This window comes from Pseudomonas sp. GD03875 (genome assembly GCF_029840585.1).
In the GTDB taxonomy this organism is placed as follows: Bacteria; Pseudomonadota; Gammaproteobacteria; order Pseudomonadales; family Pseudomonadaceae; genus Aquipseudomonas; species Aquipseudomonas paralcaligenes.
Map to the genome: position 1 here is coordinate 1 of NZ_JAOCCV010000005.1, position 55,178 is coordinate 55,178.

Here is a 55,178-nt window from a genome sequence, read left to right on the forward strand (position 1 = left end):
CAAAGATTTTCGTGGGACCGATTTCCTTCTTTATATAGCCCATATCCGATAAGCGCTCCGACCCCATGGGCAGGGGACGCTCATCTCTCTCCTATTTATATTTCAACCATAATATGAAATATTGAATTACGGCCGTAATTCCAATCACTCCAAAGGAGCTTTCCCATGCAAGCACTGACCCGCGAACAGACCCTCGCCATCTGGCAGGAGGCCGAGCGCGCAGCCCGCGCCAGGCTCGGCGAACCCGGCACCTTGTCTCTGAAGGAGGTCGGCGAGCTGAGCGCGCACGACTTCTTCGAACGCATCGGCAACGGCGATCTGCCCTGCCCGCCATTCGGGCATCTGGTCGACTTCATCCCACTGGAATGGGAGCCCGGCCGCTTCCTCTTCCAAGGCACGCCGGACACCCGGCACTACAACCCGCTCGGCAGTGTGCATGGCGGCTATGCGGCCACGCTACTCGACTCCTGCATGGGCTGCGCCGTGCATACCTGCCTGCAGCCGGGCCAGGGCTACACCACCATGGACCTGCGCGTCAGCTACGTGCGCGCCATCACCGCCGATACCGGCCCCTTGCGCGCAGAGGGCAAGGTGGTTCACGTAGGCCGCTCCACCGCTCTGGCCGAAGGCCGGCTCTACGATGTGGATGACCGACTGTACGCGGTAGGCTCGACGACCTGCATGGTGCTCGGACTGCGCCGCTGAGCCCGTTTCGACAGCCCAGATTGAATGTCAACCGTAATCCAAAAACACTCCATCCTCAAGAGGACTCGCCTCATGACCTCCATCGTGATCGCCGGCTACGCCCGCTCCCCATTCCACTTCGCCAAGAAAGGCGGATTGATCAATCTGCGCCCCGACGACCTGGCCGCCCAGGTATTGAAGGGCCTGGTCAACAGGCTCGACCTCGATCCCAGCCAATTGGAGGACGTGATCATGGGCTGCGCCTACCCCGAGGCCGAGCAGGGCATGAACATCGCCCGCATCGCCAGCTTCCGCGCGGGCTTTCCCGAAACTCTGGGCGGCGCCACGGTGAACCGCTTCTGCGGCTCATCCATGACCGCCGTGCACTTCGCCGCAGGACAGATTCTGCTCGGCGCCGGCGAGGCCTTCCTCTGCGCCGGAGTGGAGTCGATGACCCGCGTGCCCATGGGCGGCTTCAACATTTCGCCCAACCCAACCCTGATGAGCACCTTCCCGCAGGTCTACATGGCCATGGGGCATACCGCCGAGGAAGTGGCCAGGCGCTACTCGATCAGCCGCGAGGAGCAGGAAGCCATGGCCGTCGAGTCCCACGCCAAGGCAGTGCGCGCACGGGAACTCGGCCATTTCGGCGACGAGCTCCTGGCCATCGAGACACCGGACGGCGTGATCACCGAGGACGGTTGCATCCGCCCCGGCACCAACCCGGAGGCGCTCGCCCAGCTCAAGCCGGCGTTCGGCGGCAGCGTCACCGCCGCCACCTCCTCCCCGTTGACCGATGGCGCCGCCGCCGTGCTGGTATGCACCGAGGCGTTCGCCCGCAACCATGGTCTGGAGATGCTCGCGCGCATCAAGGCCGTCGCCGTCGGCGGCTGCGCGCCGGAGATCATGGGCATGGGGCCGGTGGTTGCGACCCGCAAGGTGTTGCAACGGGCCGGCCTGAGCATCGCCGACATTGATCTGGTGGAAATCAACGAAGCCTTCGCCAGCCAGTCCATCGCCTGCGTGAACGAGCTGGGCCTGGACATGGCCCGGGTCAACCTGGATGGCGGCGCCCTCGCCCTGGGCCATCCACTGGGCGCTACCGGCGCACGCATCACCGGCAAAGCCGCCGCGTTGCTCAAGCGCACCGGTGGCCGCTACGCCATCGCCACCCAGTGCATCGCCGGCGGCCAGGGCGTGGCCACCCTGCTCGAAGCCATATAAAGGAGGGAATGCGGGCGCGACTCGCCAGCGCGCCCGCACGGGTTAACATGACAGCTGGCATTTCTTCGCTCGGGACCGATCCTCATGCGCTATTCGGAAGATCACAAAGCCAAGACCCACCAACGCATCGTCGACGAGGCCGCCCTGCGCTTTCGCCGCGACGGCGTGCTGGCGACCGGCCTGCAGCCACTGATGAAGGCGCTGGGCCTGACCCACGGCGGCTTCTACGCGCACTTCAAGTCCAAGGACGATCTGATCGAGCAGGCCCTGCAGCGGAGCGCCGACCAGCTCAAGGAGGGCCTCGAGAATCTCGCCGAGGAACCCAATCCCCTGCAAGGCCTGATCCGGCGCTACCTATCCTCCGCCCACTGCAAGTCACCGGGCAGCGGCTGCCCGTTGCCCACCATGTCCGCCGAGCTGGGCCAGCGCGGGCAGCCCAGTCCGATCACCGACGAGATCGTGCGCGACCGCCTGGCGTCGATCGCCGCCAGTTTCCCGGGCGAGGACGCGGAGGCGCGGAGCGCCTTCATCCTCTCGACCATGGTCGGCGCCCTGGTACTGTCGCGCAGCATTGCCGACCCGGAGCTGGCCGAGCGGCTGCTGCGCTCGACGCGGCAGATACTGCTGGAACAGACCGAACAGGACTGAGCGTTTCGCTCACCGCTTATTGATATAAAAATAGTCTAAAAAAATATTTATCTATTCCATTTTTATCAATTAGCTTTGCTCCACCGGACCACCGGACTCTCGAAGAACAACGACATCTGTCCTGTGGCCGACCTTCCTCGTGGAACGGTGCGCGGCCCGTACGAGGAGCATTCCATGAGCATCCCCTTCGCCCGCCGCCTGCTGGCGGTGCTGACGATTTCCAGCCTGGGCCTGACCGCGCAGGCCGCCGACTTCACCGTCGCCTACCAGACCACCGTCGACCCGGCCAAGGTCGCCCAGGCCGACGGCGCCTATGAAAAGGCCAGCAAATCCGAGATCGACTGGCGCAAATTCGACGGCGGTGCGGAAGTGATCACCGCCGTGGCCTCCGGCGACGTGCAGATCGGCTACGTCGGCTCCAGCCCACTGGCCGCCGCCGCCACCCGCCAGCTGCCGGTGCAGACCTTCCTGATCGCCACCCAGATCGGCGCAGCCGAGGCCCTGGTCGCCCGCGAAGGTAGCGGCATCGGCAAGCCCGAGGACCTGGTCGGCAAGAAGATCGCCGTGCCCTTCGTCTCCACCGGCCACTACAGCCTGCTGGCCGCGCTCAAGCACTGGAACATCGACCCGGCCAAGGTGCAGATCCTCAACCTGGCGCCGCCGGCGATCATCTCCGCCTGGAAGCGCGGCGACATCGACGCCACCTACGTCTGGGACCCGGCCCTGGGCGTGGCCAAGGAGAACGGCAAGGTGCTGATCACCTCCGGCGAGCTGGGCGAACTGGGCGCACCGACCTTCGACGCCTGGATCGTGCGCAAGGATTTCGCCGAGAAGCACCCGGAAGTGGTCCGCGCCTTCGCCAAGGTCACCCTCGACGCCTACGCCGACTACCGCAAGGACCCGCAGGCCTGGCTGGCCGACAAGGACAACATCGCCAAGGTGGTGAAGCTGTCCGGCGCCAAGGCCGAGGACATCCCGCTGCTGCAGGGCAACGTGTTCCCCCTGGCCGCCGACCAGGCCAACGCCCTCGGCGCGCCGACCACTCGGGCCATCACCGACACCGCCACGTTCCTCAAGGAACAGGGCAAGGTCGACGCCGTGCTGCCGGACTACGCGCCCTACGTCAGCAACCAGTACGTCACCAACTGAAGACTGTTGTCGCGGGTTTCACCCGCCCTACTTCGCGCAGGGCGGGCGAAACCGCGAACAGTCTACAACTGAGCATCGGGCCCTCGCCTGCGGGCGAGGTTCGGCGGCGGCAGGGACGCCGTCGCCGGATGCACCCACCATAGGGAAACACGACATGGCCCTACTCGAACTGGAACGCATCGGCGCACAGTACCCCGGCGCGGCCGAACCGGTACTGCACGACATCTCCCTGACCCTCGGCCCGGACCAGTTGCTGGTGGCCCTGGGCCCCTCCGGCAGCGGCAAGACCAGCCTGCTCAACCTGATCGCCGGCTTCACCGCGCCCAGCAGCGGCCACATCAGCCTCGACGGCGTACCCGTCACCGGTCCTTCCGCCGAGCGCGGCGTGGTGTTCCAGGACGATGCCCTGCTGCCCTGGCAGAACGTGCAGGACAACGTCGCCTTCGGCCTGCGCCTGGCCGGCGTGCCGCGCGCCGAACGCGAGGCACGTGCCCGCGAGCTGCTGGCCCTGGTCGACCTGGCTGGCTTCGAGCAGCGCCGCATCTGGGAACTGTCCGGCGGGCAGAAACAGCGCGTCGGCCTGGCCCGCGCCCTGGCCGCCGAACCGCGCCTGCTGCTGATGGACGAGCCGTTCGGCGCACTGGACGCCTTCACCCGCGAACAGATGCAGGAGCTGCTGCTGCAGGTCTGGCGGCGCACCGCCAAGCCGGTGCTGCTGATCACCCACGACATCGAGGAAGCGGTGTTCCTCGCCACCGATCTGGTGCTGCTGGCGCCCAACCCCGGGCGCATCGCCGAGCGCCTGAGCCTGGACTTCGGCAAGCGCTATGCCGCCGGCGAGAGCGCCCGCGCCATCAAGTCCGACCCGCATTTCATCGCCACCCGCGAGCACGTGCTCGCCCAGGTCTTCGCCGAACGCCAGAGGAGGCGCGCATGAGCAGCTACGAGTTGGTCTACGCCAAGAGCGAGGCCGAGCAGAAGGCGGCGCGCGCGCCACGCCGGCTGAGCCTGCTGGCCCTCGGCCTGCTGAGCACCGGCAGCCTGCTCTGGACCTGGTGGGCGGTGACCGCCGCCGGGCTGATCGAGCCGCTGTTCCTGCCCAGCCCGCAGACAGTTCTGGCGCGCGGTTGGAAGCTGGTCACCGAAGGCTACCTGGACGCCAGCCTGTGGCAGCACCTGGGCGCGAGCCTCGGGCGCATCGGCCTGGCCCTGCTGGCCGCGGTGCTCACCGCCATCCCGCTGGGCATCGCCATCGGCCGCAGCCGCGTGGTGCGGGGCCTGGTCGATCCGCTGATCGAGTTCTACCGGCCGATCCCGCCGCTCGCCTACCTGCCGCTGATCGTCATCTGGTGCGGCATCGGCGAGCTGTCCAAGGTGCTGCTGATCTACCTGGCGATCTTCGCGCCCATCGTCATCGCCACGTCCACCGGCGTGCGCAGCGTCGACCCGGCCAAGATCAGGGCGGCCCAGGCCCTCGGTGCGACCCCGGCCCAGCTGGTGCGCCACGTGATCCTGCCCAGCGCCCTGGCGGACATCCTCACCGGCGTGCGTATCGGCCTCGGCGTGGGCTGGTCGACCCTGGTGGCCGCCGAGCTGATCGCCGCCCAGCGCGGCCTCGGCTTCATGGTCCAGTCGGCGGCGCAGTTCCTGGTCACCGACGTGGTGATCCTCGGCATCCTGCTGATCGCCATCATCGCCTTCGCCCTGGAGTTGGGCCTGCGTGCCCTGCAGCGCCGGCTGGTGCCCTGGCACGGCCAGGCCTGATCAGCCCCGGGGCCTGGCATCGGGTGCCGCATCCTCGAAGCGGTCGACCCGGCGCAGGCTGCGGAAGCCCCACATCCAGCCGCCCACCACGCCGAGGGTGCACAGGCTGCCCAGCACCGCCGCCGGCACCACGCCGAACCAGGCAGCGCTGCTGCCGGCGCGGAACTCGCCGAGTTCGTTGGAAGAACCGATGAACAGCATGTTCACGGCGTTGACCCGGCCGCGCATGGAGTCCGGGGTGGAGAACTGGATCAGCGAGGAGCGAATGTACATGCTCACCATGTCCGCGCCGCCAGCCACCATCAGCGCGGCGAACGACAGCCAGAACAGGCTGGACAGCGAAAACACCAGGTTGGCCACGCCGAACACCGCCACCGCGACGAACATGCTCATGCCCACGTGGCGGTTGAACGGCCGCAGGCTGAGGTAGAAGCCGACCAGCACTTCACCGATGGCCATGGCACTGCGCAGGATGCCGAGGCCGGTCGGCCCCACGTCCAGCACTTCCTGGGCGTACATCGGCAACAGCGCCACCACCCCGCCGAGCAGGACCGCGAACAGGTCCAGGGAGATGGTGCCGAGGATGATCGGCCGCGAACGGATGAAGTGGATGCCCGCCGTGAAGCGCTTCCAGGCGGTCGCCTCCAGCGGCTTGGCCTCTTCCCGGTAGCGCACCTTGACCATGGACAGCATCAGCACGCCGGCGGCGAAGAACGCCAGGCACACGGCATAGGTCAGCTCGCCGCCGCCCAGGGCATAGAGGCCGCCGCCCAGCACCGGGCCGGAGATGGTCGAGGCGCGCACGATCATGCTGTTGGCCGCGATGGCCGCCGCCAGCCGCTCGCGCGGCACGATCTGCGGCAGCAGGCTGGACAGCGCCGGCCCGGTGAAGGCGCGGGCGCAACCGTAGGCCACCAGCACACTGTAGAACGCCTGGATCGGCCCGTGCACCACGGACAGCCACAGCAGCACCCCGGCACAGACAGCTTCCACCGCCCAACTCAGGCCGAGAATCCACTTGCGGTCGAAACGGTCGATCAGGTCCCCGGCCGGCAGCAGCAGGAGCAGCATCGGGATGAACTGGGCCAGGCCGACATAGGCCAGGCTCATGGGGTCGCGGGTCAGGTCGTAGACCTGCCAGGCCACCACCACCGCCAGGATCTGCACGGCGAACATGGCCAGCACGCGGCTGGTGAGAAAAGGCAGGAAGCCCGGCTGGCGGTAGACGGATGTTTCGGCGGACAAGGGGAGGTTCCGGACAGAATTCGAAACAAAACAATCTACTGGATCGAAAGCTGTCCGGGCAAACAACTTCGGGACCCGCCGTCGGGCCGTCCCGGAATTCCGCCGCGCTCAGCGGCGGCCCCACGTCACTGTTGCTGCTGCACCTGCATCAGCGAGGCCACGTTCACCCGCGCGTGCATCTGCTCGCCACCGCCGCCACGACGCATGCCGCGCACCGGGCAGGCGTCCAGGTAGTCCAGCCCCACCGCCAGCTTGAGGTGGCGCTCCGGCCGGGACAGCTGGTTGGTCACGTCGAAGCTGTACCAGGCGTCGCCCAGCCAGGCCTCGGCCCAGGCGTGGCTGGCCAGGTGCTCGCTGTCCTCGGTATACAGGTAGCCGGAGACGTAGCGCGAGGGCACGCCCAGGCTGCGAGCGCAGGCCAGGAAGGCGTGGGTGTGGTCCTGGCAGACCCCGGCGCGGCCGGCGAAGGCTTCGGCGGCGGTGCTGTCCACCCGGGTGGCGCCCGGCTTGTAGGGCATCTGCTGGTGCAGGCCGTGCATCAGGTCGACCAGGCCGTCGCGGTCGCGGCGCCCGGCGCTGCTGGCCTGGGCGAATTCACGCAGGGCATCGTCGGCCTGGGTCAGGCGCGTGCTGCGCAGGTACGGCAGGGCCGAGCGGGCGTCACGCTCGGATTCGCAACGCTCATCGATCTCCACCTGGCCACGGGCGCCGATCACCAGGGCCTCGTGGGGCTCGTCCAGGGTCAGCACGTGGAGGATGTTGCCGTAGGGGTCGCGCTGGGCGCGTACCGGGCGCGGCAGGTCGAGCTGCCAGCTGATCACCCGCTGGCGGGCGCTCTCCTGCGGGGTCAGGCGCAGGTACTGGATGCTTGCGCGCACCTGGTCGTCGTAGTTGTAGGTGGTGTCGTGGCGGATCGAGAGTCTCATACGACCTCCAGATAGGACGTGTGGATGGCGCTGCCCAACTGACGGACGAGCAGGATGAAATCGGTGAGCCAGGTGTGCAGGCCCTCGTCGAGAACCTCGCCGACGCTGGTGTAGCGCAGGCGCGCGTCCAGCTCGGCGGCCAGGCGCTGGGCCGGGCGACCGTTCTCGCCAGGCAGGCCGGCGAGCATCAGGTTGAGTTCCTCCATGCAGGCGCGCAGGGAACGCGGCACTTCGGGGCGCAGCAGCAGCAGTTCGGCGATCTTGTGAGTGCGCGGCGAGCCGCGGTAGATCTCGGTGAAGGCCTCGAAGGAGGACAGCGCACGCAGCAGCGCGCTCCACTCGTAGTAGCCGCGGGCCGAGGTGTCGCTGACTTCGTCGGCGGCCTCGCCGAGCATCTCGTAGCGGGCGTCGAGCAGGCGCAGGGTGTTGTCGGCGCGCTCGATGAAGGTGCCCAGGCGGATGAAGCGGTAGGCCTCGCCACGCATGATGGTGCCGAAGGTGGCGCCGCGGAACAGGTGGGAACGCTCCTTGACCCACTCGCAGAAGCGGCTGATGCCGTAGCGGCCCAGGCCCTCGGCGGCGATGCCGCGCATCTCCAGCCAGGTGGCGTTGATGTTCTCCCACATGTCAGCGGTGATCCGCCCGCGCACGGCGTGGGCGTTGCTGCGCGCGCCCTGCAGGCAGCAGTAGATACTCGCCGGGTTGTCCGCGTCGAGGGCGAAGAAGTGCAGCATGCGCTCGGCGTGCAGCTGGCCGTGGCGCTCCAGGTAGTCGTCCAGGGTGCCGGTGATCAGCAGCGGCAGGGCCAGTTCGTCGAGGCCGTCGCCACGGCCGTCCTGGGGCATCAGCGACAGCGAGTAGCTGACGTCGAGCATGCGCGCGAGGTTCTCGGCGCGCTCCAGGTAGCGCGACATCCAGTAGAGGTCGGAGGCGGTTCTGCTCAGCATGGTCAGTCCTCCACCACCCAGGTGTCCTTGGTGCCGCCGCCCTGGGACGAGTTGACCACCAGCGAGCCCTCGCGCAGGGCCACGCGGGTCAGGCCGCCGGGCACCAGGCGGGTCTCGCGGCCTGACAGGACGAACGGGCGCAGGTCGATGTGGCGCGGGGCGACGCCGCTCTCGACGAAGGTCGGGCAGGTCGACAGGCACAGCGTCGGCTGGGCGATGTAGGCCTCGGGCCGGGCCTTGAGGCGTTCGCGGAAGGCCTCGATCTCGGCCTGGGTGGCGGCCGGGCCGACCAGCATGCCGTAGCCGCCGGAGCCCTGGGTTTCCTTGACCACCAGTTCGGAGAGGTTGGCCAGCACGTGGGACAGTTCCTCGGGCTTGCGGCACTGCCAGGTGGGCACGTTCTTGAGGATCGGCTCCTCGTCCAGGTAGAAGCGGATCATTTCGCCGACGTAGGGATAGATCGACTTGTCGTCCGCCACCCCGGTGCCGACCGCGTTGGCCAGCACCACGTTGCCGCTGCGGTAGGCGGCCAGCAGGCCGGGCACGCCGAGCATGGAGTCCGGGTTGAAGGCCAGCGGGTCGAGGAAGGCGTCGTCCAGGCGCCGGTAGATCACGTCCACCGGCTGCGGGCCGGCGGTGGTGCGCATGAACACCTTGTCGTCGCGGACGAACAGGTCGGCGCCCTCCACCAGCTCCACACCCATCTCGCGGGCGAGGAAGGCGTGCTCGAAGTAGGCGCTGTTGAAGCGCCCCGGGGTGAGCACCACCACGCTGGGGTTGTCGATCGGGCTGGAGCTTTTCAGGGTGTCCAGCAGCAGACTCGGGTAGTGGTCGATGGGCGCCACCCGCTGCATCGAGAACAGCTCGGGGAACAGGCGCATCATCATCTTGCGGTCTTCCAGCATGTAGCTGACGCCGCTGGGCGTGCGCAGGTTGTCCTCCAGCACGTAAAAGCTGCCGTCGCCGTCGCGCACCAGATCGACGCCGGCGATGTGGGCGTAGAGGTCGCGGTGCAGGTCGAGGCCCTGCATGGCCAGCTGGTAGCCCTCGTTGGCCAGCACCTGCTCGGCCGGGACGATGCCGGCCTTGAGGATGCGCTGCTCGTGGTAGAGGTCGGCGAGGAACATATTCAGCGCCTTGACCCGCTGGATGCAGCCAGCCTCGACGATGCGCCATTCGCTGGCGGGGATGCTGCGCGGAATGGTGTCGAAGGGGATCAGACGCTCGGTGCCCTGCTCGTCGCCGTAGAGCGTGAAGGTGATGCCTGCGCGGTGGAACAGCAGGTCGGCTTCCCGCCGGCGCTGGGCCAGGAGCTCGTCGGGGGTGTCCGCCAGCCAGCGGGCGAATTCCCGGTAGTGCGGGCGGACCGTGCCACTCGCGTCGTACATCTCATCGTAGAAGGTGCGGGCCATGCCGTACTCCTTGTCACCCGGACAGGGAGTGCCATCGCAAGGCCCGTGCCATGAAAAATTATGCTTTCAGATCAACGAGTTGCTAATCCAAGCGAAGCGCTGCGCACCAAAATGGAGCGATTTTGCGCCCCAGGCGCGGCAGGCCGCCCCATGGCATGGCAGCGCGGCGAAGCCTTCGCTCAGACGCGCACTTCCATGCCTTCGCGCAGGAAGCGCGGCGCGATGTAGCACTCGTAGTGCGCCTCGGAGAGCAGGAAGAATTCGCGGTCGATGGCCTCGCGCAGGGCCGGCAGCTCCCAGTCGCGGAACTCGGGCAGCAGCACCAGGCCGTAGGCCTCCAGCCGGCTGATCAGGCGCGAGGCGCGGGCGATCAACTGGTAGGCCCAGCAGTATTCGGACTGCTCGGGCACGAAGCGCACCTGGCGCTGCTCCAGCTGCGCGCGCAGCAGCGACGGGTCGAAGATCTCCACCTTGCCCTGCATCACCTGCACCAGCAGCACCTCGAGGCGCTTCCACACGGCGCGCTTCTCGTCGTCGTTGTAGGCGTTCCAGTTCACCACCTCGTGATGGAAGCGCTTGCAGCCGCGGCACACCAGGTCGCCGTAGACGGTGGAGCAGAGGCCGACGCAGGGCGTCTTGATTCGTTGGTTGGACATGCGGGGCAGGACGGCGCTGTGAAACAGGCGCCCCATGATAGCGGCTACCCCCGGCAGGGTCATCATGACCGACCAGACCTTCGTCGACTTGCCAGCCAGACGATGACAGGTAGTCTAAAACCCCGATTGGATCGGCGTTTCGCTTAACTTTGGCCGCCCGTTCCAGTAGAATTGCACCGCCTTTTTAGGCACCGATGTCCGTCGGAAGCTGTTTTCAAAGCGTCACGAGCACAGTCGATCCGCCAGGAACGCGTCTGGCGCAGGTTCGCCGAAACCTGCGCCGCCCTCATCCCCTCTCGCGTCCTGCGGCGTAAAACTTTGAAAACAGCTTCTTGTTGAAGCCGTCGACTCACCGGCCAGTGCGCCCAAAAAGCGCAGCGGCGCGATGCGTGGCGGTTTTCTGGATAAGCGTTGCGGGCCGCCGCGACCACTGATGAGGGTAATAACTGTGCTTGAAGCCTATCGCAAACACGTAGAAGAGCGTGCCGCCCAAGGGATCGTTCCCCAGCCGCTGAACGCCGAGCAAACCGCAGGCCTGGTCGAGCTGCTGAAGAACCCGCCGGCCGGCGAAGAAGCCTTCCTCGTTGATCTGATCACCAACCGTGTTCCGCCGGGCGTGGACGAAGCCGCCTACGTCAAGGCCGGCTTCCTGTCCGCCGTGGCCAAGGGCGAAGCCAGCTCCCCGCTGATCAGCAAGCAACGCGCCGTCGAACTGCTGGGCACCATGCAGGGCGGCTACAACATCGCCACCCTGGTCGAACTGCTGGACAGCGCCGAGCTGGCCGAAGTCGCCGCCGAGCAGCTGAAGCACACCCTGCTGATGTTCGACGCCTTCCACGACGTGGCCGAGCGCGCCAAGGCCGGCAACGCCAACGCCAAGGCCGTGATGCAGTCCTGGGCAGATGGCGAGTGGTTCGTCAACCGCCCCGCCGTTCCGGAAAAAGTCACCCTGACCGTGTTCAAGGTCACCGGCGAAACCAACACCGACGACCTGTCGCCGGCGCCGGACGCCTGGTCCCGCCCGGACATCCCGCTGCACGCCCTGGCCATGCTGAAGATGGCCCGTGACGGCATCAACCCGGACCAGCCGGGCTCCGTCGGCCCGATCAAGCAGATGGAAGCGCTGAAGGCCAAGGGCTTCCCGGTCGCCTACGTCGGTGACGTGGTCGGTACCGGTTCCTCCCGCAAGTCCGCCACCAACTCGGTACTGTGGTTCTTCGGCGATGACATCCCCTACGTGCCGAACAAGCGCGCCGGTGGTTTCTGCTTCGGCACCAAGATCGCCCCGATCTTCTACAACACCATGGAAGACGCCGGCGCCCTGCCGATCGAATTCGACTGCACCAACCTGGCCATGGGCGACGCCATCGACGTCTACCCGTACAAGGGCGAAGTGCGCCGCCACGGCAGCGACGAGCTGGTCACCAGCTTCCAGCTGAAGACCGACGTGCTGCTGGACGAAGTCCGCGCCGGCGGCCGTATCCCGCTGATCGTCGGCCGTGGCCTGACCGAGAAGGCCCGCGCCGAGCTGGGCCTGGCCCCGTCCACCCTGTTCAAGAAGCCGGTCGCCCCGGCCGACAGCGGCAAGGGCTTCACCCTGGCGCAGAAGATGGTCGGTCGCGCCTGCGGCCTGCAGGAAGGCCAGGGCGTGCGCCCGGGCACCTACTGCGAGCCGAAGATGACCACCGTCGGTTCCCAGGACACCACCGGCCCGATGACCCGCGACGAGCTGAAGGACCTGGCCTGCCTGGGCTTCTCCGCCGACCTGGTGATGCAGTCCTTCTGCCACACCGCCGCCTATCCGAAGCCGATCGACGTCACCACCCACCACACCCTGCCGGACTTCATCATGAACCGCAGCGGCGTGTCCCTGCGTCCGGGCGACGGCATCATCCACAGCTGGCTGAACCGCATGCTGCTGCCTGACACCGTCGGCACCGGTGGCGACTCGCACACCCGCTTCCCGATGGGTATCTCCTTCCCGGCCGGTTCCGGCCTGGTGGCCTTCGCCGCCGCCACCGGCGTGATGCCGCTGGACATGCCGGAATCCGTTCTGGTGCGCTTCAAGGGCAAGCTGCAACCGGGCATCACCCTGCGTGACCTGGTCCATGCCATCCCCTACTACGCCATCCAGGCCGGTCTGCTGACCGTCGAGAAGAAGGGCAAGAAGAACATCTTCTCCGGCCGCATCCTCGAGATCGAAGGTCTGGACGAGCTGACCGTCGAGCAGGCGTTCGAGCTGTCCGACGCCTCCGCCGAGCGCTCCGCCGCCGGTTGCACCATCAAGCTGCCGGAAAGCGCCATCGCCGAGTACCTGAAGTCGAACATCACCATGCTGCGCTGGATGATCGGCGAAGGCTACGGCGATGCCCGCACCCTGGAGCGTCGCGCCCAGGCCATGGAAGCCTGGCTGGCCAACCCGCAACTGCTGGCCGCCGATGCCGACGCCGAATACGCCGCCGTGATCGAGATCGATCTGGCCGACGTGAAGGAGCCGGTCCTGTGCGCGCCGAACGACCCGGACGACGCCCGCCTGCTGTCCACCGTGGCCGGCGAGAAGATCGACGAAGTCTTCATCGGTTCCTGCATGACCAACATCGGCCACTTCCGCGCCGCCGGCAAGCTGCTGGACAAGGTCAAGGGCGGCATTCCGACCCGTCTGTGGTTGGCCCCGCCGACCAAGATGGACCAGCACCAGCTGACCGAGGAAGGCTACTACGGCATCTACGGCAAGGCCGGCGCCCGCATGGAAATGCCGGGCTGCTCCCTGTGCATGGGCAACCAGGCACGCGTGCAGACCGGTTCCACCGTGGTCTCCACCTCCACCCGTAACTTCCCCAACCGTCTGGGCGACGCGACCAACGTGTACCTGGCCTCCGCCGAACTGGCGGCGGTCGCCTCGATCATCGGCAAGCTGCCGACCGTCGAGGAGTACATGGAGTACGCGAAGAACATCGACAGCATGGCTGCCGACATCTATCGCTACCTGAGCTTCGACCAGATCGCCGAGTACAAGGAAGCGGCCGCGAACGCCAAGATCCCGGTCGTTCAAGCCTAAGCCTCACCCGGTGAACAGAAAGCCCCGCTCATGCGGGGCTTTCTTTTTTGTGCTATGTCCGCATGACGTGTTGGTGGCGCAATCCTGCTTTCGTGGAAGCGGCTGGGCGACCTTCCGATTGGCCGCGAAATTCGCGGATAAATCCGCTCCCACAAGGTGTGCAACAACTCACGCGGACAGAGCCTTCTCTCAGCCATGTCCACGTTACGTACTACGCGGTCAAGCCTCTCTTTATCTGAATGCTGCAGCTGCCTGTCCCTGGATTCCCGCCTGCGCGGGAATGACGGTTTCAGAAGCAACTCCACCCCTACCTCGTCATCCCCGCGTAGGCGGGGATCCAACAGGGGTCAGGGCACTACAACATCTAACGGGGACATAGCCTTCTTTGGAGCCGGACCGGCCCGCATATTTTTATGGAGCGAAACCGGGAGAGCCGTGGTCCGAAGCTCTGAAGCCCCTCGCGGGCGCCCCATTCATAAGGAGTTCACCATGAAACCCTGGATTCTCGCCCTGCTCTGCGCGATCGGCCTCGCCGGCTGCTCCACCGACTACATCATCGCCACCACCGACGGCCAGATGCTCAGTGCTCAGGACAAGCCGAAGATCGACGAGGACACCGGCCTGATCACCTACGAGGACGCCGAGGGCAACGAGCAGCAGATTCCGCAGACTTCGGTGAAGCAGATCATCGAACGCTAAGGACGTATTGCCGCGCCGCCTTGCCAAACGCAGCGGCGCGGAAATACTTGAGGTGAATCCCACCACCCAGGAGCACCTCATGAAGCACCGGATAGCCACCCTGCTGTTCTTCCTCGCCCTCACCGGCTGCGCTAGCGAACACCTCATCCTCACCACCGATGGCCAGATGCTCACCAGCGACGGCAAGCCCGAGCTGGACGAGGACACCGGCATGATCGAGTTCGAGGACACCGAGGGCCGCAAGCAGCAGATCCCGCAGACCCAGATCAAGCAGATCATCGAACGCTGAACCCTGCGGCACGGTTCCAACCGTAGCGCTGGCACATGGCTTGCTTGAGCCTGTCCAGCAGGACTCGCTCCAACGGCGGAGCAGTTCCAGACAATGGCGTCGTTTCCGGCCACCGCCCCTGCGGCGGCCCGGAGCGACGCCTTTTTTTGCTCTACGGCGGAACATCTCGATGAACGACAGCGGCAATATCCGTAGCGACGCCCTGGCCTGGGTCGCGGGCAGCGATGCCCCGGAAAAGAGCGAACTGAACCTGGGCTTCATGGCCCTCACTGACTCCGCGTCGCTGATCGTGGCAGCGACCCAGGGCTTCGCCCAGCCCTACGGGCTGACCCTCAACCTGCAGCGCCAGGCCTCTTGGGCCGGCCTGCGCGACCGCCTGCTGAGCGGCGAGCTGGACGCCGCCCAGGCCCTCTATGGCCAGGTCTACGGCATCCACCTGGGCCTCGGCGGCGCGGCCACCGAGATGGCCATCCTCATGGGCCTGTGCCAGAACGGCCAGGCGCTCAACCTGTCCCAGCCGCTCAAGCAGGCCGGCGTGACCAGCGCCGAGGCACTCGCCGCGCGCGTGCACCAAGGTGGTGCACGCCTCACCTTCGCCCAGACCTTCCCCACCGGCACCCACGCCATGTGGCTGTACTACTGGCTGGCCGCCCACGGCATCCACCCGCTGGAAGACGTCAACACCGTGGTGGTTCCGCCCTCGCAGATGGTCGCCCACCTGCGCGCCGGGCGCATCGACGGCTTCTGCGCCGGCGGCCCGTGGGGCGCCCTGGCCGTGGAGGAAGACCAGGGCTTCACCCTGGCTACCAGCCAGGACATCTGGGCCGACCACCCGGAGAAGGTACTGGCCGTGACCCGCGAATTCGCCGAGCAGTACCCCAACACCGCCCGCGCGCTGACCATGGCCGTGCTGGAGGCCAGCCGCTTCATCGACGAGAGCGAGGAAAACCGCCGCGGCACTGCCCAGTTGATCAGCAGCGCCGAGTATGTCGACGCCCCGCTCTCGGCCATCCAGCCGCGCTTCCTCGGCCAGTACGAGGACGGCCTCGGCCACGCCTGGCTGGACGCACACCCGCTGCGCTTCTTCGCCGACGGCGAGGTGAACATGCCCTGGCTGTCCGACGGCATGTGGTTCCTCACCCAGTTCCGCCGCTGGGGCCTGCTGCGGGACGACCCGGACTACCTCGGCATCGCCCGTCGCATCCACCGGCTGGACATCTACCGCGCCGCCGCCGAGGCGCTGGGCGTCGCCGTGCCGGTCAGCGAGATGCGCAGTTCCACCCTGCTCGACGGCAGCGTCTGGGACGGCAGCGAACCCGCCGGCTACGCCCGCTCGTTCGCCATCCACGCGCGCGCCGACGGCGCCGCCGCCATCGCTCTGTAACGGACCGGGAGACGCACGATGCTACGCATACTCCTGATCAACGATACGCCGAAGAAGGTCGGCCGCCTGAAGAACGCCCTGGTCGAGGCCGGCTTCGAGGTAATCGACGAGTCCGGGCTGACCATCGACCTGCCCGAGCGGGTCGAAGCGGTACGCCCTGACGTGGTGCTGATCGACACCGAGTCGCCAGGCCGCGACGTGATGGAACAGGTGGTGCTGGTGAGTCGGGACCAGCCGCGGCCGATCGTCATGTTCACCGACGAGCACGACCCGCAGGTGATGCGCCAGGCCATCCAGTCCGGCGTCAGCGCCTACATCGTCGAGGGCATCCAGGCCGAGCGCCTGCAGCCGATCCTCGACGTGGCCATGGCCCGCTTCGAGAGCGACCAGGCCCTGCGCGCCCAGCTGCAGGCACGCGAGGCCCAGCTGGCCGAGCGCAAGCGCGTCGAACTGGCCAAGGGCCTGCTGATGAAGATGAAGAGCTGCAACGAGGAGGAGGCCTACACCCTGATGCGCCGCCAGGCCATGAGCCGCCAGCAGAAGCTGATCCAGGTGGCCGAGCAGATCATCGCGATGCACGACATGCTCGGGGAGTGACCTCTCCCGGCATGGCCCGGGCGGCGCACTGTACCGCCCATCGCCGCGCCAACTGCACTGGACAGCCGCCCGCGCGGGCGCTTATCTTCGCCGCCAGGCCACACGCATGTGGCCGGCGTCGCTCGGACGGTTCCGGGCGCTTACGTACTCCGAGGAAAGCATGGCTGACAATGCCAAGCGCCGCTTTGCGCGCATCGATCGTCTCCCCCCCTACGTCTTCAACATAACCGCCGAACTGAAGATGGCCGCCCGCCGCCGTGGCGAGGACATCATCGACTTCAGCATGGGCAATCCGGACGGCGCCACCCCGCCGCACATCGTCGAGAAGCTGGTGCAGGTCGCCCAGCGCGAAGATACCCACGGCTACTCCACCTCCCGCGGCATCCCGCGCCTGCGCCGCGCCATCTCGCGCTGGTACAAGGACCGCTATGACGTGGAGATCGATCCGGAAAGCGAGGCCATCGTCACCATCGGCTCCAAGGAAGGCCTGGCGCACCTGATGCTGGCCACCCTGGACCACGGCGACACCGTGCTGGTGCCCAACCCCAGCTACCCCATTCACATCTACGGCGCGGTGATCGCCGGCGCCCAGGTCCGCTCGGTGCCCCTGGTGCCAGGCGTGGATTTCTTCGCCGAGCTGGAGCGGGCCATCCGCGAGGCCATTCCCAAGCCGAAGATGATGATCCTCGGCTTCCCCTCCAACCCCACCGCCCAGTGCGTGGAGCTGGACTTCTTCGAGCGGGTGGTGGCGCTGGCCAAGCAGTACGACGTGCTGGTGGTGCACGACCTGGCCTACGCGGACATCGTCTACGACGGCTGGAAGGCTCCGTCGATCATGCAGGTGGAAGGCGCCAAGGACATCGCGGTGGAGTTCTTCACCCTGTCCAAGAGCTACAACATGGCCGGCTGGCGCATCGGCTTCATGGTCGGCAACCCGGAGCTGGTCGCGGCCCTGGCGCGGATCAAGAGCTACCACGACTACGGCACCTTCACCCCGCTGCAGGTGGCGGCCATCGCCGCCCTGGAAGGCGACCAGCAATGCGTGCGCGACATCGCCGAGCAATACCGCGAGCGCCGCAACATTCTGGTCAAGGGCCTGCACGAGGCCGGCTGGATGGTGGAGAAGCCCAAGGCCTCCATGTACATCTGGGCCAGGATTCCCGAGCCCTACGCCCACCTGGGCTCGCTGGAGTTCGCCAAGAAGCTGCTGCTGGAGGCCAAGGTCTGCGTCTCGCCGGGCCTGGGCTTCGGCGACTACGGCGACGACCACGTGCGCTTCGCCCTGATCGAGAACCAGGACCGCACCCGCCAGGCCATCCGCGGCATCAAGGCGATGTTCCGCGCCGACGGCCTGATCGAGGCGCCCGACGCCAAGCCCAGACAAGGCACCAAGGCCAAGCCCGAATCGGCGTGAACACGACGTTGGCTCTTTCAGTCACTCAAGGGACACACCTGTGGGAGCGGCCTTGGCCGCGAAATCCACGGATAACCCGCCCCTAACCAGAGCAGGCTTGCGCCACCAACACGCTATCGAGACATGGCTGAACGAAAAAGGCCCCGGCATCCGCCGGGGCCTTTTTCCATCAGCCCGAATAGTCCAACGCCGTCCAGGCCCGGGACAGGTCGCTGGCAATGGTGCAGCCGGGGCGCTCCCGGGCCTCTCCGCCGCCGTGTGCCAGGCGGGTCACCTCGCCTTCCTCGCCACCGCGCTCGGTCAGCCACTGCAGGCGCCCGCAGTTGGGCGTGTCGATCACGTAGCTGGCGGAGATGCTGGATTCCTGCCCCGGCAGCCTGACCACGTCGAGCACCCTGCCGGCCTCCTCCACCCGCTTGCCGTCGCGCACCAGCACGGCCCAGGCCTCCGCCCCCTCGATCACCAGGTAGGCGCCATTGGCCTTGGGCTGTTCCAACTGGGGCTGGGCGCAGCCCGCCAGCAACGCCAACAGCAGAATTGTCATCAGCTTGTGGTGCATATAGGCAGCTCCTGTTCCGGTGAATCCGACGGCAGTCGAGCTGTACTATTATCCAGTAGTGTTTATTTGTACAGTATTTTTCGTTTACTCTTGTGCGGCCGGAGAACCCAAGGAGACCGACCATGCTGGACGTACTGCAGCTGAAGAACAAAGTGAATCAGATGCCGCTCGAGAGCATCCGCGCCACGGTGGACGAGCTGCGCCTGGAAGGCCTGGTCACCGGCAGCAAGACGCCGTTCAAGCGAGTGCATTTCAACACCTGCTTCGCCGAGATCGAGGCGCTGCTGCAGCGCGCCGGCTACCACCGGCAGATCGATGTGGTCGGCTACCAGGGCCAGGCCTACGCGCTGTTCGACCCCGGCCGCTGGGAGGCGGTGGAGGTGCTGCGCTGGCTCAAGGAGTACGTAGAGGAAGCCCAGCGCCAGCGCATCTGAACAGCCCCGCGCCGAACCAAAAGCGCTCACGCCCGTGCGGTCCCGGCCCCCGCACGGTGCATCCCTCTCACCCGGCCAGCGTATTGCGCACACAGGCTTGCGGTCTCGCCTCATGGCCAAGTCACTGATTCGCAAGCCTCCAGCCGCCTGAATCGACCTCTGCCGCACGGAAGTCGGCACGACCGACGCAAACCTGGCAAGCCGCTTGCAAAACTCCCCGCAGATTCCAGCGCAGCACACCAACGGCGGTGAGCCGCGGATCACGGACAACGGCGTCCGTCAGGGTTCCCTCCCCCATCGGGAACTCTGGCGTACGCCGTTTTTATTTGCCCATGCAAGGACTTACCCCATGAGTGAGCGTGATTCGAACAAGCCGGCCGACAGCAACCGCCGTCATTTCCTCAAGCAGTCCATCGCCATCGGCGGCATCGCCGCCCTCGGCCTGTCCGCCCCCGGCTTCCTGCGTAGCGTCGCCTACGCCGCCGGCTCCGACGCCCCGGAGAAGGCGGCGCTGAAGGTCGGCTTCATTCCGCTGACCGACTGCGCCTCGGTGGTGGTCGCTGCCACCCAGGGCTTCGCCGGCAAGTACGGCCTGACCATAACCCCGAGCAAGGAAGCCTCCTGGGCCGGCGTGCGCGACAAGCTGGGCACCGGCGAACTGGATGCCTCCCACGTGCTGTGCGGCATGATGTACAGCACCCAGCTCGGCGTGGCCGGCCCGCAGAAGGACATGGCCGTGCTCATGGGGCTGAACCAGAACGGCCAGGCCATCACCCTCTCCAAGCAGCTCAGGGAGGCCGGTGTGACCAACGGCGAGCAGCTCGCCGCGCACATCAGGAAAGGCGGCAAGCCGCTGACCTTCGCCCAGACCTTCCCCACCGGCACCCACGCCATGTGGCTGTACTACTGGCTGGCCAGCCACGGCATCAACCCCTTCACCGACGTCAAGACCATCACCGTGCCGCCGCCGCAGATGGTCGCCAACATGCGCGTCGGCAACATGGACGGCTTCTGCGTCGGCGAGCCCTGGGGCGCGCGGGCGATCTTCGACAAGATCGGCTTCACCGCCACCACCACCCAGCAGATCTGGGCCGACCACCCGGAGAAGGTGCTGGGCTGCACCCGCGAGTTCGTCGAGCAGAACCCCAACACCGCCCGCGCGCTGGTCATGGCCATCCTCGACGCCAGCCGCTTCATCGAGGCCAGTGCGGAGAACAAGAAGGCCACCGCCAAGCTGATTTCCGGCAAGGCCTATGTCAACGCGCCGGTCGAGGTGATCGAGCAACGCTTCCTCGGCCACTACGAGGACGGCCTCGGCAAAAGCTGGGAAGACCCGCACGCCATGGCCTTCTGCAAGGACGGCAGCGTCAACTTCCCCTATCACTCCGACGGCATGTGGTTCCTCACCCAATTCAAACGCTGGGGCCTGATCAAGGACGACCCGGACTACGCCGCCGTGGCCGCCGGGATCAACCAGACCAAGCTCTACGGCGAGGCAGCCAGCGCCCTCGGCATTCCATTGCCGGCCAGCACGCTGCGCGCCAGCACGCTGCTCGACGGCAAGGTCTGGGACGGCTCCGAGCCCGCCGCCTACGCCGCATCCTTCGCGATCAAGGCCTGAATCAGGAGGCACTCATGAACGCACCCTTGAAAACCCCTCTGCAGGTCGCGCCCGGCGTGGCCGCACGCCGCCTCCCGGGTACCGAAGCGCTCGCCAACCTGGCCAGGGCCGTGATTCCGCCGCTGCTCGGCATCGCCCTGTTCATCGGCGTCTGGGCACTGATCGCCGCTCGCAGCGAGGGCCTGCCGGGACCGCTGTCGACCTGGCACTCGGCCGTCGCGCTGTTCGCCGACCCGTTCTACGACAACGGCCCCAACGACATGGGCATCGGCTGGAACATCCTCCACTCCCTTGGCCGGGTCGGCGTCGGCTTCGGCCTGGCGGCGCTGATCGGCATCCCGCTGGGCTTCGCCATCGGCCGCTTCGCCTTCCTCGCCGGCATGCTCTCGCCGATCATCAGCCTGCTGCGCCCGGTGTCGCCGCTGGCCTGGCTGCCGATCGGCCTGCTGGTGTTCGAGGCCGCGGGGCCGGCGTCGATCTGGGTGATCTTCATCAGCTCGATCTGGCCGATCATCCTCAACACCGCCGCCGGCGTGGCCAGCGTGCCGCAGGACTACCTGAACGTGGCCCGCGTGCTCAAGCTGTCGGAGTTCAAGGTGCTCACGCGCATCCTGTTCCCTGCGGTGCTGCCACACCTGATGACCGGCATCCGCCTGGCCATCGGCGTGGCCTGGCTGGTGATCGTCGCCGCGGAGATGCTCACCGGCGGCACCGGCCTGGGCTTCTGGGTGTGGGACGAGTGGAACAACCTCAACGTCGAGCACATCCTCATCGCCATCATCATCGTCGGCCTGGTCGGCCTGGCCCTGGAGCAGGCCCTGCTCCTGCTGGCCAAGCGCTTCGACTATGCGAGCTAAGGAGACCGTCATGGACAAGTTCGTCGAGCTGACCGGCGTCAGCAAACACTTCGATACCAAGAAGGGCCGCTTCCAGGCGCTCGAAGGCGTCAACCTGAGCATTGCCAAGGGCGAGTTCGTCTCACTGATCGGCCACTCCGGCTGCGGCAAGTCCACCGTGCTCAACCTGATCGCCGGCCTGCTGGAGGCCAGCTCGGGCGGGCTGATCTGCAACGGCCGCGAGATCGACGGTCCCGGCCCGGAACGCGCCGTGGTGTTCCAGAACCACAGCCTGCTGCCATGGATGACCTGCTTCGGCAACGTCCACCTGGCGGTGGAAAGGGTGTTCGGTGGCAAGGCGGGCAAGGCCGAGCTGAAGGAACGCACCACCCGGGCGCTGCAGATGGTCGGCCTGAGCCACGCCAGCCACAAGCACCCCAGCGAAATCTCCGGCGGCATGAAGCAGCGCGTCGGCATCGCCCGCGCTCTGGCCATGGAGCCCAAGGTGCTGCTGATGGACGAACCGTTCGGCGCGCTGGATGCGCTGACCCGCGCCCACCTGCAGGACGAGCTGCTGCGCATCGTCGGCCAGACCCACAGCACGGTGGTGATGGTGACCCACGACGTGGACGAGGCGGTGCTGCTGTCCGACCGCATCGTGATGATGACCAACGGCCCGGCGGCGACCATCGGCGAAATTCTTAGCGTCGAACTGGAGCGCCCGCGCGACCGCCTGGCCCTGGCCCACGACGCGCGCTACCACGAGTACCGCAGCGCCGTGCTGGAATTCCTCTACCAGCGCCAGCAGCGTCCTGCCGCCTGAGTTCGGTGCGCACCGTAGGGTGCGCCATGGGCACCGGCTTCAGCCGGCCGCGCCGGACTCGTGCCGGCGCAGCCAGGCGTCGACGTGCTCGACCACGCTCTGCGGCGCCTTCAGCCAGGCGCTGTGCGGGTTCTCCTCCGGCGGCCGTGGCGAGGGCAGCCGTTCGATGCTCGGCTGCGGCTGGATCAGCGCGGCCAGCCCCAGGGTGGAGGCCGGTGGGGCGAAATGGTCGCCCTCGATCTGGATATACAGCGAGTCCACCCGGTTGCGCTGCGCCGGCGCCAGGGGCAGGCCGAGGTGGTCGTAGTTGCCGCTGAAGGCCACCCGGCCCCAGTCGCGCATCAGCGAGCGGACCTCATGGCCACCGAAGCCGAGGCGCCGCCCCGGCAGGTAGCCGAGCACCGAGACGATCGCCCCGAACAGCAGCGCCACGCTGGGCGTGAGCAGCCGGCCCCGGCCCTCCCAGTGGCGGTAGTGGATGTTGCCGCAGGCCACGCCCACCACCGGCACCGGGCTGTCCGGGTTGGCCGCGGCATGCAGCGTGGCGATGTGCCCGCCCAAACTATGGCCGAGCAGCGCCGGCTTGGCCTGGGGGAAATGCCGCTTGGCCAGGTCGAGCAGCTTGGGCAGCAGCTCGTCTACCAGTTGGCGGTAGCCGTAGTCGAAGCGCCAGCCGGGCCGTGGGCGGCTCTCGCCCTGGCCCGGCCAGTCGGCTACCAGCACGTTGTGCCCCGCCGCGACCAGCCCCTGGGCCAGGCGCTCGTACTTGCGCGCGGTGACGCCCAGCGCCGGCAGCACGATCAGCGTGTGGCCGGCGTCCGCGCCGGCGGCATAGAGGGTGATGGGGCAATGGAACTTGCCGTCGGCGAACTGCAAGGCGTCGACCATGGTTTTCTCCTGCGTGGCTGCGGCGAATCTAGAGCAATTACTCTAGAAACACCACTCCCCCTTTCCGCAGGCAAAAAATGCCGCGGAGATCGCGGCAGGAGAGGTTAGCCGGAAAGCAGCACCTGTTCAGACCCGATGTTGCGCCTCTGGTGTGACAGGAAGATGACCATGCGGCTGGGGCAACTGGTGAGGTGCCGCGAGGCGCTGTTGCAGGCGCTCGACGAAGCGGGTCGCGTCCCCCTGGCAGCGAAAGGGCACGTCGCAGGCGCCCAGCTTGACGATCCAGCCGTGGTTGGCGGCTTCGGTCACGGTGATGTCCATGAATGGGTCCCCCCTTGTTCCGAGAATGGCCAGGCGTGCCCGGGCGACGGCCTGGCCCCGCATGGCGCGAATGCCGTCGGCCGCAGGGCCGCATGCCTCGCACGCATGTGCCCGGCCGCCCCTTCAGCGAAGCGCCAGACGCAACGCATTCAAGCAACGCCAGGTTGCCGGCATGTGACAGCGGGCGTTATGGTGGAGCATCACCCCTCGAGGAGAAGGCCATGCCCTGGTATGCCTGGTTGATCATCGTCCTGGCCCTCGGCTCCATCGTCGGCAGTCTGCTGTTGCTGCGCGACAGCGCGCGCAAGCTGCCCCTGACCGAGGAACAGCTCAAGCGCATTCACGAGCGCAACGCGGAAATGGACGCCAAGGAAGCGGAAGACCGCTGACCCCAGCCGACAAGGACGTCGTATGCCACCGCTGCACCTGCGTCTGCTCCTGCCCGTGCTGGCGCTCGGCATGGGCCTAGCGCTCGGCTTCGTCGAGCCCGCGGGCCTGGCGCTGGGCACCAGCTATATCGCCTGGGTGCTGTTCGGCGAACGCCTGCTGCCACGCGGCGTGTGGTGGAGCGGCGGGCTGATCGGCGGCGTGGCCCTGGCTGCCCACCTGCTGCCCGGCTTCCAGCCGACGCCGTTGTGGCCCGCCCAAGCCCTGAGCGCGGACGCCCCGCCCTACGCCCTGCACCTGTCCTGGGACAAACTGCTGCTGGGCCTGACCCTGCTGGCCTGGTGGCTGGGCCAGCCGCCGCGCCCGGCTGTACGCCCACGTCTGGCTCTGTTCGCCGGGCTCGCCACCCTGCTGGCGGTGCCGTTGCTGGCGCTGGCCCTCGGCCTGGTCGGCTGGCAGCCGAAATGGCCGCCGCAGCTGTGGCTCTGGCTGGTGGTCAACCTGGGCGTGGCGGTACTGGCCGAGGAGCTGCTGTTTCGCGCCTGGTTGCAGCCGGCGCTGGTGGCGCGCCTCGGCGCCCTGGCCGGCATCGGGCTGACCGCCCTGCTGTTCGGCGCCGCGCACGTGCCCTTCAGCCCGCTGTTCGCCCTGGTCGCGACGGTGGCCGGCCTGGGCTACGGCCTGGCCTTCCACTTCAGCGGTCGGCTATGGCCGGCCGTGGCGCTGCACGGCACGGTCAATCTGCTCCATCTGCTTCTGCTGAGCTACCCGCTGCGGTCTGGCTGACCTCGATGCCGTAGGGCGCGAAGATGCGCTCCAGTTCGCCGCTCTGGCGCAGCTTCTGCAGGATGGCGCGGAACTCCCCGGCGCTGATCGGCGCCCTCGGATGGAGGATCGCGTAGTGGCGGTAGCGCTGGTCCTCCCAGTCCGACACCAGCAGCTCCTCGCGCAGCCGGGGTTGCTCGCGCAGGCGCGCGCCCAGCCAGGAACGGGTGATCGGCGCGATGTCGGCGCGCCCGCGCAGCACCAGCTTGAGGTTGCTCTCGTGGGAGTAGGTGAGCACCGCGTTGAAATTCTTCTCCAGCCACTTGGGATCGTTGTTGAAGCCGGCGAAGCCGTAGTGGTAGCCGTTGAACAGCGCCATGCGCTTGTCCATCAGCTTGTCGAAGTAGTGCTGGTCACGCCCCGGTTCGGCGCGGGCCACCAGCACCTCGGCGTCTTCCAGACCCAGGTCGATGCGGGTACCGGGCACGCCCTGCCAGTTCCAGTCGGGGTTCTCGAAGATGGCCAGGTGGATGCGCCCCTGGAGGAAGTCGTCGAAGCGGCGGTTGAGCGAGGTGGCGCGGGGGACGAAGCGATGCTCGCTCTGCACCTTGTTGAGCGCGCCGACCAGTTCGCCGAGCAGGCCGCTGTTCGGGTCGGACTCGGGCTTGACCACGTAGGGAGGGAAGTGCACGGCGGCCACCAGAATGTCCTCCGCCGCCTCCACGGCCGGGCTCGACAACGCCACCAGCAGCATCAGCGAAGCGCCAAGCAATCCCTGTCGACGCCGATCCATGTTGACCTCACAGGCAACTAAGCTGATCGAAGACTAGCCTAGTGCCATGACGGCGTAAACGCTTAGTGGGGGATCGGATCGGCGCGCCAGCCGGCCGCCTCCGCTGCACTCAGCAGGTGGTAGCGCCGGGTCAGGTCGTCCAGCCGGCCGCTGTCGCGCAGCCGCTGGAGCAGCGCGTCCAGCCGCTTCGCGTCGATCGGCCCCTGCGGGCGCAGCAGGGCGTGGTGGTGGTAGATCTGGTCGGCGCGCTCCGAGGCCAGCAGCCGCTCGCCCTGCTGCGGGTGTTCCTGCTGGTAGATGCGCAGATAGGAACGGGCCACCACGCTGAGGTCGACACGGCCGTGCAGCAGCATCAGCAGGTTGCTGTCGTGGGAATAGGTGAGTACGGCGTTGAACTGGCGGGTCAGGTAGTCCTGATCGGCGTTGTAGCCGGCGAAACCGTAGTGATAGCCGTTGTACAGGGCCATGCGCTTGCCGCCCAGGCGGTCGAAGAAGCGCTGGTCGCGGCCCTCCTCCTTGCGCGCCACGTAGACCTCGGCGTCGGCGATATGCAGATCGAGCTTGTCCAGCGAGATGTCCTGCCAGCCCCAGTCCGGCGATTCGAACAGGATCAGGTCGTAGCGGGCGTGGACGAAGTCGCGGTAGCGCCGGGTCACCGAGGTCGGCACCAGTTCGAAACGGTAGTCGTCCTGGGCCGCGTTCAGCGCCGCCAGCAGCTCGGGCACCATGCCTTCGGGCGCCGCGCTCTCCGGCTTGGCGATGTAGGGCGGGAAGTGGTAGGCGCCGACGCGCACGCGCTGCTCGGCACCCACCAGGGGGGCACAACAGACCAGGACCATCAGCAGCAGGCGGGAAAGCGCACGCAACGCGATTACCTCGATGAAGGAAGCCAGGTGTCCGGCTCCTCCCTGCAGCCGCGACCGACCAGGGCCAGTGCTGGTAGCAGCTTAGCCTATCCGTCAGTCTTCCTTGAGCACCAGATTCAGGGCTTCCTCGGCCAGCTGGTCCAGGCTCATCTTGCCGTCCGGGCGGAACCAGGTGGTGGTCCAGCTCAGCGCGCCCGTGAGGAAGCGCCGCAGCACGAACGGATCGGCCTTGAAATGGCCGGCGGCGCGGGCCTCGCCGAGCACCTCGAGCCAGATCTGCTCGTAGGTGTCGCGCAGGCTGAGGATGTAGGCCTGGCTCTCCTCGGACAGCGAGCGCCACTCGTACACCAGCACGCCCATGGCCTCGCCGGTGCCGCCCATGATCGACTGCAGCTCGCAGCGGATCAGCGCCAGCGCCCGCTCGCGCGGGCCGCTGGCCTCGCTCAGGGCGGCGCGCATCAGTGCGGTGTTGTAGAGGATGGTCTCCTCCATCACCGCCTTGAGGATTTCGTCCTTGCTCTTGAAGTGGTGGAAGATGCTGCCGGACTGGATGCCCACGGCGCCGGCCAGGTCGCGCACCGTGGTGCGCTCGTAGCCCTTGCTGCGGAACAGGTGGGCGGCGGTCTGCAGCAGCTTGCCGCGGGCGCTCTCCGGGTCGGTCAGCCCACCATCGGCCACCAGCTTCTGCATCACTTCTCGGGCTTTCCGTTCGTCCAGACTCATCGCGTCCCCACTCGCCGCTCGCTTGCGCCGCGATTGTACGCGACCTGGCGGCCTCCCGAGCAAGCGCTTGGGCAAAAAGAAGCACGCGGAGGCTTTTCAACCAAGCGCTTGCTTGGTAGTGTGCGAAGCATCTGGCATCCGCGCGGACTCACGACAATGAACAAGACCGTACGCATAGGCTGCGCCTCCGCCTTCTGGGGCGACACCTCCACCGCCGCCGCCCAGCTGGTGCGCGGCGCCGAACTGGATTACCTAGTGTTCGACTATCTGGCCGAGATCACCATGTCGATCATGGCCGGGGCGAAGATGAAGAAGCCGGACGAGGGCTACGCCACCGACTTCGTCGAGGTGCTGGCGCCGCTGCTGGGCGAGATCGCCGCGAAAAGGATCCGCGTCATCAGCAACGCCGGCGGGGTCAACCCGGCGGCCTGCGCCGCCGCCCTGGCCGCCGCCTGCGACAAGGCCGGCGTGCAGCTGAAGATCGCCGTGCTGCACGGCGACAACCTGCAACCCAGGCTGGGCGAGCTGGCCAAGGCCGGCACCGTGGAGATGTTCAGCGGTGCCCCGCTGCCGCCCATGTGCGTGTCAGTCAACGCCTACCTGGGCGCGCCGGGCATCGTCGCGGCGCTGGAGGCCGGCGCCGATATCGTCGTCACCGGCCGCGTGGTCGACAGCGCGGTGGTCAGCGCGGCACTGGTCCACGAATTCGGTTGGGCCTGGAACGATTACGACAAGCTGGCCCAGGCCGCGTTGGCCGGCCATATCATCGAATGCGGCGCCCAGTGCACCGGCGGCAACTTCACCGACTGGCGAGACGTGCCGGACTACGAGCACATCGGCTTCCCGGTGGTGGAAGTCGCCGCCGACGCCAGCTTCGTGGTCGGCAAGCCCGAGGGCAGCGGCGGCCTGGTCAGCGTGCTGTCGGTGGGCGAGCAGATGCTCTACGAGATCGGCGACCCGCGCGCCTACCTGCTGCCGGACGTGGTCTGCGACTTCACCCAGGTGCAGCTGACCCAGGTCGGCGCCAACCGCGTCGAGCTGAAGGGCGCCCGCGGCCTGCCGCCCACCGGCCAATACAAGGTCAGCGCCACCCATCCGGACGGTTTCCGCTGCACCGCCAGCTGCCTGATCGCCGGCATCGATGCCGTGGCCAAGGCCGAGCGGGTCAGCCAGGCGATCATCCGCAAGACCGAGGAAATCTTCGCCGAACGCGGCTGGGGCCCCTACCGCGAAGTGAGCATCGAACTGCTCGGCGCCGAGGCCACCTACGGCCCGCACGCCCAGCGGAAGGACACCCGCGAGGTGGTGATCAAGCTCGCCGTGCGCCACGCCAAGAAGGAAGCGCTGGTGCTGTTCTCCCGCGAGATCGCCCAGGCCGCCACCGGCATGGCGCCGGGCCTGACCGGCATCGTCGGCGGCCGTCCCACGGTGTACCCGGTGATCCGCCTGTTCAGCTTCCTGGTGGACAAGGACGCCTGCGCCCTGGAAGTGGAGCTGGACGGCGAGCACATCCCGGTCGCCCTGCCCGAGGTCGATGTATTCGACCCAGCCCGCATCGCCGACGAGGCTCCGTTGCCCGCCACCACCGGCCAGGCCGACACCAGCGTGCCGCTGGTCAGGCTGGCCGTGGCCCGCTCCGGCGACAAGGGCAACCACAGCAACATCGGCGTGATGGCGAGAAGGCCCGAGTACCTGCCGTGGATCGCCGAGGCGCTGGGCAAGGAGGCGGTGGTGGACTGGATGAGCCACGTGCTCGACCCACAGGTCGGCCGCGTCGAGCGCTGGTACCTGCCGGGCAGCCACAGCCTCAACTTCCTGCTGGAGAACGCCCTGGGCGGCGGCGGCGTGGCCAGCCTGCGCATCGACCCGCAGGGCAAGGCCTTCGCCCAGCAGTTGCTGGAATTCCCGGTGCCGGTGCCCAAGGCCCTGGCCGATCGGCTTTAGCGGCAACCCCTGTGGGAGCGGTCTCGGCCGCGATCGAGCCTGCACGCAGGCATCGCGGCCAAGGCCGCTCCTACAAAGACCGACAAGGATAACGACAATGGCATACGACTCAGTCTTCAAACCCGGCCTGTTCGCCGGCCAGACCATCCTGGTCACCGGCGGCGGCAGCGGTATCGGCCGCTGCGTGGTCCACGAGCTGGCCCACCTGGGCGCCCACGTGGTGCTGGTCGGGCGCAAGCCGGAGAAGCTGGAGAAGACCGCCGGCGAGATCGCCGAGGACGGTGGCAGCGTCAGCTTCGCCGCCTGCGACATCCGCGAGGAAGAGGCGGTGAAGGCCATGGTCGCCGGCGTGCTGGCCGAGCGCGGGCGCATCCATCATCTGGTCAACAACGCCGGCGGCCAGTTCCCCGCCCCGCTCGTCTCGATCAACCAGAAAGGCTTCGAGACCGTGGTGCGCACCAACCTGGTCGGCGGCTTCCTGGTGGCCCGCGAAGTCTTCACCCAGTGCATGGGCAAGCACGGCGGCAGCATCGTCAACATGCTCGCCGACATGTGGGGCGGCATGCCCGGCATGGGCCACTCCGGCGCGGCGCGCGCGGGCATGGAGAACTTCACCAAGACCGCCGCCTACGAGTGGGGCCACGCCGGCGTAAGGGTCAATGCCGTGGCACCGGGCTGGATCGCCTCCAGCGGTATGGACACCTACCCCGAGTCGATGAAGAACATGATCCGCAACCTCAAGGACCACGTGCCGCTGCAGCGCATCGGCACCGAGTCGGAAGTGGCGGCGGCCATCGTCTTCCTGTTGTCGCCGGGGGCCAATTTCATCAGCGGCAACACCATCCGCATCGACGGCGCCGCCAGCCAGGGCACCCGCGCCTGGACGCTGGGCAAGGCCAAGACCAGCGAGTCCTACAACGGCTTCCACCGGGCCTACGTGCCCGACGTGTTCAAGGAGTAAGCGATGCCGGCGATCCAATCGGAAATCGACGTCCACGGCGACGCCTTCGTGCAGAACCGCGAGGCCATGCTGGCGGCCATCGCCAGCTTCCGCGAAGTCGAGCAGAAGGTGCTGGACAAGGCGGCGGAGGCCAAGGCCAAGTTCGACAAGCGCGGCCAACTGCTGCCGCGCGAGCGCCTCAACCTGCTGCTCGACCCGGGCAGCCCGTTCCTCGAACTCTGCTCCCTGGCCGGCTACAAGCTGCACGACGACAAGGACGGCACCCAGGCCGGCGGCGGCATCATCGCCGGCATCGGCTACGTGGCCGGGGTGCGCTGCCTGGTCAGCGCCAGCAACAGTGCGATCAAGGGCGGCACCATCTCCCCCACCGGCCTGCGCAAGTCCCTGCGCCTGCAGCAGATCGCCGCCGAGAACCGGTTGCCCGTGATCACCCTGGCCGAGAGCGGCGGCGCCAACCTGACCTACGCCGCCGACATCTTCGTCGAGGGCGCCCGCGCCTTCGCCAACCAGGCGCGCCTGTCTGCCGCGGGCATCCCGCAGATCACCGTGGTACACGGCTCCAGCACCGCCGGCGGGGCCTATCAACCAGGCCTGTCCGACTACGTGGTGGTGGTGCGTGGCAAGGCCAAGATGTTCCTCGCCGGCCCGCCGCTGCTCAAGGCTGCCACCGGGGAGATCGCCACCGACGAGGAGCTGGGCGGCGCCGAGATGCACGCCCAGGTCGCCGGCACCGCCGAGTACCTGGCCGAGAACGACGCCGACGGCGTACGCCTGGCCCGCGAAATCCTCGGCATGCTGCCGTGGAACGCCCAGCTGCCGGTGCGCGAGCAGCGCACCTGGCGCGAGCCGCTGTACCCGGCCCACGAGCTGCTCGGCGTGGTCCCGGCGGACGCCAAGAAACCCTACGACGTGCGCGAGATCGTAGCCCGCATCGCCGACGGCTCGGAGTTCCTCGACTTCAAGCATGAGTTCGACAGCCAGACCGTCTGCGGCCACCTGCAGATCGAGGGCCAGCCCTGCGGCCTAATCGGCAACAACGGGCCGATCACTCCGAGGGGCGCGGCCAAGGCCGCCCAGTTCATCCAGCTGTGCGAGCAGAGCAACACGCCGATCCTGTTCCTGCACAACACCACCGGCTTCATGGTCGGCACCGAGTCCGAGCAACTGGGTGTGATCAAGCACGGCTCGAAGATGATCCAGGCGGTGGCCAACGCCACCGTGCCCAAGCTGACCATCGTGGTCGGCGGTTCCTACGGCGCGGGCAACTATGCCATGTGCGGCCGCGGCCTCGACCCGCGCTTCATCTTCGCCTGGCCCAACAGTCGCACCGCGGTGATGGGCGGCGCCCAGGCCGGCAAGGTGCTGCGCATCGTCACCGAGGAGAAACACCGCAAGGAAGGCAAGGAGGCCGACCCGAAGATGCTCGACATGCTGGAAATGGCCACCGCGCAGAAGCTCGACAGCCAGTCCACCGCGCTGTACGGCACCGCCAGCCTGTGGGACGACGGCCTGATCGACCCACGCGACACCCGCGCCCTGCTCGGCCTGCTGCTGGACATCTGCGCCGAGGCGCAAATGCGGCCGCTCAAACCCAGCAGCTTCGGCGTGGCCCGCTTCTGACCGTAGGGCGGGTGCAACCCGCGTGCCCCCGGCGCGGGTTTCACCCGCCCTACAACACTTCCCTCTCCCTCCGGGAGAGGGTCAGGGTGAGGGATTGGCCCCTTCCACCCTCACCCCAGCCCTCTCCCAAAGGGAGAGGGAGTTAGAACGAGGAGAACAACAAGATGATCTTCACCCAGGAACACGAAGAACTCCGCCGCACCGTGCGCAACTTCGTCGAGCACGAGATCAACCCCCACGTCGACCAGTGGGAGAAGGACGGTCGCTTCCCCATCCACGACATCTTCAAGAAGGCCGGCGACCTCGGCCTGCTGGGCATCTCCAAGCCGGAGAAGTTCGGCGGCATGGGCCTGGACTACAGCTACTCGATCGTCGCCGCCGAGGAATTCGGCACCATCCACTGCGGCGGCATCCCCATGTCCATCGGCGTGCAGACCGACATGTGTACCCCGGCGCTGGCGCGCTTCGGCTCCGACGAACTGCGCGAGGAATTCCTCCGCCCGGCCATCGCCGGCGAGATGGTCGGCTGCATCGGCGTCTCCGAGGTCGGTGCCGGCTCCGACGTGGCCGGGCTGAAGACCAGCGCGCGCAAGGACGGCGACGACTACATCATCAACGGCAGCAAGATGTGGATCACCAACTCGCCGTCGGCCGACTTCATCTGCCTGCTGGCCAACACCAGCGACGACAAGCCCCACGTCAACAAGTCGCTGATCGTGGTGCCGATGAACAGCCCGGGCATCAGCGTCAGCCCGCACCTGGACAAGCTCGGCATGCGCAGCTCGGAGACCGCCCAGGTGTTCTTCGACAACGTGCGCGTGCCCCAGCGCAACCGCATCGGCGCCGAAGGCGCGGGCTTCATGATGCAGATGCTGCAGTTCCAGGAGGAACGCATGTTCGGCGCGGCCAACATGATCAAGGGCCTGGAGCACTGCATCGACAGCACCATCGCCTACTGCAAGGAGCGCAAGACCTTCGGCCAGGCGCTGATCGACAACCAGGTCATCCACTTCCGCATGGCCGAGCTGCAGAGCGAGGTAGAGGCCCTGCGCGCGCTGGTCTACCAGGCCACCGAGCTGTACGTGAACGGCAAGGACGTGACCAAGCTGGCCTCCATGGCCAAGCTCAAGGCCGGGCGCCTGGGCCGCGAGGTCAGCGATGCCTGCCTGCAGTACTGGGGCGGCATGGGCTTTATGTGGGACAACCCGGTGTCGCGCGCCTACCGCGACGTGCGCCTGGTCAGCATCGGCGGCGGCGCCGACGAGATCATGCTCGGCATCATCTGCAAGCTGATGGGCATTCTGCCCGGCAAGAAAAAGGGCTGAGGCCGTAGGGCGGGTGAAACCCGCGCCGATCACGACGCGGGTTCCACCCGCCCTACCTCAACGGAGCGATGGCGATGTCTCTACCAAACACGGAAACCCTGCTGCTGGAGCCGGCCGACGGCGTGCTCTACGTTACCCTCAATCGTCCGGACAGCCGCAACGCCATGAGCCTGGCGATGGTCGAGGAACTGCGCACCGTGCTGCGCTCAGTGCGCACTGACCAGAGCGTGCGCGCCCTGGTGCTGCGCGGCGCCGGCGGCCACTTCTGCGCCGGTGGCGACGTCAAGGACATGGCCGGAGCCAGAGCGAAAGGTAGCGACGCCTACCGCGAACTGAACCGCGCCTTCGGTAGCCTGCTGGAAGAAGCCCAGGCCGCGCCCCAGGTGCTGGTCGCCGTGCTGGAAGGCGCGGTGCTCGGCGGCGGCTTCGGCCTGGCCTGCGTCTCCGATATCGCCATCGCCCACAGCCAAGCGAAATTCGGCCTGCCGGAAACCAGCCTGGGCATCCTGCCAGCGCAGATTGCGCCCTTCGTAGTCAAGCGCATCGGCCTGACCCAGACCCGCCGCCTGGCCCTCACCGCCGCCCGCTTCGACGGCGCCGAGGCCCTGCGCCTGGGCCTGGTGCATTTCAGCGAGGCCGATGACCAGGCCGTGGTCGACCGCCTCGCCGAATGCCTGCGGCAGGTACGCCAGTGCGCGCCAGGGGCCAACGCGGCGACCAAGGCGCTGCTGCTGGCCACCGAGCATGAAGTGCTCGGCAACCTGCTCGACCACGCCGCCGGCCTGTTCGCCGAGGCGGTGCTGGGCGAGGAAGGCGTGGAAGGCACCATGGCCTTCGTGCAGAAGCGCAAGCCCAAGTGGGCTGAGTGAGATCAACGCCCTCTCCCTCCGGGAGAGGGCTGGGGCGAGGGGACCGCAGGCGGCTCGGAGCAGCCTGAAACACCCTCACCCCTGGCCCCTCTCCCAGAGGGAGAGGGGAACAGCTCGTAGGGTGGATATCGCTTGCTACATCCACCAGAACACCGCCCGGTGGATCGATAAAGCGCGATCCACCTTACGCAGACCGATGCGGTTTGACCGGCAGGAGTAGAACAACAACATGGCTGCATTCAACAAGATCCTGATCGCCAACCGTGGCGAGATCGCCTGCCGGGTGATGCGCACCGCGCAGAACCTCGGCTACCGCACCGTGGCGGTGTATTCCGAGGCCGACGCCGGCGCGCGCCACGTGCAACTGGCCGACGAGGCGGTGTGCATCGGCCCGGCCCAGGTCAACCAGTCCTACCTGGTGATCGACGCCATCCTCGAAGCGGCGCGCAAGACCGGCGCCGACGCCATCCACCCCGGCTACGGCTTCCTCTCCGAGAACGCCGAGTTCGCCCGCGCGTGCGAGGCGGCCGGCATCGTCTTCATCGGCCCGACCGTGGAAGCCATCCACCTGATGGGCAGCAAGCGCCTGTCGAAGATCGCCATGCTCGAGGCCGGCGTGCCCTGCATCCCCGGCTACGAGGGCGCGGCCCAGGACGACGAGACCCTGGCCCGCGAGGCCGAGCGCATCGGCTACCCGCTGATGATCAAGGCCAGCGCCGGCGGCGGCGGCCGCGGCATGCGCCTGGTGCAGGACGCTTCCGAACTGGCCGCGCAGATTCGCACTGCCCGCTCCGAGGCGCAGAACGCCTTCGGCTCCGGCGAGCTGATCCTGGAAAAGGCGGTGATCCAGCCGCGCCATGTGGAAATCCAGGTGTTCGGCGACCGCCACGGCAACATCGTCTACCTCGGCGAGCGCGACTGCTCGGTGCAGCGCCGCCACCAGAAGGTGGTGGAGGAAGCGCCCTGCCCGGTGATGACGCCCGAGCTGCGCCGGGCCATGGGCGAGGCGGCGGTCAAGGCGGCGGCGCGGGTCGAGTACGTCGGCGCCGGCACCGTGGAGTTCCTGCTGGACGGCTCCGGTGCCTTCTACTTCCTGGAGATGAACACCCGCCTGCAGGTGGAGCACCCGGTCACCGAGCTGATCACCGGCCAGGACCTGGTGGCCTGGCAGATTCGCGTCGCCGAAGGCCAGCCGCTGCCGCTCGGGCAGGAGGACATCCGCCTGGAAGGCCACGCCATCGAGGTGCGCCTGTACGCCGAGGACTCGGCCAACGGCTTCCTGCCCCAAACCGGCGACGTGCTGCGCTGGGAGCCGGCCCTGCTGGATGGCATCCGCGTCGACCACGGCCTGGTCGAGGGCCAGGCCGTGACGCCCTTCTACGACCCGATGCTGGCCAAGGTGATCGCCTATGGCGCCACCCGCGACGAGGCCCGGCGCAAGCTGGTGCGCGCCGTGGAGGACTGCGTGCTGCTGGGCGTCAACGGCAACCAGCGCTTCCTCGCCAACCTGTTGGCTCACCCGGAATTCGCGGCCGGCAACGCCACCACCGCCTTCATCGCCGAGCACTTCGCCGACGACCCGAGCCTGAGCCCGCAGGCCCCGGCCGCGCCCGAACTGGCCGCCGCCTGCGTCCTGCTCTACCAGGCCAGTGCCGACGCCCGTGCCCACCAGCCGGGCCTGTCCGGCTGGCGCAACAGCGGCGGCGCGCCCTGGCGCTTCGTCCTCAAGCAGGGCGAGCACAAGCACGCGGTGGAGCTGCAGGTGCTGGAGGTCGGCGCCCAGCCGCGGCTGCGCGCGCAGGTCGGCGAGCAGTCCGTCGAGCTGCGCCTGCTGGCCGCCGACGGCCGCTGGGCCACCCTGGAACTGGACGGCGTGCGCCGCCGCCTGGCCTACCACCGGGACGGCGAGCGGGTCTGGCTGTACGGCCGTGGCGGCAACCTGGAATTCGCCGACGTCACCCATGCCCCGGCCGGCGGGCAGAATGCCGCCGGCACCGGCACGATCAAGGCGCCGATGGACGGCGCCATCGTCGAGGTGCTGGTGGCCGAGGGCGAGCAGGTCAGCAAGGGCCAGCTGCTGGTGGTGCTGGAAGCGATGAAGATGGAGCACCCGCTCAAGGCCGGCATGGACGGCGTGATCCGCCGCGTCCAGGTCAGCCAGGGCGACCAGGTGAAGAGCCGCCAGTTGCTGGTGGAGGTCGAAGCGACCGAAGCGTGACACCCCGGTGGGAGCGGCCTTGGCCGCGATGCAGGTCGCAGTCAGGCATCGCGGCCAAGGCCGCTCTCACACGATTTCAAACGAGCCAAGGAAAATGCCCATGTCCCTGCAAGGCAAGACCCTGTTCATCACCGGCGCCAGCCGCGGCATCGGCCGCGAGATCGCCCTCAAGGCCGCCGCCCAGGGCGCCAACATCGTCATCGCGGCGAAGAGCGCCGAGCCCCATCCCAAGCTGCCCGGCACCATCCACACGGTGGCGGCGGAAGTCGAAGAGGCCGGCGGCAAGGCCCTGGCCCTGCAGCTGGACGTGCGTGACGAGGGCGCGGTGAAGGCCGCCATGGCCCAGGCCGCGGCCCACTTCGGCGGCATCGACGCCGTGGTCAACAACGCCGGGGCGATCCGCCTGGTCGGCGTCGAGCAGCTGGAGCCGAAGCGCTACGACCTGATGTTCCAGATCAACACCCGCGCGGTGATGGTCTGCAGCCAGGCCGCCCTGCCCTACCTCAAGCAGAGCCACGGGCACATCCTCAGCCTGTCGCCGCCGCTCAACCTCGCGCCCCAGTGGTTCTCCAGCTACAGCCCGTACACCACCACCAAGTACGGCATGAGCATGCTGACGCTGGGCATGCACGAGGAATTCCGCAAGTACGGCATCAGCGTCAACTCGCTGTGGCCGAAGACGGTGATCGCCACCGCCGCCATCGAGTACGAGGCCGGCGGCCCGGCGGTGATGAAGGCCGCGCGCCTGCCGGCGATCATGGCCGACGCCGCCTGCGCCATCCTCGCGAGCAGCGAGCGCAGCATCAGCGGCCGCCTGCTGCTGGACGAGGAAATCCTCCGCGAGCAGGGCCAGGAGGACTTCGAGCAGTACCGCTTCGACCCGTCCAGCAAGCTGATGACCGACCTGTTCGTCGACTGACCCGCTGCACCCGCCGGGGGCGCCCGCCCCCGGTCCTCCCGCGTCACGGAACGCCCCCGCCCTCCCGCAGTCCCATTCCCCAATCACCCGGTCGGCGCCGGTCGACCGTATCTGCTCCGTAACAGACGCAACTGTACCGTCGGCATATTGTTTCACTGTACCGATCCGGTCGTCCGGAATTTGGCTACTGTTACGGTTCAGTCGCGTAAGGAACCTTGTAATGACCAGCTTGTTGCTCTATCAGCGCATCGCCCAGTTGCTGGCCGAGGATATCCGCCGTGGCGTCTACCAGCCCGGCGAGCGGGTGCCGTCGGTGCGCAAGATGAGCTCCCAGCTCAGCGTCAGCCATGCCACCGTGCTGCAGGCCTACGCCAATCTTGAAGATATGGGTCTGATCCGCGCTCGTCCGCAGTCCGGCTTCTACGTGCACCAGAGCGCCGGTCTCACCGCCTCGACGCCGGACATCGCGCGGGTCGAGCGCCCCGCCATGGTCACCCGCAGCAGCATCATCAGCCAGGTGCTCAACGATTCGCGCCAGGACGGCGTGTTTCCGCTCGGCGCGGCCGTGCCGCACGTGGACTACCTGCCGGTGCGCTCGCTGCACCAGCAACTGGCCAAGGTCACCCGCTTCCAGAGTCCGCGCGCCTTCAGCTACATGTTCAGCCCCGGCTACGAGCCGCTGCGCCGCCAGGTGGCGATCCGCATGCGCGATGCCGGCGTGGCGGTGGACCCTTCCGAGGTGGTGATCACCCACGGCTGCGTGGACGCCATCCACATGGCCCTGCGCGTGCTGACCCAGCCCGGCGACCTGATCGCCGCCGAGTCGCCGACCTACTACGGCCTGCTGCAACTGGCGGAAGTGCTCGGCCTCAAGGTCATCGAGATTCCCAGCGACCCGACCATCGGTCTCAGCCTGGAAGCACTGCAGCTGGCCGCCAACCAGTGGCCGATCAAGGCGCTGGTGCTTACCGCGCGCCTGTCCAACCCGCTCGGCGGCAGCATCCCCGAGGACCGCCAGAAGCAGCTGCTGCGCCTGACCGCCGACCACGGCATCCGGGTGATCGAGGACGACATCTACGGCGAGCTGCTGTTCGAGCCGGGGCGCAGCAAAGCGCTCAAGGCCCATGATCGCGACGACCAGGTGGTGTACTGCTCCAGCTTCTCCAAGACCCTGTCGCCGGGCGTGCGCATCGGCTGGATCATCGCCGGTCGCTACCAGGAAGAAGTGGAGCGCCTGCAGACCTTCAGCACCCACTCGGCCTGCAGCGTGACCCAGATGGGTGTGGCCGCCTATCTGGAGAACGGCGGCTACGACCGCCACCTGCGGCACATCCGCCAGGAGTACCGCAAGAACATGACCGCCTACCAGCTGGCGGTGCAGCAGCACTTCCCGGAAGGCACACAGATGACCCGGCCGCACGGCGGCTTCATCCTCTGGGTCAGCCTGCCCGGCAAGGTCAGCGCCCAGGAGCTGCACGTGCGGGCGCTGCAGCAGGGCATTAGCATCGCGCCGGGGCTGATCTTCAGTAACACCGAGCAGTTCAACAACTGCCTGCGGCTGACCTGCGGCATCCCGTGGAACCGCGAATCCGAACGGGCGATGATGACCCTGGGCATGCTGGTTCGCCAGCTCTGCGCGGAAAGCCAGGGCGCTTGACGGGCTGCAGGCGAGGCAGGCTGTATTGCCAGCAACGCAGGTAGTTTTTCAAAGGCTATGTCCACGTTAGATGCTGTAGTGCCCTGAGCTCTTCTGGGTCCCCGCCTGCGCGGGGATGACGAGGTGGGCGGAGTTTCTTCCGGAACCGTCATTCCCGCGCATGCGGGAATCCAGGGGCAGGCAGCTGCAGTGTTCAGATAGAGAGGCTGGTGGGCGCGCTGATGGGTTATGGCCTGCGACCCAACCACCCTACCGGCTCCCAGGCAGGCCGCTTCCGCAGGGCGGCTGTAGCGTCTGCAACACGTAACGGGTACATGGCCTTTTCAAAGACCTGCTAACCCGAAGTCGCCGGCGGCTACGTCTACCCGGGCGAATGGACTGTTCGCCCGAGGAGACCCCGCCATGTCCCGCATCGCCCCGCAACCCCTGCTCGCCGGCTTCGGCGCCACCCTGGCCCTGGCGCTGGCCGCCTGCAGCGCCTCCCACGACGAGGCCACGCCCAGCGTGGTCGCCCCCCAGGCCGTACCCCAGGCCGCCGAACCCGTCGCCACCCACGAACGGCTGCAGGAGCAGGCCGCCCCGGCCGCTGCCAGGGCCCGGGAAGTGCGCAAGGCCATGCCCTATGCCGCGCCGATGATCGCCCCGGCGCCGATGAGCGATGGCGCCGGCTTCGGCTACCGGGACGCCCACCGCGAGCAATACCAGAAGATCGAGGCCAATCCGGTGCAGGCCGTGGCCGAACAGCCGGTGTCGACCTTCAGCATCGACGTGGACACCGGCGCCTACGCCAACGTGCGCCGCTTCCTCAACGACGGCAGCCTGCCGCCCAGGGACGCGGTGCGCCTGGAGGAGCTGGTCAACTACTTCCCCTATGCCTATCCCAAGCCCGAGGGCGACGTGCCGTTCAGCGTCGCCACCGAACTGGCGACCACGCCCTGGAACCCCGAGACCCGCCTGCTGCGGGTGGCGATCAAGGCCGCCGACCTGAGCGTCGCCGAGCTGCCGCCGGCCAACCTGGTGTTCCTGGTCGACGTCTCCGGCTCCATGGACCGCCGCGAAGGCCTGCCGATGGTCCAGGCCACTCTCAAGCTGCTGGTCGACCAGCTGCGCCCGCAGGACCGGGTGGCCCTGGTCACCTACGCCGGCACCTCCAGCGTGGTGCTGGAATCCACCGCCGGCAGCGAGAAGGCGAAGATCCGCGCCGCAATCGACCGGCTCAGCGCAGGTGGCTCCACCGCCGGCGAATCCGGCATCCAGCTGGCCTACCAGGAGGCGCAGAAAGGCCTGCTGAAGGACGGCATCAACCGTATCCTGCTGGCCACCGATGGCGACTTCAACGTCGGTATCAGCGACTTCGAGACGCTCAAGCAACTGGCCGCCGACAAGCGCAAGACCGGCGTGTCGCTGACCACCCTGGGCTTCGGCGCGGGCAACTACAACGAGCAGCTGATGGAACAGCTGGCCGACGCCGGCGACGGCAACTACGCCTACATCGACAACCTGCGCGAGGCGCGCAAGGTGCTGGTCGACCAGCTCAGCTCGACCCTGGCGGTGGTGGCCAAGGACGTGAAGATCCAGGTCGAGTTCAACCCGGCCGAGGTCAGCGAGTACCGCCTGCTGGGCTACGAGAACCGTGCCCTGAAGCGCGAGGACTTCGCCAACGACAAGGTCGACGCCGGCGAGATCGGCGCCGGGCACACGGTCACCGCGCTGTACGAGGTAGTGCCGGTAGGCGCCAAGGGCTGGCTGGAACCGCTGCGCTATGCCCGCGCCGCCGGCGACCAGGACAAACCCGGCGAGATCGCCTGGCTGCGCCTGCGCTATAAGGCACCGGAGGGCGGCGCCAGCAAGCTGATGGAGCGGTCCATCGTCAAGGGCAAGGCGACCCCCATCGCCCAGGCCAGCGACGACCTGCGCTTCGCCGCGGCGGTGGCGGCCTTCGCCCAGCAGCTGCGCGGCGGCCAGTACACCGGCGCCTTCTCCCTGGCCGACAGCGCCACGCTGGCCCGCGGCGCCCGGGGCGATGACCCGTTCGGCCTGCGCGGCGAGTTCGTGCAACTGGTCGAATTGGCCCAGAGCCTGCAAACTCCACAAACCGTTCAAGTCAGGGCCGACTAATTGAACCTCCCACTGCAAGACGATGACGCCGCGCTGCTGCGGCGTTATCGCAACGGCGACGCGGCGGCCTTCGCCACGCTCTACGAGCGCCACCGCCTCGGCCTGTTCCGCTTCCTGCTCGGCCTGTGCGGCGACCACGCGCTGGCCGAGGAGGTGTTCCAAGACACCTGGATGAGCCTGATCCGCAGCGCCAGCGAACAGCGCGAGGCGGTGCTGTTCAAGACCTGGCTGTACCAGATCGCGCGCAACCGCCTGATCGACCACTGGCGCAAGAGCGGGCGTCATCAGGGAAAGCTCGATGAGTACGACGAGACGCGCCACGCCAGTGCCGACCCGGGCCCCGGCCCGGAGCAGCAGCTGGTGCTGAGCCGCGATCAGGAACGCCTGCAGGCGGCGCTGGCCGACCTGCCCGAGGAACAGCGCGAGGTGTTCCTGCTGCGCGCCCACGGCGACCTCGAACTGCACCAGATCGCCGAACTCACCCGGACGCCGGCGGAAACCGTGAAGAGCCGCCTGCGCTACGCGCTGAACAAGTTACGTCGGCTGCTGGCCGATCCGGTTTCGGCCGAGGAGGTATCCGCATGAGCCAACACGACAGCGAACTGCAGCAGGAACGGCAGCTGCTGGAGCATTTTCGCCAGCACGCCCAGGGCGAGCCCTCGGCCGCCATGGACGCGCGGATCATCGCCGCCGCCCGCGAGGCACTGGCCCAGTCGAAGCCGAGCACGGCGCAACGCCTGCACGCCTGGCTGTTCGGCGCCGGCAGCCGCACCCGCTGGTCCATGGCGGTGGCGGGCCTGGCGGTGTTCGGCATCGGCCTCAACCTGGCCCTGAACACCCGGGACCGCCTGCCGCAGGCCTACGACGCCCCCGCACCGGCAGCGGCCAGCGCCCCGGCGCCGGTCCTGCGCGAGGTGGCACCGGCCATGGAGGCGCAGCGGCACAGCCGCGCACGCGAGTACGTCCAGGCCGAACCGGCACCGGCCGAGCGGGCACTTGCCGAGTCGGACACCGCCCTCCCGATCTCGCCGCCGGCTGCCGCGCCCCGACCGATGGCACCGGCGCCGATGGCCGATGCGGCCAAGCCGGCGAAGCCCGGCACCGAGGCGCGCCTAGAGGCCAAGACCAAGGCGCAGGCCATTGCCAAAGCACAGGTAGAGGCGGCACAGGCCGAAGCACGATCGCACTCTGGAGCGAGCACACAGGCACTGGCCGAAGAGCCCCCGCCGCTGGAAGAGCGCCTGCGCCAGGTGCTGCGCCTGCGCGAGGAAGGCCAGCGCGAACAGGCCGACCGGTTGCTCGCCGAGCTGCGGCAGGAGTACCCGCGCCAGGACCTAGACACCGAGCTCGAACGCCTGCTCAAAGACGAGCGCTGATCCGCAGCGGCCATGTCCCGGCATGGCCGCTGCGGTGCAATATGGCGTAATCCGACGGTCTTGCCACGGCGCACTTCAAGCGCGAGCATGGGGCATCGACATGAAAACCTGTCCGCCATGAAAGTTTTCCACGCACTCCCCCTGCTCCTGGCCCTCGGCCTGCTGGCGGCCTGCGACGAGCCGCCCAAGCCTCCGTCCGAGGCGCCTCGGAAACAGGCCGAAGCCCGGCCCGAGAAAAGCGCGCCGACTCCGCCACCGCCCGCCGCGAAGAAGGCGGAGGAAAAACCTGCGCCCAAACCGGCGCCCGCGCCGCCCAAACCCACCAAGCCGGCGCCCAAGCCCGCCGCCAAGTCGGCCGTGTCCCCTGCCGTCAAGGTGCCGCTGCCGCCGGTGAAGCTCGACCTGCACCTGCCTGAGGAACTGGTTCAGGGGCTGGAGCCGGGCGAACCCGTCGAGCCGCCCAAGCCGGTATTGCCGCCGATGTTCATGGAAAAGCCGACCAAGCCCGGCCCCTACCAGTTGAACGGCCGCCTGATCACCAACGACCGGGGCGACGACTACTGGGACTCCGTGGAAGGCGCCGAGCTGCAGATCGAATTCCGCAACTGAGGCCGCTCCCGGCGCTCCTGGGTGGGACCACCTCGGAAAAAACGTCGGTGCGCACAGCCTGGGCGGCCCCACGCACCCTACGTTGCCGGGTACCACCTCGGCGTGTAGACCCACTCGCCGCCGCCCTGGCGCGGGAAGCGCCGGGTCTGGCTGGAGCCAACGATCACCAGGGTGCGCATGTCCACCTGCTCCGGGGTCAGCTCGCCCAGGGTGAGCACGCGCAGAGCCTCGGCCGGGCGGCCGATATCGCGGCCGAGCACCACCAGGGTCTGCGGTTCGCGGTGCTGGCGCAGCAGGTCGAGGGCGCGGCCGAGCTGCCAGGGGCGTGCCCGGGAGATCGGGTTGTAGAAGGCCATCGCCAGGTCGGCCGCCGCCGCGTGCTGCAGGCGCCGTTCGATCACCGCCCAGGGCTTGAGGTTGTCGGACAGGGAGATCAGGCAGAAGTCGTGGCCCAGCGGCGCGCCGGCCCTGGCGGCGGTGGCCAGGGCGGCGGAGATGCCGGGCAGCACCTCCAGCTCCACGCCCTGCCAGCACGGATCGACCGAGCCCTCCAGCGCCTCCATCACCGCGGCGGCCATGGCGAACACGCCGGGGTCGCCGGAGGACACCATCACCACCCGCCGTCCCCCGGCCGCCAGCTCGAAGGCATGGGCGGCGCGCTGCAGTTCCTCTCGGTTGTCGCTGGCGTGCAGGCACTGGTCGGCGCGGTAGGGTCCGGCCATGGTCACGTAGGTCTCGTAGCCGAGCACTTCCTCGGCCGCGTCCAGTGCCTGGCGCACGGCCGGCGCCATCAGCTCGGCGCAGCCCGGGCCGATGCCGATCACGCTGAGCCGGCCGCGTGGTCGGCCGATAGCGGCAGCGGCTTGCGGGCTGTCGGCCAGGTGCAGGCTCAGCCCCGGTGCCTCGTGGCAGGCCTGCGGCAATGCCGTGTCCGACTCGATGAAGCGCAGCGGCACGCTCAGCTCCCGGGCGGCCTGCTCGGCCTGCGGCAGCGCGCGCCCTTCGCCCTCGACCAGCAGCGCGGCCAGCGCCGCCTCGGCCAGGCCGGCTGCGGCCAGCGCCTCGCGCAAGCGCCGCGCGAGATCGTCGTCGCCTCCGGTGCAGCGCGCCAGCAGCCGGCGCGGATGGATCAGCAGCGCATCGTCATCGCCCGCGGCGGACACGTCGACGCGCACGCAGCGCTCGCCCTCGGGATGCAGCGGCAGGTCGGCCCGCGCCAACCAGGGCGCCTCGCCCTCGACGCGCAGGCGCGCACCGCCGAGCAGGTCGCTGACCAGCCGCTTGCCCCGCTCCAGGTCAGCCAGGACGTAGCCGGGCGGCGGGTCGAGCAGGCAGGTGCCGAAGCGCAGCTCGCCGCTGGTGGTGATGGCCGGCGCCACCGCCAGCCAGTCGCCCAGTTCGCGGGCCAGGCGGTTGACCCCGTCCAGGCCGCCGAGCAGCGGCACCACGGCGCTGCCGTCCTCGGCCAGGGCCAGCACCGGCGGCTCGGCGCCCTTCTCCGCCAGCACCGGCGCCAGGCTGCGGATGACGATGCCGGCGGCGCACAGGGCGATGATCGGCGTGCCGGCGCGGTACAGGCCGCGCAGGTGTTCGGCGAATTCGCGGTAGATCTGGTCGACTTCTGCCACCCGCCCGCTCAGCCCATGGATACGCGCCCTGGGGTAGCGCTCGCGCACCCGGCGCGCGGTGGCCAGCGCCGATGCGCCGAGGATGACGATGGCGGGACTAATGCCCGTGGAAGCGGCCTCGGCCGCGATCGCTCCACACTCGCCGTCATCGCGGCCAAGGCCGCTCCCACCGGTGGTCGACTCAGCCACGCCACTTCTCCCCCGGCACCAGGATCATGGAGAAATAGGGCGAGGCCAGCGGGTCCACCTCATCCAGCGGCACGATGTGCTGGTTGTCCATGGTGGCGCGCTCCACGTAGTGGGCGCGCTCGGCCAGGCCGAGACGTTGCAGCACGCGGCGCACCTTGTCGAAGTTGCGCCCGAGCTTCATCACCACGGCGGCCTCGGCATTGCGCAGGCGCTGCTCCAGTTCCTCCTCCGGCAGCACGCCGGAGAGCACGCTGAGCGACTGGTTGCGGTACACCAGCGGCGTGCCCAGTACCGAGGCGCAGCCGAGCATGGAGCACACGCCGGGCACCACCTCCACCTCGTAGCGCTCGGCCAGGCGGTCGTGCAGGTACATGTAGGAGCCGTAGAAGAACGGGTCGCCCTCGCAGATCACCGCCACGTCGCGGCCGGCGTCCAGCTCCAGGGCGATCTGCGCGGCGCAGGTGTCGTAGAAGTCGGCGATCACATCCTCGTAGGAGAGCGGCGGTTCGAGCTTCTCGGTGGTCACCGGGTAGACCAGCGGCAGGCGCCGCTGCGCCTCGGTCAGGTGCCGCTCGATGATGCCGAAGGCGTTGCCGCCCAGACCCTTGCTCGCCTTGGCCTTGGCCACGAAGTAGCCCACCACCGGCGCCGACTGCAGCAGGCGCAGGGCCTTGAGGGTGATCAGCTCCGGGTCGCCGGGGCCGACGCCGAGGCCGAGCAGACGTCCCTTACGCATCACTCCACCTCCGAGGCCAGGGCGTTGACCGCGGCGGCGGCCATGGCGCTGCCCCCACGGCGGCCACGCACGATCACGTAGGGCACGCCGCGGCTGTCGGCGGCGAGCAAGTCCTTGGATTCGGCGGCGCCGATGAAGCCCACCGGCATGCCGAGGATCAGCGCCGGCTTCGGCGCGCCGGCGTCGAGCATTTCCAGCAGGTAGAACAGCGCGGTCGGCGCGTTGCCGATCACCACCACGCTGCCCTGCAGATGCTCGCGCCAATGCTCCAGGGCCACCGCCGAGCGGGTGTTGCCCAGCTCGCGGGCCCGTTGCGGCACATCCGCTTCATTGAGGGTGCAGATCACCGGGTTGGCAGCCGGCAGGCGCGCGCGGGTGATGCCCTCGGCCACCATGCGCGCGTCGCAGAGGATCGGCGCGCCGGCGGCCAGGGCCGCGCGACCGGCCGCGCCGGCGCCGGTCGAGAAGCGCAGGTCCTGCACCACGTCGACCATGCCGCAGGCGTGGATCAGGCGCACGGCAAGCTTTTCCAGATCGGCCGGGATGGCGCTCAGGTCGGCCTCGGCGCGGATGGTGGCGAAGGACTGGCGATAGATCTCCTGACCGTCGCGGATGTAATCGATCATTCGGGTGTTCCTGTGGCCAGGCGTTCGCCGGCCTGGTCGATGTCGAGGGACGACGCCAGCAGTCGGCCGAATCCGGCCTGGTCCCGCTCGCGTCGATAGAGGTCATAGCGCCCGCCGGAGCGGGCCAGCAGGGTGTAGGGCGCAACATGGGCGGCGGCGCAGCTGCGCGGGCAGCCGCACAGGTGCATCTGGGCCGGGCCGTCCGCCCCCAGCCGCGCGGCCAGGCGCAGGGCGTCGGCCTTGGTGTCCGCCTCGGCCCTGGCGCAGCCGGCGGTGCCGCTGCAGGCGAGCAGGCGGGCCAGCGGCGCGCGGGCGTCCAGCACCAGGCCGATATCGGCCATGGCCCGGGCCACGGCAGCCTGGCGCTCGACCACCACATCCGGCAGCAGCACGCCCTGCCAGGGCGTCAGGCGCAGCTCGTCGCTGCCCTCGGCTCCGGTCAGGTCGGCCAGTGCCTGCAACTGGTCGGCGTGCAGGCGCCCCAGCGGCGCGCCGGCCAGCAGCATCGCGCGGTTTGGCTGGGCCTGGGCATGGATGCCCAGCGGCGCGCCGTCCATCGCCACGGGGGCGAAGGTCGGCGGCGGGTCTTGCAGGGCGAACGGCAGGCGAGCGAGGAAGTCTGCCACCGGCATGTCCGCCAGCAGCTGGCGCATGCGCGTGCGCTCGCCGGCCAGTTCGAGGAACAGGTTCAGCAGCGCCTCCACCAGCGCCGGCACCCGCTCCAGCTCGACCACGCCCAGCGCGCCACGGCGCGGACACCCCGCCAGGCCGAAGGCCATCCGCGTGCCGCCGGGCAAGGCGCCGAGCCAGAGGTCGTGGGGGTGGTCGAGCATGGCCAGGGCCTCGCCGCCGTCCAGCTGCAGGGCGAACTTGGCGGACAGGCCGTGGAAGGCGGGGGTGTCCTGCAGCAGCGCCAGCAGTCGTTCGGCCAGGGGCCGGGTGTCCAGGTGGGCGGCCGGGTCGCGGCCGGCGGCGGGGCTGATCAGCAGGTTGCGCACATCGTCGGCCGCCGCGTGGCGCGGGCCGAGGCCGGCGTCGAGCAGGCGCCGCACCAGCTGTTCGTGGCAGGCCTCGCGCACACCGCGAATCTGCAGGTTGCTGCGGTTGGTCAGCTCCAGCACGCCGCCGGCGCAACGCCGCGCGACCTCGGCCACGGCGCGCGCCTGCTCGCCGGTCAGCCGCCCGCCGGGCAGCTTGACCCGACAGATGCCACCGTCGCGCGCGGGCACGATGCGCCACAGGCCCGGACAGGCGGAGGGCCTTGGCACGAAGGCGACAGGGGAAGATTCGGGCTGCAAGCGGTCACCGGCTACGAACGACGCGGCGACCGAACCAGCGGAACCGGAAGGCTCCTTGGCATCGGTACACCCCGCCCGATGTTGGCACTCGCGACAGCGTCGTCGGCAGGTCTCCTGGCTGGCAGGTCCTCGTCGCCCCACGGCCTTCCCGATTGCTCAGTGGCGCCTGTGTGGAGCGACTCGCTGCTTACAGTTGCGGGGGCAGCCACGGCTCGACCGTGTTCCCTCTTAGGCCCACGTACCCCCGAGGGGCCGGGCACCGACGAAGGCGCTATTATGCCCGCTTTTCACGACGCCGGGCCAAGCCCCGCGCGTCGCCCCGCAAGGCATCGAGGAGACACACATGACGGCCTGGCTGACGGTGGTGGGCATAGGCGAGGACGGCTACGCCGGCCTGGGCAAGGCGGCACGGCGCGCCCTGCTGGCGGCGGAGCGCATCGTCGGTGCCCCGCGCCAGCTGGAGCTGCTGCCCCCGTGCATCCGCGCCCCGCGCGAGGCCTGGCCGAGCCCCTTCGGCCTGGCGCCGGTGCTGCAGCGGCGCGGCACACCGACCTGCGTGCTGGCCAGCGGCGATCCCATGCTGTTCGGCGTCGGCGCCAGCCTGGCGCGGCAGTTGGACGAGGGCGAGATGCGGGTGCTGCCGGCGCCCTCCTCCTGTTCCCTGGCCGCCGCCCGGCTGGGCTGGCCGCTGCAGGACACGACCCTGCTGTCGGTGGTGGCGCGGCCGCTGGCCGCCATCGCCGCGCACCTGCACCCGGGCCGGCGCCTGCTGATCCTGTGCAACGACGGCGTCAGCCCCGCCGCCATCGCCGCCCTGCTGCGCGAACGCGGCTTCGGCGCCAGCCGCCTGAGCGTACTGGAGCACCTGGGCGGCCCGCTGGAGCGGCGCGTCGACGGCCTGGCCGAGGGATGGAGCCTGGAGCAAGCCGCCGCGCTCAACCTGCTCGCCGTCGAGTGCCGCGCCGATGCCGGCACCCGGCCGTTGCCGCTGACAGTCGGCCTGCCCGACGAGGCCTACCGCCACGACGGCCAGCTGACCAAGCGCGACGTACGCGCCGTCACCCTGGCACGCCTGGCGCCGCGCCCCGGCGAGCTGCTGTGGGACGTGGGCGCCGGCTGCGGCTCGATCGGCATCGAGTGGCTGCACAGCCACCCGAGCTGCCGGGCCATCGCCATCGAGGCGGACGAAGGGCGCCAGGGGCTGATCGCGCACAACCGCGACGCGCTCGGCGTACCGCAGCTGCAACTGCTGGCCGGCCATGTACCGGAGGCGCTGGAAGGGCTGGAGCGGCCCGACGCCATCTTCATCGGCGGTGGCGTGACCGTGCCCGGCGTGCTGGAGCAATGCTGGCAGGCGCTCCAGCCCGGCGGCCGGCTGGTCGCCAATGCCGTGACCCTGCAGAGCGAGGCCGCGCTTGTGGCCTTCCGCGAACGGCACGGTGGCGAACTGATCCGCCTGAGCGTGGCCCAGGCCCGGCCCCTGGGCGGCTTCGACACCTGGCGCAGCGCCCTGCCGATCACCCTGCTGGAAGTACACAAGCCGTGACCCGCGTGCTGCTGCTCGGCGGCGTCGGCGACGCCCTGCGCCTGGCCCGTCGCCTGGGGCCGGAGCACCTGTACAGCCTGGCCGGGCTGGGCAAGGTGCCGGAAGACCTAGGCTGCCGGGTGCGGGTGGGCGGCTTTGGCGGCGCCGAGGGGCTGGCCGGCTTCATCCGTGGCGAGGGCTTCGACCTGCTGCTGGATGTCACCCATCCCTATGCGGCGCGGATCAGCGCCAACGCCGCCACTGCCGCGTGCCTGGCCGGGGTGCCCTGCTGGGCCCTACGCCGCCCCGGCTGGCGACCCGGCCCCGGCGACGACTGGCGCGAGGTAGCCGACTGGGCCGCTCTGGTCCGGGCCCTGGCGCCCTTCCGCAAGCCCTTCTTCACCCTGGGCCGCGAACCGCTGGCCCACCTCGACGAAATACCCGCGGGGCAGTTCTGGACCCTGCGCCTGCTCGATGCCCAGCCCGAGCACCCGCGCGCCCGCTGCATCGCCGCCCGCGGCCCCTTCGCGCTGGACGACGAGCGCGCGCTGTTCGCCGCCGAGGGTTTCGACGCGCTGGTGAGCAAGAACAGCGGCGGCGCGGCCACCGAGGCCAAGCTGCAGGTGGCCCGCGAGTGCGGCCTGCCGGTATTGCTGCTGGCGCGCCCCGAACTGCCCGAGGTGGAGCGCAGCTTCGCCGATCCCGAAGACCTGTGGCAGGCGCTGCGGCCCCTGCTCCGAGAGACCTCATGAAGACCGAAAACTACGCCCGCGTGCTGTTCGCCGGACCCGACCTCGATAGCGGCAGCTTCGCCGAGCTGATCCGCCATCAGTTGGCCGAGCGCTTCGGCGCCGCCGTGCTGGACGACCTGTTCGATACCGACGCCGGCTACGAGCCGCTGTGGGCGCAAGTACGGCAGTGTCTGGCAGCCGGCGAGCTGCCGCTGCTGCTGGTCGACCTCGACCCGCTCGGCGGCAGCCCGCATCTGGACTGGCTGCGCGGCGAGCTGCAGGCATTGGCCGGTGAGTATGCGAGCGACGTATTCGTCTGCGCCGGCAATGCCGAGGACGTGGCGGCGCTGGCCGAACTGATCGTGAAGCCGGAGCGGCACCTGGGCTGCGTGGAGGTGCCGCAACTGCCGGAGCGCCACAGCTGGTCGTGCATCCCGCCGCACCGCTATCGCGTGCTGCTGTGCAGCGGCCCGCGCTGCACCCGTCGCGGCGCCCTGCCGCTGTGGAAACTGCTGCGCGAGGAGCTGAAGGCGGCGGGCCGGCTGGAAACCGAAGACGGCGTGCACATCACCCGCACCCAGTGCCAGTTCCCCTGCGACCAGGGGCCAACCCTGAGCGTCTACCCGCCGGGCGAGTGGTACCGGATACGCGATGCGGACGAGGTGAAGCGCCTGGTGCGCGAGCGCTTCGTCGAGGAGCGCGCGGTGCCGGAGCTGATCATGCGCGCGTAGGGCGGGTGCAACCCGCGTGGTGAATTGCGCGGGTTTCACCCGCCCTACGTTGGATCTTCCGGGACGGTGCGCATGGCGCACCCTACGGATGCGTATGTAGGGTGCGCCATGCGCACCGGGATCAGAGACTCATCACGTCGAGGAAGCGCGGCGTGGCGCTGTCGTCGATCTTCAGGCTCTGGAAGTCGAACAGGTTGCGGTCGGCCAGTTGCGAGGGCACCACGTTCTGCAGGGCGCGGAACATGATCTCGGTGCGGCCCGGGCTCTTGCGCTCCCACTCGTTGAGCATTTCCTTGACCACCTGGCGCTGCAGGTTCTCCTGGGAGCCGCACAGATTGCACGGGATGATCGGGAACTCCTTGAGCACCGAGTAGGCCTCGATGTCCCTCTCGTTGCAGTAGGCCAGCGGGCGGATCACCACGTTGCGGCCGTCGTCGGACAGCAGCTTGGGCGGCATGGCCTTGAGCGTGCCGCCGTAGAACATGTTGAGGAAGAAGGTCTCGAGGATGTCGTCGCGGTGGTGACCGAGAGCCATCTTGGTCGCGCCGATCTCGTCGGCGTAGGTGTACAGGGTGCCGCGGCGCAGGCGCGAGCACAGCGAGCAGGTGGTCTTGCCCTCCGGGATCTTCTCCTTTACCACCGAGTAGGTGTCCTTCTCGATGATGTGGTACTGCACGCCGATGGACTCCAGGTAGGCCGGCAGCACGTGCTCGGGAAAGCCGGGCTGCTTCTGGTCCATGTTCACCGCGACGATCTCGAACCGGATCGGCGCCACCTTCTGCAGGTACAGCAGGATGTCGAGCAGGGTGTAGCTGTCCTTGCCGCCGGACAGGCAGACCATCACTTTGTCGCCGTCCTCGATCATGTTGAAGTCGGCGATGGCCTCGCCGACCTGGCGGCGCAGGCGCTTCTGCAGTTTGTTCTGGTTGACCGAGAGGGTGCTGGGCATGGTGCTGGCGAATCCGGGGACGAAGGCGAAAAGCTGGCCATTTTACGCACAAAGGCCGCCGACGGCAGCCCGTGTTAGGCTCGGCCGATGAACAACGACCTCGACCCCGCCCTCGACCTGCCCGACCAGCTGCACGAACTGCTGCGCGACGCGCCCGCCGGCGTCAGCGAGTTCCAGCTGATCCAGCAGCTCAAGGCCCGCCACTCCACCCACATCCCCAACCTCGGCCTGGCCGACAAGCTGGTGCTGTTCCGCATCCACTTCCTGCTGTTCAACGCCCTGTACCTGCTGCGCGATCGCCTCTGGGGCCGCCAGGAGGCGCACCTGGAGATCGGCCCGCTGTGCGTGCAGCTGCAGCCCTGGCAGCCGGGCAGCGCGGAGCTGGCCCGGCACGACCCGCTGCGCGACTACTACCTCGATATGCAGCACCTGCGCGACACCACCGAGCGCGATGTAGAGAAGCTGCTGTCCAGCTTCTGGACGCGCATGCAGGGCGGCGACGAGAAGCGCGCGGCGCTGGAGCTGTTCGAGCTGAACGTCGACCAGCCGCTCGATCTCGCCGTGATCAAGCAGCGCTACCGCCAGCTGGTGAGCCTGCACCACCCCGACCGGGGCGGCAGCACCGGACGCCTGCAGTCGATCAACCTGGCGATGGAAATACTGCAACGCTATTACGGCTGAACCCGAGAGAGCGATTCGCTCTAAAGCCACGGTTCATGCGGCCTCCAGCCTTCCCCTATACTGCGGCATACGGTCGCAGCCGAATCGGCCTGCACCCGGTGCCGCTGGCCATGCGCACCGGGCCCTACGCCCAGTGCGATCGACAATAAAAAGAGGAGGTGTCTGCATGATCCACCATGTTTGGGGGCTCTTCACCCATCCCGACCAGGAGTGGCAGGAAATCCGTGGCGAGGAAGAAAGCATCAGCCACATGTACCTGACCCACGTTCTGATTCTCGCTGCCATACCCGCGCTCTGCGCCTATTTCGGTACCACGGAGGTCGGCTGGCGCATCGGCAGCGGCGAGGCGGTCAAGCTGACGGCCACCAGTGCCCTGCAGATGACCGTGATGTCCTACCTCGCCATGCTCGTCGGCGTCGCCGTGATGGGCGCCTTCATCCACTGGATGGCGCGCACCTACGACGCCACTCCCACGTTCACCCAGTGCGTCGTGTTCGCCGCCTACACCGCCACCCCGCTGTTCATCGGCGGCGTCGCCGCGCTGTACCCGAGCCTGTGGCTGGGCATGCTGATCGGCACGATAGCGGTCTGCTACACGGTCTACCTGCTCTACTCCGGCATCCCGACCTTCATGGGCATCCCCCAGGACGAGGGCTTCATGTTCTCCAGCTCCGTCCTGGCGGTGGGCCTGGTGGTGCTGGTGGCGATGATCGCCTGCTCGGTCATCCTCTGGGGCTTCGGCGTGGGCCCCGTCTACATCAACTGATCGACGACCGTTCGAACGAGGCCGCCCACGGGCGGCCTTTTTCATGCGCGCAGGAAAGTTGAACCCCAACGGCCATGGCGAGGCTCTAAGGCTTTGAGTAGCCCAGAAGGGAGCACCGACCATGACTCCGCATTTCGTCACCCTGTTCACCCACCCGGACGCCGCCTGGCGCGAGATCCGCCAGGAAGAGGAACGACACAGCAGCCACTACCTCGGCCACCTGCTGCTGCTCGCCCTGATCCCCGCCGTCAGCCTGTTCATCGGCACCACCGAAATGGGCTGGAGCCTGGCCGGCGACGAGCGGGTGCGGCTGGACGAGCGCAGCGCCCTGCTGCTGTCCGTCAGCGTCTACTTCACCGCACTGTTCGGCACCTTGATCATGGGCGGCTTCGTGCGCTGGATGTCGCGCACCTTCGACACCCGGCCCACGCTCAACCAGTGCATCGGCTTCGCCGCCTACACCGCCACGCCGTTCTTCCTCGCCGGCCTGGCGGCGGTCTACCCGAGCCGCTGGCTGGCGGTGATCGCCCTGGGCCTGGCCTGCGCCTATTCGACCTTCCTGCTGTTCGTCGGCCTGCCCACCTTCATGCGCATCCGCCAGCAGCAGGGCATGGTCTACGCCGGGGCGGTGTGGGCAGTGGCCGTGCTGGCGGTGGTGACCCTGCTGGTCTCGGCCATCCTGCACTGGCACTACTACACCAACCCGGTCTATGAGCGCACTGCGGCGGACCAGACCTACCCGACCGTGGAAGAGCGCCCGTCGGTCCACGAGCAGCAGCACGGCCGGGACTGACGCGACCGGCGGCGGGTTGGGCGGCATGGGGCGATACGGCATAATCGCCCCATGCCCGAATTGCTCCATGCCCGCGTCGAAGCCTGCTACCAGCTGGCCGAGGATTTCTTCAAACGTGCCTTCCCCCGCCCCGAGGTCAGCTTCCGGCTGCGTGGCCAGAAGGCCGGCGTCGCCCACCTCCACGACAACCTGCTGCGCTTCAATCCGAAGCTGTACGCGGAGAACCGCGAGCATTTCCTGAAGCAGACCGTGGCCCACGAGGTGGCCCATCTGGTGGCGCACCAGATGTTCGGCGCGCGCATCCAGCCCCACGGCGAGGAATGGCAGCTGATCATGCGCGGCGTCTACGAGCTGCCGCCGGAGCGCTGCCACACCTACGACGTGGGTCGGCGCAAGGTCACCCGCTATCTCTACCTGTGCCAGTGCCCGGACGGCGAATTCCCCTTCTCCACCCAGCGCCACAACCTGGTGCGCAAGGGCCGCAGCTACTTCTGCCGGCGCTGCCGGGCGACCCTGGTGTTCAGCGGCGAGCAGCGGGTCGAGTAGCCGTAGGGCGGGTGAAACCCGCACATGGCGCTGGCCTGGGCGCGGGTTTCACCCGCCCTACGAGTCCCCTATCCGAGCACCTTGCCGGCCTTGAGCCGGGCAATCTCTTCCTCGTCGTAGCCCAGTTCGCGCAGCACCTCGTCGTTGTGCGCGCCGACCGCCGCGCCGATGTGGCGGGGCGGCTCCAGGCCCTCGGAGAAACGGATCGGGCAGGCGATCTGCCGCTGCGCCGGCCGGCCTTCGCGCGGCACCTCGGTGACCACGCCGCGCGCCGCGAGCTGGGGATGCTCCACCGCCTCGGCCAGGCTCAGCACCGGCTCGACACAGGCGTCCACCTCGGCGAAGCGCTGCCGCCACTCGGCCAGGTCGTGCTTCTCCACCTCGATGGCGATCTCGCGCTTGAGCCTGTCCTGATCCTTCGCCGACAACCCCAGGGCGGCCAGTTCCGGGCGGCCGAGGGTGGCGCAAAAGCGCTGCATGAACTGCGGCTCCAGGCTGCCCACCGACAGCCAGCGGCCATCGCGGGTGCGGTAGTAGTCGTAGAAGCTGCCGCCGTTGAGCACCTGGTTCTCCATGTCCGGCTCCACCCCGCCGGCGAGAAAGCCGGCACCGGCCATGGCGTGCAGGCTGAAGGCGCAGTCGGTCATGCTGATGTCAACGCGCTGGCCCTGGCCACTGCCCTGGCGGGCGATCACCGCCGCGAGCAGGCCGATCACCCCGTGCAGCGAGCCGCCGGCGATGTCCGCCACCTGCACACCGAGGGGCAGCGGGCCGCTGTCGCGGCGCCCGGTGTAGCTGGCCAGGCCGCTCAGGGCCAGGTAGTTGAGGTCGTGGCCGGCGCGGTCCTTGTAGGGGCCGGTCTGGCCGTAGCCGGTGATGGAAACGTAGATCAGCCCTGGGTTGATTTCCTTCAGCGCCTCATAGCCGAGGCCCAGCTTGTCCATCACCCCCGGGCGGAACTGCTCCAGCACGATGTCGTACTCACGCACCAGGCGCCGCACCACTTCCAGCGCCTCGGGCTGCTTCAGGTCCAGGGCCAGGCAGCGCTTGTTGCGGTTGAGGTAGGCGTGGCTGGTGGACACGCCATCGACGTGGGGCGGCAGCACCCGCACCAGATCGGTACGGCTGGGCGACTCGATGCGCAGCACCTCGGCGCCCATGTCCGCCAGCAGCAGCGAGGCGAACGGCCCCGGCAGCAGGGTGGAGAAATCGAGGACTTTCAGCGAAGACAGCGGGCCTTTCATGTTCGGC

At 68.5% G+C, this 55,178-nt stretch carries 54 protein-coding genes and 1 riboswitch; of the genes, 37 read left to right on the forward strand and 17 right to left on the reverse strand.

Annotated features, from left to right (window positions below):
• Nucleotides 1-165 precede the first annotated feature (165 nt).
• The 6 genes from N5D30_RS05455 to tauC all read left to right on the forward strand — a co-directional run bounded on the left by N5D30_RS05455 (nucleotide 166) and on the right by tauC (nucleotide 5,469).
• Nucleotides 166-705: a PaaI family thioesterase gene (locus N5D30_RS05455; RefSeq protein ID WP_279908071.1), complete on the forward strand. Its 540-nt coding sequence runs from the start codon at nucleotides 166-168 to the stop codon at nucleotides 703-705.
• Nucleotides 706-777: 72 nt separating this feature from the next.
• A complete protein-coding gene (locus tag N5D30_RS05460; RefSeq protein WP_279908072.1) occupies nucleotides 778-1,908 on the forward strand; it encodes a thiolase family protein in 1,131 nt (376 codons plus the stop codon).
• An 84-nt stretch (nucleotides 1,909-1,992) separates the two neighbouring features.
• Nucleotides 1,993-2,556: a TetR/AcrR family transcriptional regulator gene (locus N5D30_RS05465; RefSeq protein ID WP_279908073.1), complete on the forward strand. Its 564-nt coding sequence runs from the start codon at nucleotides 1,993-1,995 to the stop codon at nucleotides 2,554-2,556.
• Nucleotides 2,557-2,730: 174 nt separating this feature from the next.
• Nucleotides 2,731-3,705, forward strand: coding sequence for a taurine ABC transporter substrate-binding protein (tauA, locus tag N5D30_RS05470; RefSeq protein WP_279908074.1), 975 nt, complete (start codon nucleotides 2,731-2,733; stop codon nucleotides 3,703-3,705).
• A 154-nt stretch (nucleotides 3,706-3,859) separates the two neighbouring features.
• The gene (gene tauB, locus N5D30_RS05475; RefSeq protein WP_279908075.1) at nucleotides 3,860-4,642 is read left to right on the forward strand and encodes a taurine ABC transporter ATP-binding subunit; all 783 of its coding nucleotides are present in this window, start codon (nucleotides 3,860-3,862) and stop codon (nucleotides 4,640-4,642) included.
• Nucleotides 4,639-5,469, forward strand: coding sequence for a taurine ABC transporter permease TauC (tauC, locus tag N5D30_RS05480; RefSeq protein ID WP_279908076.1), 831 nt, complete (start codon nucleotides 4,639-4,641; stop codon nucleotides 5,467-5,469). Before tauB ends, tauC begins: the two co-directional genes overlap by 4 nt.
• On the opposite strand, the gene N5D30_RS05485 is transcribed toward tauC, so the two are convergent.
• The 5 genes from N5D30_RS05485 to N5D30_RS05505 all read right to left on the reverse strand — a co-directional run bounded on the left by N5D30_RS05485 (nucleotide 5,470) and on the right by N5D30_RS05505 (nucleotide 10,655).
• Nucleotides 5,470-6,714, reverse strand: a complete 1,245-nt coding sequence (locus N5D30_RS05485) for an MFS transporter (protein WP_279908078.1) — start codon at nucleotides 6,712-6,714, stop codon at nucleotides 5,470-5,472. It lies immediately after the preceding gene.
• A 125-nt stretch (nucleotides 6,715-6,839) separates the two neighbouring features.
• Nucleotides 6,840-7,640: a transglutaminase family protein gene (locus tag N5D30_RS05490; RefSeq protein ID WP_220815647.1), complete on the reverse strand. Its 801-nt coding sequence runs from the start codon at nucleotides 7,638-7,640 to the stop codon at nucleotides 6,840-6,842.
• The gene (locus N5D30_RS05495) at nucleotides 7,637-8,587 is read right to left on the reverse strand and encodes an alpha-E domain-containing protein (RefSeq protein ID WP_220815646.1); all 951 of its coding nucleotides are present in this window, start codon (nucleotides 8,585-8,587) and stop codon (nucleotides 7,637-7,639) included. The genes N5D30_RS05490 and N5D30_RS05495 overlap by 4 nt, the downstream gene beginning before the upstream one ends.
• 2 nt (nucleotides 8,588-8,589) lie before the next feature.
• On the reverse strand, nucleotides 8,590-9,999 hold the full coding sequence (locus N5D30_RS05500) for a circularly permuted type 2 ATP-grasp protein (protein ID WP_279905876.1): 1,410 nt from the start codon (nucleotides 9,997-9,999) through the stop codon (nucleotides 8,590-8,592).
• 179 nt (nucleotides 10,000-10,178) lie between these two features.
• A complete protein-coding gene (locus tag N5D30_RS05505; RefSeq protein ID WP_279908079.1) occupies nucleotides 10,179-10,655 on the reverse strand; it encodes a DUF1289 domain-containing protein in 477 nt (158 codons plus the stop codon).
• Nucleotides 10,656-11,103: 448 nt separating this feature from the next.
• Here N5D30_RS05505 and acnB point away from each other — a divergent pair, with 448 nt between their 5' ends.
• The 6 genes from acnB (at nucleotide 11,104) to alaC (ending at nucleotide 18,096) form a co-directional block, all read left to right on the forward strand.
• Nucleotides 11,104-13,713, forward strand: a complete 2,610-nt coding sequence (acnB, locus tag N5D30_RS05510) for a bifunctional aconitate hydratase 2/2-methylisocitrate dehydratase (RefSeq protein WP_279905875.1) — start codon at nucleotides 11,104-11,106, stop codon at nucleotides 13,711-13,713.
• Between the two features lie 489 nt (nucleotides 13,714-14,202).
• Nucleotides 14,203-14,412, forward strand: coding sequence for a YgdI/YgdR family lipoprotein (locus N5D30_RS05515; RefSeq protein WP_279905874.1), 210 nt, complete (start codon nucleotides 14,203-14,205; stop codon nucleotides 14,410-14,412).
• Between the two features lie 79 nt (nucleotides 14,413-14,491).
• Entirely contained in the window at nucleotides 14,492-14,701 is a 210-nt protein-coding gene (locus N5D30_RS05520; protein ID WP_279908080.1) for a YgdI/YgdR family lipoprotein, read from the forward strand.
• A gap of 169 nt (nucleotides 14,702-14,870) precedes the next feature.
• Entirely contained in the window at nucleotides 14,871-16,085 is a 1,215-nt protein-coding gene (locus N5D30_RS05525) for a CmpA/NrtA family ABC transporter substrate-binding protein (RefSeq protein ID WP_279908081.1), read from the forward strand.
• A gap of 18 nt (nucleotides 16,086-16,103) precedes the next feature.
• Nucleotides 16,104-16,682, forward strand: coding sequence for an ANTAR domain-containing response regulator (locus N5D30_RS05530; RefSeq protein ID WP_220815639.1), 579 nt, complete (start codon nucleotides 16,104-16,106; stop codon nucleotides 16,680-16,682).
• A 160-nt stretch (nucleotides 16,683-16,842) separates the two neighbouring features.
• Nucleotides 16,843-18,096, forward strand: a complete 1,254-nt coding sequence (alaC, locus tag N5D30_RS05535; RefSeq protein WP_279908082.1) for an alanine transaminase — start codon at nucleotides 16,843-16,845, stop codon at nucleotides 18,094-18,096.
• 169 nt (nucleotides 18,097-18,265) lie between these two features.
• Here alaC and N5D30_RS05540 read toward each other — a convergent pair whose 3' ends face one another.
• Complete coding sequence (locus tag N5D30_RS05540; protein WP_279908083.1) at nucleotides 18,266-18,655, reverse strand: hypothetical protein; 390 nt, start codon at nucleotides 18,653-18,655, stop codon at nucleotides 18,266-18,268.
• A 122-nt stretch (nucleotides 18,656-18,777) separates the two neighbouring features.
• On the opposite strand from N5D30_RS05540, the gene N5D30_RS05545 reads away from it, so the two are divergent.
• From N5D30_RS05545 to N5D30_RS05560, 4 genes are all read left to right on the forward strand, one after another.
• Nucleotides 18,778-19,089 (forward strand): transcriptional regulator, encoded by a 312-nt coding sequence (locus N5D30_RS05545; protein ID WP_279908084.1) that lies wholly within the window; start codon nucleotides 18,778-18,780, stop codon nucleotides 19,087-19,089.
• A gap of 349 nt (nucleotides 19,090-19,438) precedes the next feature.
• Nucleotides 19,439-20,710 carry a CmpA/NrtA family ABC transporter substrate-binding protein gene (locus N5D30_RS05550; RefSeq protein ID WP_279908085.1) on the forward strand — a complete coding sequence of 424 codons (1,272 nt, stop codon included), beginning with the start codon at nucleotides 19,439-19,441 and terminating at the stop codon, nucleotides 20,708-20,710.
• Nucleotides 20,711-20,724: 14 nt separating this feature from the next.
• Nucleotides 20,725-21,567 carry a nitrate ABC transporter permease gene (gene ntrB / locus N5D30_RS05555; protein WP_279908086.1) on the forward strand — a complete coding sequence of 281 codons (843 nt, stop codon included), beginning with the start codon at nucleotides 20,725-20,727 and terminating at the stop codon, nucleotides 21,565-21,567.
• 10 nt (nucleotides 21,568-21,577) lie between these two features.
• The gene (locus N5D30_RS05560) at nucleotides 21,578-22,369 is read left to right on the forward strand and encodes an ABC transporter ATP-binding protein (protein WP_279908087.1); all 792 of its coding nucleotides are present in this window, start codon (nucleotides 21,578-21,580) and stop codon (nucleotides 22,367-22,369) included.
• Nucleotides 22,370-22,408: 39 nt separating this feature from the next.
• On the opposite strand, the gene N5D30_RS05565 is transcribed toward N5D30_RS05560, so the two are convergent.
• Both N5D30_RS05565 and N5D30_RS05570 read right to left on the reverse strand, forming a co-directional pair.
• Complete coding sequence (locus tag N5D30_RS05565; RefSeq protein WP_279908088.1) at nucleotides 22,409-23,257, reverse strand: alpha/beta fold hydrolase; 849 nt, start codon at nucleotides 23,255-23,257, stop codon at nucleotides 22,409-22,411.
• A gap of 126 nt (nucleotides 23,258-23,383) precedes the next feature.
• On the reverse strand, nucleotides 23,384-23,578 hold the full coding sequence (locus tag N5D30_RS05570; RefSeq protein WP_279905866.1) for a hypothetical protein: 195 nt from the start codon (nucleotides 23,576-23,578) through the stop codon (nucleotides 23,384-23,386).
• 221 nt (nucleotides 23,579-23,799) lie between these two features.
• Here N5D30_RS05570 and N5D30_RS05575 point away from each other — a divergent pair, with 221 nt between their 5' ends.
• Nucleotides 23,800-23,967, forward strand: coding sequence for a DUF2897 family protein (locus tag N5D30_RS05575; protein WP_220815630.1), 168 nt, complete (start codon nucleotides 23,800-23,802; stop codon nucleotides 23,965-23,967).
• A 22-nt stretch (nucleotides 23,968-23,989) separates the two neighbouring features.
• Nucleotides 23,990-24,751, forward strand: coding sequence for a CPBP family intramembrane metalloprotease (locus N5D30_RS05580; RefSeq protein WP_279908089.1), 762 nt, complete (start codon nucleotides 23,990-23,992; stop codon nucleotides 24,749-24,751).
• On the opposite strand, the gene N5D30_RS05585 is transcribed toward N5D30_RS05580, so the two are convergent.
• From N5D30_RS05585 to N5D30_RS05595, 3 genes are all read right to left on the reverse strand, one after another.
• Complete coding sequence (locus N5D30_RS05585; protein WP_279908090.1) at nucleotides 24,702-25,523, reverse strand: amino acid ABC transporter substrate-binding protein; 822 nt, start codon at nucleotides 25,521-25,523, stop codon at nucleotides 24,702-24,704. The genes N5D30_RS05580 and N5D30_RS05585 overlap by 50 nt on opposite strands.
• Before the next feature lie 62 nt (nucleotides 25,524-25,585).
• Nucleotides 25,586-26,389 (reverse strand): transporter substrate-binding domain-containing protein, encoded by an 804-nt coding sequence (locus N5D30_RS05590; RefSeq protein ID WP_279908091.1) that lies wholly within the window; start codon nucleotides 26,387-26,389, stop codon nucleotides 25,586-25,588.
• A gap of 93 nt (nucleotides 26,390-26,482) precedes the next feature.
• A complete protein-coding gene (locus tag N5D30_RS05595; protein WP_279908267.1) occupies nucleotides 26,483-27,106 on the reverse strand; it encodes a TetR/AcrR family transcriptional regulator in 624 nt (207 codons plus the stop codon).
• 162 nt (nucleotides 27,107-27,268) lie between these two features.
• Here N5D30_RS05595 and N5D30_RS05600 point away from each other — a divergent pair, with 162 nt between their 5' ends.
• From N5D30_RS05600 to N5D30_RS05655, 12 genes are all read left to right on the forward strand, one after another.
• Nucleotides 27,269-29,056 carry a DUF1446 domain-containing protein gene (locus N5D30_RS05600; protein WP_279908092.1) on the forward strand — a complete coding sequence of 596 codons (1,788 nt, stop codon included), beginning with the start codon at nucleotides 27,269-27,271 and terminating at the stop codon, nucleotides 29,054-29,056.
• Between the two features lie 97 nt (nucleotides 29,057-29,153).
• Nucleotides 29,154-30,017, forward strand: a complete 864-nt coding sequence (locus N5D30_RS05605; protein WP_279908093.1) for an SDR family oxidoreductase — start codon at nucleotides 29,154-29,156, stop codon at nucleotides 30,015-30,017.
• Between the two features lie 3 nt (nucleotides 30,018-30,020).
• Complete coding sequence (gene atuC / locus N5D30_RS05610) at nucleotides 30,021-31,637, forward strand: geranyl-CoA carboxylase subunit beta (RefSeq protein ID WP_279908094.1); 1,617 nt, start codon at nucleotides 30,021-30,023, stop codon at nucleotides 31,635-31,637.
• Between the two features lie 164 nt (nucleotides 31,638-31,801).
• Nucleotides 31,802-32,962, forward strand: a complete 1,161-nt coding sequence (atuD, locus tag N5D30_RS05615) for a citronellyl-CoA dehydrogenase (protein WP_279908095.1) — start codon at nucleotides 31,802-31,804, stop codon at nucleotides 32,960-32,962.
• A 74-nt stretch (nucleotides 32,963-33,036) separates the two neighbouring features.
• Nucleotides 33,037-33,831 (forward strand): enoyl-CoA hydratase-related protein, encoded by a 795-nt coding sequence (locus N5D30_RS05620; protein WP_279908096.1) that lies wholly within the window; start codon nucleotides 33,037-33,039, stop codon nucleotides 33,829-33,831.
• A 229-nt stretch (nucleotides 33,832-34,060) separates the two neighbouring features.
• Nucleotides 34,061-36,049: a geranyl-CoA carboxylase subunit apha gene (atuF, locus tag N5D30_RS05625; protein WP_279908097.1), complete on the forward strand. Its 1,989-nt coding sequence runs from the start codon at nucleotides 34,061-34,063 to the stop codon at nucleotides 36,047-36,049.
• A gap of 100 nt (nucleotides 36,050-36,149) precedes the next feature.
• Entirely contained in the window at nucleotides 36,150-36,968 is an 819-nt protein-coding gene (locus N5D30_RS05630; protein ID WP_279908098.1) for an NAD(P)-dependent oxidoreductase, read from the forward strand.
• A gap of 220 nt (nucleotides 36,969-37,188) precedes the next feature.
• Complete coding sequence (locus N5D30_RS05635; protein ID WP_220815620.1) at nucleotides 37,189-38,625, forward strand: PLP-dependent aminotransferase family protein; 1,437 nt, start codon at nucleotides 37,189-37,191, stop codon at nucleotides 38,623-38,625.
• 402 nt (nucleotides 38,626-39,027) lie between these two features.
• Nucleotides 39,028-40,743: a VWA domain-containing protein gene (locus N5D30_RS05640; RefSeq protein ID WP_279908099.1), complete on the forward strand. Its 1,716-nt coding sequence runs from the start codon at nucleotides 39,028-39,030 to the stop codon at nucleotides 40,741-40,743.
• Nucleotides 40,744-41,328 carry an RNA polymerase sigma factor gene (locus N5D30_RS05645; RefSeq protein WP_279908100.1) on the forward strand — a complete coding sequence of 195 codons (585 nt, stop codon included), beginning with the start codon at nucleotides 40,744-40,746 and terminating at the stop codon, nucleotides 41,326-41,328.
• Nucleotides 41,325-42,119 carry a hypothetical protein gene (locus tag N5D30_RS05650; protein WP_279908101.1) on the forward strand — a complete coding sequence of 265 codons (795 nt, stop codon included), beginning with the start codon at nucleotides 41,325-41,327 and terminating at the stop codon, nucleotides 42,117-42,119. The genes N5D30_RS05645 and N5D30_RS05650 overlap by 4 nt, the downstream gene beginning before the upstream one ends.
• Nucleotides 42,120-42,236: 117 nt before the next feature.
• Nucleotides 42,237-42,728, forward strand: a complete 492-nt coding sequence (locus N5D30_RS05655; RefSeq protein WP_279908102.1) for a hypothetical protein — start codon at nucleotides 42,237-42,239, stop codon at nucleotides 42,726-42,728.
• Between the two features lie 77 nt (nucleotides 42,729-42,805).
• On the opposite strand, the gene cobJ is transcribed toward N5D30_RS05655, so the two are convergent.
• The 4 genes from cobJ to cobG form a co-directional block, all read right to left on the reverse strand.
• On the reverse strand, nucleotides 42,806-44,458 hold the full coding sequence (gene cobJ, locus N5D30_RS05660) for a precorrin-3B C(17)-methyltransferase (protein ID WP_279908268.1): 1,653 nt from the start codon (nucleotides 44,456-44,458) through the stop codon (nucleotides 42,806-42,808).
• A gap of 79 nt (nucleotides 44,459-44,537) precedes the next feature.
• Complete coding sequence (locus N5D30_RS05665; RefSeq protein WP_279908103.1) at nucleotides 44,538-45,281, reverse strand: precorrin-2 C(20)-methyltransferase; 744 nt, start codon at nucleotides 45,279-45,281, stop codon at nucleotides 44,538-44,540.
• Complete coding sequence (locus N5D30_RS05670; RefSeq protein WP_279908104.1) at nucleotides 45,281-45,907, reverse strand: precorrin-8X methylmutase; 627 nt, start codon at nucleotides 45,905-45,907, stop codon at nucleotides 45,281-45,283. The genes N5D30_RS05665 and N5D30_RS05670 overlap by 1 nt, the downstream gene beginning before the upstream one ends.
• Nucleotides 45,904-47,175: a precorrin-3B synthase gene (gene cobG, locus N5D30_RS05675; RefSeq protein WP_279908105.1), complete on the reverse strand. Its 1,272-nt coding sequence runs from the start codon at nucleotides 47,173-47,175 to the stop codon at nucleotides 45,904-45,906. Before cobG ends, N5D30_RS05670 begins: the two co-directional genes overlap by 4 nt.
• A gap of 116 nt (nucleotides 47,176-47,291) precedes the next feature.
• Nucleotides 47,292-47,484: riboswitch (cobalamin riboswitch) on the reverse strand.
• Between the two features lie 64 nt (nucleotides 47,485-47,548).
• Here cobG and cbiE point away from each other — a divergent pair.
• The 3 genes from cbiE to N5D30_RS05690 are packed head-to-tail and all read left to right on the forward strand — an operon-like array spanning nucleotide 47,549 to nucleotide 50,192.
• Nucleotides 47,549-48,751, forward strand: a complete 1,203-nt coding sequence (gene cbiE / locus N5D30_RS05680) for a precorrin-6y C5,15-methyltransferase (decarboxylating) subunit CbiE (RefSeq protein WP_279908106.1) — start codon at nucleotides 47,549-47,551, stop codon at nucleotides 48,749-48,751.
• Entirely contained in the window at nucleotides 48,748-49,482 is a 735-nt protein-coding gene (locus N5D30_RS05685; protein ID WP_279908107.1) for a cobalt-precorrin-6A reductase, read from the forward strand. Before cbiE ends, N5D30_RS05685 begins: the two co-directional genes overlap by 4 nt.
• Nucleotides 49,479-50,192 carry a (2Fe-2S) ferredoxin domain-containing protein gene (locus tag N5D30_RS05690; RefSeq protein ID WP_279908108.1) on the forward strand — a complete coding sequence of 238 codons (714 nt, stop codon included), beginning with the start codon at nucleotides 49,479-49,481 and terminating at the stop codon, nucleotides 50,190-50,192. Before N5D30_RS05685 ends, N5D30_RS05690 begins: the two co-directional genes overlap by 4 nt.
• A gap of 121 nt (nucleotides 50,193-50,313) precedes the next feature.
• On the opposite strand, the gene ttcA is transcribed toward N5D30_RS05690, so the two are convergent.
• Entirely contained in the window at nucleotides 50,314-51,141 is an 828-nt protein-coding gene (ttcA, locus tag N5D30_RS05695) for a tRNA 2-thiocytidine(32) synthetase TtcA (RefSeq protein WP_279908109.1), read from the reverse strand.
• Between the two features lie 87 nt (nucleotides 51,142-51,228).
• Here ttcA and N5D30_RS05700 point away from each other — a divergent pair, with 87 nt between their 5' ends.
• From N5D30_RS05700 to N5D30_RS05715, 4 genes are all read left to right on the forward strand, one after another.
• Nucleotides 51,229-51,822 carry a DNA-J related domain-containing protein gene (locus N5D30_RS05700; RefSeq protein ID WP_279908111.1) on the forward strand — a complete coding sequence of 198 codons (594 nt, stop codon included), beginning with the start codon at nucleotides 51,229-51,231 and terminating at the stop codon, nucleotides 51,820-51,822.
• Nucleotides 51,823-51,988: 166 nt separating this feature from the next.
• Complete coding sequence (locus tag N5D30_RS05705) at nucleotides 51,989-52,588, forward strand: Yip1 family protein (protein WP_220815607.1); 600 nt, start codon at nucleotides 51,989-51,991, stop codon at nucleotides 52,586-52,588.
• A gap of 121 nt (nucleotides 52,589-52,709) precedes the next feature.
• Nucleotides 52,710-53,381 (forward strand): Yip1 family protein, encoded by a 672-nt coding sequence (locus tag N5D30_RS05710; protein WP_279905898.1) that lies wholly within the window; start codon nucleotides 52,710-52,712, stop codon nucleotides 53,379-53,381.
• A gap of 51 nt (nucleotides 53,382-53,432) precedes the next feature.
• Nucleotides 53,433-53,927 (forward strand): SprT family zinc-dependent metalloprotease, encoded by a 495-nt coding sequence (locus N5D30_RS05715; protein WP_279908112.1) that lies wholly within the window; start codon nucleotides 53,433-53,435, stop codon nucleotides 53,925-53,927.
• A 68-nt stretch (nucleotides 53,928-53,995) separates the two neighbouring features.
• Here N5D30_RS05715 and N5D30_RS05720 read toward each other — a convergent pair whose 3' ends face one another.
• On the reverse strand, nucleotides 53,996-55,171 hold the full coding sequence (locus N5D30_RS05720) for a CaiB/BaiF CoA-transferase family protein (protein WP_279908114.1): 1,176 nt from the start codon (nucleotides 55,169-55,171) through the stop codon (nucleotides 53,996-53,998).
• Nucleotides 55,172-55,178: the final 7 nt, after the last annotated feature.

Excerpts from the sequence above, each read along its gene's own strand:
- N5D30_RS05455 (WP_279908071.1), top strand. The coding sequence starts at position 166 with ATGCAAGCACTGACCCGCGAACAGACCCTCGCCATCTGGCAGGAGGCC.
- N5D30_RS05460 (WP_279908072.1), top strand. The coding sequence starts at position 778 with ATGACCTCCATCGTGATCGCCGGCTACGCCCGCTCCCCATTCCACTTC.
- N5D30_RS05465 (WP_279908073.1), top strand. The coding sequence starts at position 1,993 with ATGCGCTATTCGGAAGATCACAAAGCCAAGACCCACCAACGCATCGTC.
- tauA (WP_279908074.1), top strand. The coding sequence starts at position 2,731 with ATGAGCATCCCCTTCGCCCGCCGCCTGCTGGCGGTGCTGACGATTTCC.
- tauB (WP_279908075.1), top strand. The coding sequence starts at position 3,860 with ATGGCCCTACTCGAACTGGAACGCATCGGCGCACAGTACCCCGGCGCG.
- tauC (WP_279908076.1), top strand. The coding sequence starts at position 4,639 with ATGAGCAGCTACGAGTTGGTCTACGCCAAGAGCGAGGCCGAGCAGAAG.
- N5D30_RS05490 (WP_220815647.1), bottom strand. The coding sequence starts at position 7,640 with ATGAGACTCTCGATCCGCCACGACACCACCTACAACTACGACGACCAG.
- N5D30_RS05495 (WP_220815646.1), bottom strand. The coding sequence starts at position 8,587 with ATGCTGAGCAGAACCGCCTCCGACCTCTACTGGATGTCGCGCTACCTG.
- N5D30_RS05500 (WP_279905876.1), bottom strand. The coding sequence starts at position 9,999 with ATGGCCCGCACCTTCTACGATGAGATGTACGACGCGAGTGGCACGGTC.
- N5D30_RS05505 (WP_279908079.1), bottom strand. The coding sequence starts at position 10,655 with ATGTCCAACCAACGAATCAAGACGCCCTGCGTCGGCCTCTGCTCCACC.
- N5D30_RS05515 (WP_279905874.1), top strand. The coding sequence starts at position 14,203 with ATGAAACCCTGGATTCTCGCCCTGCTCTGCGCGATCGGCCTCGCCGGC.
- N5D30_RS05520 (WP_279908080.1), top strand. The coding sequence starts at position 14,492 with ATGAAGCACCGGATAGCCACCCTGCTGTTCTTCCTCGCCCTCACCGGC.
- N5D30_RS05525 (WP_279908081.1), top strand. The coding sequence starts at position 14,871 with ATGAACGACAGCGGCAATATCCGTAGCGACGCCCTGGCCTGGGTCGCG.
- N5D30_RS05530 (WP_220815639.1), top strand. The coding sequence starts at position 16,104 with ATGCTACGCATACTCCTGATCAACGATACGCCGAAGAAGGTCGGCCGC.
- alaC (WP_279908082.1), top strand. The coding sequence starts at position 16,843 with ATGGCTGACAATGCCAAGCGCCGCTTTGCGCGCATCGATCGTCTCCCC.
- N5D30_RS05540 (WP_279908083.1), bottom strand. The coding sequence starts at position 18,655 with ATGCACCACAAGCTGATGACAATTCTGCTGTTGGCGTTGCTGGCGGGC.
- N5D30_RS05545 (WP_279908084.1), top strand. The coding sequence starts at position 18,778 with ATGCTGGACGTACTGCAGCTGAAGAACAAAGTGAATCAGATGCCGCTC.
- N5D30_RS05550 (WP_279908085.1), top strand. The coding sequence starts at position 19,439 with ATGAGTGAGCGTGATTCGAACAAGCCGGCCGACAGCAACCGCCGTCAT.
- ntrB (WP_279908086.1), top strand. The coding sequence starts at position 20,725 with ATGAACGCACCCTTGAAAACCCCTCTGCAGGTCGCGCCCGGCGTGGCC.
- N5D30_RS05560 (WP_279908087.1), top strand. The coding sequence starts at position 21,578 with ATGGACAAGTTCGTCGAGCTGACCGGCGTCAGCAAACACTTCGATACC.
- N5D30_RS05565 (WP_279908088.1), bottom strand. The coding sequence starts at position 23,257 with ATGGTCGACGCCTTGCAGTTCGCCGACGGCAAGTTCCATTGCCCCATC.
- N5D30_RS05570 (WP_279905866.1), bottom strand. The coding sequence starts at position 23,578 with ATGGACATCACCGTGACCGAAGCCGCCAACCACGGCTGGATCGTCAAG.
- N5D30_RS05575 (WP_220815630.1), top strand. The coding sequence starts at position 23,800 with ATGCCCTGGTATGCCTGGTTGATCATCGTCCTGGCCCTCGGCTCCATC.
- N5D30_RS05580 (WP_279908089.1), top strand. The coding sequence starts at position 23,990 with ATGCCACCGCTGCACCTGCGTCTGCTCCTGCCCGTGCTGGCGCTCGGC.
- N5D30_RS05585 (WP_279908090.1), bottom strand. The coding sequence starts at position 25,523 with ATGGATCGGCGTCGACAGGGATTGCTTGGCGCTTCGCTGATGCTGCTG.
- N5D30_RS05600 (WP_279908092.1), top strand. The coding sequence starts at position 27,269 with ATGAACAAGACCGTACGCATAGGCTGCGCCTCCGCCTTCTGGGGCGAC.
- N5D30_RS05605 (WP_279908093.1), top strand. The coding sequence starts at position 29,154 with ATGGCATACGACTCAGTCTTCAAACCCGGCCTGTTCGCCGGCCAGACC.
- atuC (WP_279908094.1), top strand. The coding sequence starts at position 30,021 with ATGCCGGCGATCCAATCGGAAATCGACGTCCACGGCGACGCCTTCGTG.
- atuD (WP_279908095.1), top strand. The coding sequence starts at position 31,802 with ATGATCTTCACCCAGGAACACGAAGAACTCCGCCGCACCGTGCGCAAC.
- N5D30_RS05620 (WP_279908096.1), top strand. The coding sequence starts at position 33,037 with ATGTCTCTACCAAACACGGAAACCCTGCTGCTGGAGCCGGCCGACGGC.
- atuF (WP_279908097.1), top strand. The coding sequence starts at position 34,061 with ATGGCTGCATTCAACAAGATCCTGATCGCCAACCGTGGCGAGATCGCC.
- N5D30_RS05630 (WP_279908098.1), top strand. The coding sequence starts at position 36,150 with ATGTCCCTGCAAGGCAAGACCCTGTTCATCACCGGCGCCAGCCGCGGC.
- N5D30_RS05635 (WP_220815620.1), top strand. The coding sequence starts at position 37,189 with ATGACCAGCTTGTTGCTCTATCAGCGCATCGCCCAGTTGCTGGCCGAG.
- N5D30_RS05640 (WP_279908099.1), top strand. The coding sequence starts at position 39,028 with ATGTCCCGCATCGCCCCGCAACCCCTGCTCGCCGGCTTCGGCGCCACC.
- N5D30_RS05650 (WP_279908101.1), top strand. The coding sequence starts at position 41,325 with ATGAGCCAACACGACAGCGAACTGCAGCAGGAACGGCAGCTGCTGGAG.
- N5D30_RS05655 (WP_279908102.1), top strand. The coding sequence starts at position 42,237 with ATGAAAGTTTTCCACGCACTCCCCCTGCTCCTGGCCCTCGGCCTGCTG.
- N5D30_RS05665 (WP_279908103.1), bottom strand. The coding sequence starts at position 45,281 with ATGCGTAAGGGACGTCTGCTCGGCCTCGGCGTCGGCCCCGGCGACCCG.
- N5D30_RS05670 (WP_279908104.1), bottom strand. The coding sequence starts at position 45,907 with ATGATCGATTACATCCGCGACGGTCAGGAGATCTATCGCCAGTCCTTC.
- cbiE (WP_279908106.1), top strand. The coding sequence starts at position 47,549 with ATGACGGCCTGGCTGACGGTGGTGGGCATAGGCGAGGACGGCTACGCC.
- N5D30_RS05690 (WP_279908108.1), top strand. The coding sequence starts at position 49,479 with ATGAAGACCGAAAACTACGCCCGCGTGCTGTTCGCCGGACCCGACCTC.
- ttcA (WP_279908109.1), bottom strand. The coding sequence starts at position 51,141 with ATGCCCAGCACCCTCTCGGTCAACCAGAACAAACTGCAGAAGCGCCTG.
- N5D30_RS05700 (WP_279908111.1), top strand. The coding sequence starts at position 51,229 with ATGAACAACGACCTCGACCCCGCCCTCGACCTGCCCGACCAGCTGCAC.
- N5D30_RS05705 (WP_220815607.1), top strand. The coding sequence starts at position 51,989 with ATGATCCACCATGTTTGGGGGCTCTTCACCCATCCCGACCAGGAGTGG.
- N5D30_RS05710 (WP_279905898.1), top strand. The coding sequence starts at position 52,710 with ATGACTCCGCATTTCGTCACCCTGTTCACCCACCCGGACGCCGCCTGG.
- N5D30_RS05715 (WP_279908112.1), top strand. The coding sequence starts at position 53,433 with ATGCCCGAATTGCTCCATGCCCGCGTCGAAGCCTGCTACCAGCTGGCC.
- N5D30_RS05720 (WP_279908114.1), bottom strand. The coding sequence starts at position 55,171 with ATGAAAGGCCCGCTGTCTTCGCTGAAAGTCCTCGATTTCTCCACCCTG.